We start from the raw sequence: 41,491 nt of genomic DNA on the forward strand, positions 1-41,491 counted from the left end.
CGCCCCATACGCGGGAATTGAATAAAAAACGATCAATTTTTAGCGGTGGAAGGCAGGTTGTTGATACACCGAGGCTTCACCGGCCACGCCTGCCGGCCTCATGAGAAATCCGGGCTAGGCGGCGCGCCGGGTTTGCGTAGTGGCGGCAGTGCCGAACAGCGCCAGGCGCACCGCCTGCTGGGCCTGGCGGGCCAGTTCGGCGCGGTCCAGGCCCTGGCTGGGGATCGGTTCCAGCAGCTGGATATGCACGCTGCCGCGCTCGCCGCGCAGCAGGCGGCCGAGGTGGCTGAGCAAGTCGTCGTCGCCGATGAACGGCGCCTGCGCATCGGGCACGCCGTCGCGGCGGTAGCTGATCGCCACCGGCTGCACCGCCACGCCGGCTTCCAGGGCGCTGGCCATCAGGCGACCGTGGAAGGTGCGCAGGCTTTCGCCGTTGGTGGTGGTGCCTTCCGGGAAGATCAGCAGGTTGCGCCCACGGTGCAGTTGTTCGGCCAAGCGCTGGTTGATCAGCCGGCTGTCGCCCGAGCCGCGGCGGATGAACAGGGTGCCGGCCTTTTCCGCCAGCCAGCCGGCCAGCGGCCAGGCACGCACCTCGGCCTTGGACAGGAAGGTCAGCGGCGCCAGGGCGCCGAGCAGCGGGATATCGGTCCAGGACACATGGTTGGCTACCCACAGCATGGGTTGCCGGGGCGCTTCGCCGCTGACCCTGACCTCGAAGGGCAGGGCCGCGCAGAGGCGCGCCAGCCACCAGCGGGTCAGGCGCTGGCGCAGCGGCGTGACGTCGGCGCCGGGCAGCCGCTCGCGCAGGCTGACCCAAGCGGCCAGGCCCAGTCCGAGCGCGACCAGCCCGAGCAGGCGTGCGCTGCGCAGCAGCAGGCGCAGCCGCGCCATCAGACCGCTGCCTTGAAGTGGCGGGCGTAGCGCGGGCAGAGTTCGTCGCGCTTGAGCAGGATGAACACGTCGGCGACCTGGAAATCCGGGTCCCAGCAAGGCTCGCCGCAGATCTTGGCGCCCAGGCGCATGTAGGCCTTGAGCAGCGGCGGCAGCTCGGCGGTGAGGTTTTCCGGGACGTCCAGCGGCGGCAGCGGGTTCTTCGGCTCGGCCTGCAGGTAGTCGGTGCACAGGTAGCGTTCGCGCAGCCGCTGCATCACCGCCTTGGCCTGCATACCGCCGTCGCGCATGGGAATGCTGGCGCAGCCCATCAGGTAGCGGTAGCCGCCCTCGTTGAGGACCTCGGCGAGTTCGCCCCAGAGTACCGCGATGGTGGCGCCGTTGCGGTATTCGGGAGCGACGCAGGTGCGGCCGATCTCCAGGACCGGGCCGTGCAGGGCGTCGAGGCCGGAGAGGTGGAACTCCTCTTCGCTGTAGAAGCGCCCGAGGCGTTCGGCGGCGCGATGGTCGAGCAGCCGGGTGGTGGCCACCAGGGCGCCGCTGTCGAGGTCGCGGACGCCGATGTGCGCGCAGTGACGGTCGTAGTCGTCGCGGTCGAGGCCGTCTTCGGCGCCTTCGAGCTTGGCGTCGAACTCGGCGCTGAATACGCGGTAGCGCAGGGCCTGGGCCTCGCGCAGGGCGCGGGCGCCGTTCAGGCGCTCGGCCTTCAGGCGGCGTCCGGCGACGGGTTCGCGGGTAATGGCGGTCTGGGTCATGCCTGGGCCTCCTTGGGCCGGCGCCGCGGGTTGCGGCCGCTCGGCTTTGTTGTGCAAGCTCAGGCTAGGAAGGCGCGGTGTCACCCCTGTGACAGGGGCGTGATGCTTGTATGACATTGTCGCCGGATGTAACGCGCCGTTGTTCAACGCTGGCACCCTCGGCAGGATGCCGGTTCCGACACATTCCACACTGGAGTCCGCCATGTCCTGGCAACGCTTGCTCGGCCCGCTCGACCGCCTGCCCACCGAAGGCTCCCTGGAAGACTGGCACGCCGCCGCCCTGGCGCGCGCCGACGGTCTTGGCACCCTGGAGCGGGCGGTGCTCGGCGGACGATTGGCCGCGAGTCCGGGCCTGGCCTTCCTCGCCGGCTACCAGGCGGCCCTGCGCGCGCTCTGGCCGGCGGCGCCGGAAGGTCTCGGCGCGCTGTGCGTGACCGAGAAGCGCAGCGTGCGCCCGGCGGACCTGCAGACCCGCCTGGAGGGGCTGGTCCTGCATGGACAAAAGGATTTCGTCACCGCTGGCGACAGCGCCTCCTGGTGGCTGGTGGCCGCCCGCGACGAGGCTCCGGGGCAGCCGCCGCGACTGTCGATGACGGTGGTCCTGGCCGGCGCCCCGGGGGCGCGCCTGGAGGCGTTGCCGGCGCTGCCGCTGATGCCGGATGTGCCGCATTCCCGCCTGTTGCTCGACGGTGCCCATTGCGAGCGCCTGCCCGGCGATGGTTGGGACGACTACGTCAGGCCGTTCCGCCTGCTGGAGGATGTCCATGTGCTGGCGGCGCTGGTCGGCTGGCTCTATGGGGTCGGCCATGAATGCGGCTGGCCCTCGCCGCTGCTGCTGCGCCTGGCCGGCATCCTCGGCGGCTGCGCCGAGGTCGCGCGGCATCCGGTCGCCTGCGTCGGCACCCAGGCGGTACTGGCTGGGCTGTTCGAACAGTTCTCGGCGCTGGAGGGGCAACTGGATGCCGCCTTCGCCGCCAACGCCTCGACCTGGGAGGCATTGTGGCAACGCGATCGCGGCTTGCTGGCGATTGCCAACGGGGCCCGCAAAGTTCGCCTGGAGAAGGCCTTGACCCGCCTCGGGCTTGACCCAGGTCAGTGAGGCGCCGCGCCGCAGGCGCTTACCCTGCGCAGCATCCGGCGAGGAATGCTCCTCGGCGCCTGCACAGAGTAGATTTCACCGACCATGCGACGCGAACCGATCGTGCTGTTCGACAACGGCAGCCACCAGTGCCTGTGTTTCGATGACCTCGTCAGCGGCGAAGGGGTCCAGTCCAACCAGTTCCTGATCGTCGACAACGGCCAGTACCTGCTGCTCGATCCCGGCGGCGACCTGACCTACACGCCGCTCTCGCTGGAATTGTCGAAACGCTTTCCGCTGCAGGAGCTGGACTACATCTTCGCTTCGCACCAGGACCCGGACATCATCGCCGCCCTCGACAAGTGGCTGCTGCACACCCGCGCCCGGGTGATCTGCTCCAAGCTGTGGGCGCGCTTCCTGCCGCACCTGACGGCCAACTACCTGGCGGTCAGCCATGGCATCAACACCTACGACCGGGTCATGCCGTTGCCCGACCGCGGCCAGGCGATCGCTCTCGGCGACTGCTCGTTGAAGGCGATCCCCGCGCATTTCCTGCATTCGGTGGGCAACTTCCAGCTCTACGACCCGGTGAGCAAGATCCTTTTCTCGGGCGATATGGGCGCCTCGCTGGTGGACGACGCGGCGCCGGTCAGCGATTTCGCCGCGCATATCCAGTACATGGACGGATTCCATCGCCGCTACATGGCGGCGAACAAGATCTGCCGCCTGTGGGCGCGGATGGTCCGGGACATGGATGTGGAGATGATCGTGCCGCAACACGGGCGGCCCTTCGTCGGCAAGGAAATGATCAGCGCCTTCCTCTACTGGATCGAGAACCTCGAGTGCGGCATCGACCTGCTCGGCCCGGACGACTACCGCATGCCAGGCTGAGTCCGCGCTTCCTGGCGTCATCGAGGCCATGCTAGGGTTGCCCCTCGACCGTCGAGAGGGCCCGCCGATGCCCGCTTTGCCGTTGTCCCGCCGCGCCCTCGCCGCGCTGGCCCTGGTATTCGCCCTCCCTGCCCTGGCCGAAGACTGGCCCGACACCGACTGGCCCCGTGCCCAACAGCCCGCGGGGCCGGCGCTGGAGGCATTCGAGCGCTATGCCTTCGGTCGTCGCGACGATGTTCGTCGCAAAGGCATCCGCACCGACGCGGTAGTGGTGATCCGCGACGGTCGTCTGGTCTATGAGCGCTACGCCGGCCCGAGCCGTGCAGAGACCCCGCACCTTACCTGGTCGGTGAGCAAGAGCCTGCTCGCCACGCTGCTTGGCGTCGCCGAGGGCGAAGGGCGCTTCCAGCTCGACGACCCGGTGGCGCGCTACTACCCGCCGTTCGCCCGTCATCCCGAGGTGACGTTGCGCCACCTGCTGAACTGGTCTTCCGGGCTGGACTGGCAGGAGGACTACGAGTTCGCGCCATTGAAGTCCTCCGTGGTGGCGATGCTCTACACCCGTGGGCGTGACGACATGGCCGGCTTCGTCGCCGAAACCCCGCAGGCCCGGCCGCCGGGCCGGCGTTTCCGCTACTCCAGCGGCGACAGCAACGTGCTGGCGGCGGCCCTCCACGGCATGCTCGGCGCGGACTATGCCGAGTACCCCTGGCGCGCGCTGTTCGAGCCGCTGGGCATCCGTTCGGCGGTATGGGAGCGAGACGCCGCCGGCACGTTCGTCGGCTCGTCGTACGTCTACATGAGCGCCCGCGACCTGGCGCGCGTCGGCCTGCTGATGCAGCGCCACGGGCGCTGGCGCGAGCGGCAACTGCTGCCGCTGGCATGGGTCGAGTTCAACCTGACGCCCTTCGCCCGCTACCGGCCGAGCGCGGAAGAGGAGGGCGAGGCGGTGCCGGGCGGCCAGTGGTGGTTGAACCGTGCGGTGAAAGGCGCGCCGGCGCCCTGGCCGGACGTCGCCGAGACCGCCTTCGCCGCGCTCGGCCACTGGGGCCAGGCGCTCTACGTGCTGCCCGAGGAGAAGCTGGTGATCGTGCGCTACGCCGACGACCGCGACGGGCGTTTCCGCCACAACGAATTCCTGCGCCTGGCACAGGCGGCGTTCGCCGGGGAGGCGCGGCCATGATCCGTCGCCATCCCTTGCTCTTCCTGTTCGTCCTGGGGCTGCTCGCTGCCCTCGCGTGGGCCTGGCAGAACCGCATCCACCTGGCGGCCTTTCCCGCCATCATCGGCGCCTACACGGCCAAGGAGTACTGCTCCTGCCGCTACGTGATGGGGAACTCCGCGGACTATTGCCGGGCCTATACCCAACAGTACGTGCCGATCAGCGGCTTCTTCGACGACGAAGCCCGCCGCCGGGTGACCGCCCGCGGCCTCGGCAGTACGCAGACGGCCGCCTGGCTGGGCCCGCGCGAGGGATGCCGGCTCATGCCCGAGGCGGACAGGCTGCCGGACTGACCGGCGGCGCATGTCGGGGCGCGGGGCGAGGGACGGCGCCGGCCCGAAGCCGGAGGTGGAATGCCTGTTGTATTGTGTGTCCTGTTGTTGCTCCTCAGCCCGCTGCTGTCGGCGGCGGAATGGCAACTGGAGCCGGATTACTCGCGGATCAGCTTCGTTTCCGTGAAACGCGCGAAGATGGCCGAGGTGCAGCGCTTCGATCGTCTCAGCGGCCAGATCGACAAGCAGGGCGTCGCGCGCATCGTGGTGCCGCTGGGCACCCTGGACAGCGGCCTGGCCCTGCGCGACGAGCGAATGAAGGACAACTTCTTCGAAACCTCGCGCTTCCCCGAGGCCACCGTGGAGAGCCGCCTGGACATGGCCGGCTTCGACGACCTGCGGGTCGGCCAGTCGCGGGTCGAGAAGCTCGACTTCACCCTCGACCTGCACGGCCAGCAGCGCCGCCTGAAGGCCGACGTGCTGGTCACCCGCCAGGGCGAAGGGCTGGTCCAGGTGGCGACCCTGGAGCCGGTGCTGCTGAAGCTGCTCGACTTCGACCTGGAAGAGAAGCTCAAGCCCTTGAAGGAGATGGCCAATATTCCCTCGATCACTCCCGAGGTACCGGTGTTCGCCGTGCTGAACTTCCGCGAAGTGCCGCCGGAACAGTTCTGACGTACCGGCGGAGGGCGGCGCGGGCCTTGGGTTCCACCCAGTGGAACCGCCTTCCGTTGTCCTTCGCCGCGTGCCGCGCTTAGCTGTGACCACGCCCGGCCGGCCTTGCGTCCGGGCCTCCCGCCAACAAGACCGGAGCGCAATCCGGCCAGAGGAGAGACGGCATGGCTCGACATCGACACATCGTGGCCTGGCTCGAGGAGGTCGCCGACGACCTGCGTAGCCTGCGCCAGGACATCCACGCCCATCCCGAACTGGGCTTCGAGGAGCGACGCACCGCCGCGCTGGTCGCCGAATGCCTGCGCGGCTGGGGCTACGAAGTGCACGAAGGGATCGGCCGCACCGGCGTGGTCGGCGTCCTCCGCCAGGGCGACGGTACGCGGCGGCTCGGCCTGCGGGCGGACATGGATGCGCTGCCGATCGTCGAGGCCACGGGGCTCGGCTACAGCAGCTGCCACGGCGGGCGCATGCACGCCTGCGGCCACGACGGACACACCGCGATGCTGCTCGGCGCGGCACGCTACCTGGCGGCGACGCGGCGTTTCGACGGCACCCTGGTACTGATCTTCCAGCCCGCCGAGGAAGGCCAGGGCGGCGCCGAGGCGATGCTCGCCGACGGGCTGCTGGAGCGCTTTCCCTGCGATGCGCTGTTCGGCATGCACAACATGCCGGGACTGGAGGCCGGGCACCTGGGCTTCCGCGCGGGACCGATGATGGCTTCCCAGGACCTGCTGAGCGTCACCCTGGAGGGCGTCGGTGGACACGGTTCGATGCCGCACCTGAGCGTCGATCCGTTGCTCGCCGCGTCGAGCGCGGTGATGGCCCTGCAGAGCGTGGTGGCGCGCAACGTCGATCCGCAGAAGGCCGCGGTGGTCACGGTCGGCGCATTGCAGGCCGGCGAGGCGGCCAACGTCATACCCCAGCGCGCCGTGCTGCGCCTGAGCCTGCGGGCGCTCGACGGCCAGGTGCGCGAGCAGGTGCTGCAGCGGGTTCGCCAGATCATCGAGTTGCAGGCCGCCAGCTATGGGTGCCAGGCCAGCATCGAGCACTACCCGGCCTATCCGGTGCTGGTCAACAGCGTCGAGGAAACCGAGTTCGCCCGCCAGGTCGGGGTCGAGCTGGCCGGCGCGGAGCAGGTCGACGGCGACACGCCGAAGCTGATGGGCAGCGAGGACTTCGCCTGGATGCTACAGCGCTGCCCCGGCAGCTACCTGTTCATCGGCAACGGCAGAGGACGGCCGATGGTGCACAACCCGGCCTATGACTTCAACGACGACATCCTGGTCCGGGGCGCGGCCTATTGGGGCGCGCTCGCCGAGACCTGGCTGGCCGCCCCCGCGGCGTCCGGCCTTCGACTGACTGCCGCCAATAACGGCGCGGCCTGAGCCGCGCCGGCATTCCCCCGGTTACCAGGAGATTCCCATGCACGCTTGCCCGAGCGGTACCTCGCGTACCCGCCAGGTGGCGGCTGCCGTGATCGGCAACGCCCTGGAGTGGTACGACTTCATCGTCTACGGCTTCCTTTCCAGCCTGATCGCCAGGCTGTTCTTCCCTTCCGGCGACGAGTACACCTCGCTGTTGATGGCCCTGGCCACCTTCGGTGTCGGTTTCTTCATGCGTCCGGTCGGTGGGGTCCTGCTCGGCCTGTATGCCGACCGCAGGGGACGCAAGGCGGCGATGCAACTGATCATCCTGCTGATGACGCTGTCCATCGCGATGATCGCCTTCGCCCCGACCTACGCGGCGATCGGCGTCGGCGCACCGTTGCTGATCGTGATCGCGCGAATGCTGCAGGGTTTCGCCACCGGCGGCGAGTACGCCAGCGCCACGGCTTTCCTGGTGGAAAGCGCGCCGCCGCACCGGCGCGGTCTCTACGGTTCCTGGCAATTGTTCGGCCAGTGCCTGGCGGTGTTCGCCGGTGCGGGGATGGGCGCGCTGGTCACCCATTGCCTGGACGCCGAGTCCCTGGAGAGCTGGGGCTGGCGGGTGCCGTTCCTGTTCGGTCTGCTGATCGGTCCGGTGGGATTGTGGATCCGCCGCTACATGGGCGAGACCGAGGCCTTCCTCGAAGCCATCCGGGAGCCCGGCGAGCGCCAGGGGCTGCTCGGCGTGCTGCGCGAATACCGGCGCAGCGTGCTGGTGAGCATGGGCCTGACGGTGATCGGCACGGTGTCCTTCTACGTGGTGCTGGTGAATATGCCGACCTTCGCCCACAAGCAGTTGGGCCTGCCGCTGGACGAGGTGTTCATGGTGCAGATGGCTGCGGTGGCGCTGATGACCCTGGTGATCCCGTTGGCTGGGGGACTCTCCGACCGGGTCGGGCGGCGCCCGGTGCTGCTGGTCGCGACCCTGGCCTTCATGCTCATGGTCTATCCGCTGTTCGCCTGGGTCGCCGCGGCGCCGAGCCTGGGGCGCCTGCTGCTGATGCAACTGTTGCTGTGCACGGCGATCGGCGGCTTCTTCGGCCCGGCGCCGACCGCGGTGGCCGAGCAGTTTCCGGTGCGGGTGCGTTCCACCGGCCTGGCGGTGGCGTATAACCTGGCGGTGATGCTGTTCGGCGGTTTCGCTCCGTTCATCGTCACCTGGCTCACCGAGGTCGGCGGCTCGCCAGTGGCGCCGGCGTTCTACGTGCTCGGCGCGGCCTTCCTCGGGCTGCTCGCCACCCTCTATCTGCGGGAGGGCGCGACGCCCGCCCCGCGCCCCCGTGAACCGGCCCTGGGCAAGCCGGCAAGGAGTCTGTGAATGAGCGCCACCCGCCATCGAAGCGACGGCCACGAGGAAATCGTCGCGCTTGACGCGCTGCCGCTGTCCGCGGCGATCCGCCGACGCGAACTGTCCTGCCGCGAGGTCATGCAGGCCTACCTGGCGCAGATCGAACGGTTCAACCCGCGGGTCAACGCCATCGTCTCGCTGCAGGCGGAAAGCCGCCTGCTCGCCCAGGCCGACGAGCGCGACCGGCAACTGGCGCGCGGCGAATGGCTGGGCTGGATGCACGGCATGCCGCAGGCGATCAAGGACCTCGCCGCCACCTCCGGCATTCCTACCACCCTGGGTTCGCCGCTGTTCGCCGGGCAGGTGCCGGAGCACGACGCCATCGTCGTCGAGCGGGTGAAGAGCAGCGGTGCGATCGTCATCGGCAAGACCAACGTACCGGAGTTCGGGCTCGGCTCGCAGACCTACAACCCGCTGTTCGGCACCACCCGCAATGCCTACGATCCGGCGCGGATCGCCGGCGGCAGCAGCGGTGGGGCGGCGGTGGCGCTGGCGCTGCGCATGCTGCCGGTGGCCGACGGCAGCGACATGATGGGTTCGCTGCGCAACCCCGCCGCCTACAACAACGTCTACGGCTTCCGCCCGTCCCAGGGACGGGTGCCGCACGGCCCGCAAGCGGAACTGTTCGTCCAGCAACTGGCCACCGAAGGCCCGATGGGGCGCAGCGTGGCGGACCTGGCCCGGCTGCTGGCCACCCAGGCCGGCTACGATCCGCGCTGTCCGCTGTCGTTGCGCGACGATCCGCGCAGGTTCGCCGACGACCTCGGGCGCGATTTCCGCGGAGCCCGGCTCGGCTGGCTCGGCGACTACGCCGGCTACCTGCCGATGGAGGAGGGCGTGCTGGAGCTTTGCGAAGCCGCGCTGGGCGATTTCGCCGAGCTGGGCTGCGACGTCGAGGCGTGCCTGCCGGACTATCCCCTGGAGCGCCTGTGGCGCACCTGGCTGGTCCATCGCCAGTGGCTGGTGCAGGGCTCGCTTGGCGAGCTTTACGCCGATCCCGCACGGCGCGTCCGGCTCAAGCCGGAGGCGCAGTGGGAAGTGGAGTCCGGGCTCGGCCTCGGCGCCACCGAGGTCTATCGCGCCTCGCTGGATCGCAGCGACTGGTATCGGGCGCTGGCGCGTCTGTTCGAACGTTACGATTTCCTCTTGCTGCCCAGCGCCCAGGTGTTTCCTTTCGATGCAGAAACGGCGTGGCCGCGGCAGGTCGCCGGGCGGCCGATGGACACCTATCACCGCTGGATGGAGGTGGTGATCGGCCCGACCCTGGCCGGTTTGCCGGCGATCAGCGTACCGATCGGCTTCGGCGCGGCGGGCCTGCCGATGGGATTGCAGATAATCGGCCCGGCGCAGGCCGACCTGGCGGTGCTGCAACTGGCCCATGCCCACGAGGGCCTGACCCGTTGGGTCAGCCGCCGTCCGCCGGCGATGCTCGAGGCTCCAGGGGGCATCGACTAGGCCGCGGAGCAATGCTGGCGTATTCGCAGATTCTTCCTACATGACCTGGGCCTGCATCTTGCTTTGCCATAACGGTCTGTCGACGGTGGAGGTGTCGTCATGCCGGAAAGAGAAGAGGCGGGAACCGTGCGTTCGGTGGAGCGGGCGCTGGCGATCCTCGATCTGCTGGGCCAGCACCAGGCGCTGGGGCTCGAGGAACTGCATTACCTGACCGAACTGCCCAAGGCCACGGTGTCGCGGCTGCTGCATACCCTGCTGGAGCAGGGCTGGCTGTACCGCGGCTTGACCGACCGGCGCTACCGGCTGCGTTCCACCCGCCTCTACGGTGACGCCGCCGAGCGCTTCCGTTGCCAGGTGGTGGAGCGTTCCGCGCCGCTGCTGGTGGAGTTGAGCGAGCGAACCGGGCTGGTCGCCGATTTGTCGATTCTCGACGGCGACCGCCTGCTGGTGGCGGAAAGCTCGGTGCCCGGCGTCCTGCGCAAGCGCTACCCGGCCAACCGGCTGGTGGTCGGCCAGCACGCCAGCCTGTTCCATTCGGCCATGGGCAAGGCCTGCCTGGGCGAACTGGCAGACAGCGAGGTGCGCCGCCTGGCGCGCCAGCACCAGGTAGACGAGGACCTCTGGTTGCGCACCCGCGAGCAGGCCCACGGCCAGGGCTACGGCGAGCGTACCGAGGGACACTGGGAGTATCCGGTGCGCCTGCCGTTCCTGATCCGCGCGGTGGCCTTGCCGGTACGCGCCCAGGGTCGCCTGCTCGGCAGCGTGGCGCTGCACTGGCCGCGCGACCAGGATTGCGTCGAACGGGTGCGCCGCCGGCACCTGGGAACCCTGGCCGATACCGTCAGTCAGTTGCAGCACGCGCTCGACTGACGCGGGAGTTTGCCTGCTCCCAGGCGGCCGGTTTAAGGTGGCGCCGGACGCAAAGGGAGCCCGCATGCACAAGTTGATCTGCCTCGGCCTGGCCCTCCTGGCCTTGCCGGTCCAGGCCGCCTGGTACCTGGACTACGAGTCGTCGCGACTCAGTTTCATCTCCACCAAGAACGCTACCCTTTCGGAAGTCGGCCGCTTCCTGGTCATGCACGGCAAGGTCGACGACAAGGGGCAGGCGCGCCTGCGCGTCGAGCTGGACTCGGTGAGCACCGACATCCCGCTGCGCGACGAACGCATCCGCGAGCATCTGTTCGAGACCAAGCGCTTCGCCGAGGCGGAGATCACCGCCCAGCTCGACCTGGCGCCGATCGTCGAGTTGGCCGACGGCGTGCAACTGGAAATGCGCCAGCCGGTGACCGTCAGCCTGCACGGCAAGCGCAAGAGCTACGCCAGCGACCTGTTGGTGACCCGCCTGGACGAGCATCGCTTCCAGGTGGTGACCCTGTCGCCGCTGGTGCTGGACGCCGCCGACTTCGACCTCGCCCCCGGCATCGAGACCCTGCGCAAGCTGGCCGGCGCCGGCAGCATCGGGCTCTCGGTGCCGGTCGGCGCCGTGCTGATCTTCACTTCGCGGTGAGCGGCCCGGTCTTTCCCTGGCGCAGCGACAACCGCTTCGCCCTGCTCAATGACGGCGTGCGGTTCTTCCCGCGCATGCTGCTGGCCATCGAGGCGGCGCAGCGGAGCATCGAGCTGGAGCTGTACCTGGTGGAAGACGGGCATTGCGCCGAACTGTTTCTCGTCGCCCTGCTGGATGCCCGCCGCCGGGGCGTCGCCGTGCGCTGCCTGTTCGACGGCTTCGGCTGCCTCGGCCTGGGCAGCGCCTGGATCCAGCGCCTGCGCGAGGCCGGCGGCGAACTGCGGCTGTACAACCCGCTGCGCTGGAAGCTGACTGGCGGCAATCTCTACCGCGACCATCGCAAGCTGCTGCTGGTGGACGGGCGCCTCGGTTATGTCGGCGGCGCCGGGATCACCGACGAATTCTGGGAACCGGTCAGCGACGTCAGCGCCTGGCGCGAGGTGATGGTCGAGATGGACGGCCCGGTGGTGGCGGACTGGGCGGCGCTGTTCGAGCGGCAATGGCTGGCCTGTCTCGAAGAGAAAGCCTGGAAGCCCCGCGAGGGCATGACCCTTACCCGCCTTCCGCCGCAGCCGGGGGCGGCCCGTGGGTTGGGCCGGGTGGCCTACGCCGACGCCCGCCAGCACCGCGACATCCTGCAATCGCTGGTCCGCGCGCTGAACGGCTCGCGCCGACGGATCTGGCTGGCGACGCCGTACTTCCTGCCGACCTGGAAGGTTCGCCGGGCCCTGCGCAAGGCCGCCCAGCGCGGCGTGGAGGTGCGCCTGCTGCTGGCCGGGCGGCTCACCGACCACGCCCCGGTGCGCTATGCCGGGCAGCGCTACTACCCGCGCCTGCTGCGCGCCGGCGTGCGCATCCACGAATACCAGCCGCGCTTCCTGCACCTGAAGATGGTCATGGTCGACGATTGGGTGAGCGTCGGCTCCTGCAACTTCGATCATTGGAATCTACGCTTCAACCTCGACGCCAATCTCGAGGCCCTCGACCCGGACTTCACCAATGAGGCGGCGGCGAGCCTGCTGGCGGACTTCGCCGACAGCCGCGAGGTGACCCTGGCGATGTGGCGCGCGCGTCCCCTGTGGATGCGCCTGCACCAGCGCCTGTGGGGTTGGCTGGACCGGGTAGTGGTGAATTTCCTCGACCGCCGGCGCTAGGGAGCGGCCGTTCGTAGCCGCTGGCCGGCCCGGTGAAACTTGCCGGGGAGCTTGCGGGTCTACCCCGGACCGCCCATTACAATGACAAAGGAGAGATGCGTGGCAACGCCCGGCTCCAAGGAACGTTTCATCGGACTGGAATGGTTGCGCTTCCTGCTCGGCCTGTACGTGGTGGTGTACCACACCCTGCATACCTATCCGAAAGAGCAGAAGTTTCCTGGTCTCGACGAACTGACCAGCCTGGGGTTCTTCGCCACCAGTACCTTCTTCGTGCTTTCCGGCTTCCTCCTGGCCCATGTCTACGCACGCAGCGGCCGGTTGCGCGAAAGCGCCCGCAGTTTCTGGACCAAGCGACTGTCCAATCTCTATCCGTTGCACCTGTTCTCCCTGCTGCTGTCGATCCTGGTGTTGCTGGCCCTCAGCCACCTGGGAATCGGTCCCGAGCTGGACAAGGCCACCCCGCGCTTCGTCATCTACGACACCAACGAAGTGCTCGGCCGCACCCACCCGGAACTCTTCCTGCACTGGATGAGCAACACCGAACTGTTCGTCAACAGCATCCTGCAGATCCTCCTGCTGCAGGCCTGGAATCCCTATTACCTGACCTTCAACGCGCCGTTGTGGTCGCTGTCGACGCTGATGTTCTTCTACCTGGCGTTTCCCTTCGTCGCCCCGCGGCTGATGCGCAGCCGGCACAAGTGGAAGGTGCTGGCGCTGGTCTGGCTGGTCTACCTGATCCCGCCGGCGCTGGTAGTGGCCAGCGAGAGCTACGGGATCCCCTGGACCGGCCTGCTGCACCGCAATCCGTTGCTGCGCCTGCCGGAATTCCTTGGCGGCATCCTGGCCTACGGGTTGTTCCGCGGCTACCGCGACCGTGGCATGGTGCCGGGACGCGGCCTGCTGGCCGCGCTGGTGGCGCTGGTGGTGGCGGCCTTCCTGGTGGCCGACTACCTGTTCACCCAGGGCGCCAAACATTGGTACTTCCTGCTGCACAACGGCCTGCTGCTGCCGGCCCAGTTGCTGCTGGTGTGCCTTTGCGCGCTGCCCGCCGACCCGAAGAGCGCTTTCGTCCGCCACTGGTCGCCGCGCCTGGGGGCCGCCTCGCTGTCGCTGTTCGCCCTGCATGTGCCGATGTTCACCCTGTTCTCCCGTAGCGAGCGCCTTATCGCCGTGCCGGGGCGTTGTCTCGACGACTGGCGCGCCTGCACCGAGGCGGCGGCCGCGCTGCCATCGTCGCTGCTCTACTACCCGCTGTTCCTGGTCCTGCTGGTGGCGTTCTGCGTGCTGTTCCAGGAGCGCGGCGTGGTGCCGGTGCGCAAGTGGCTGGTGCGCCGGCTGATGCCGGCGCCGGCGCTGGCCAAGGTGCCGCGCCCGGCCTGAGGCCGTTCTCCCGGAGAACCGGACTTTCGACGGGTGGCAGGCCCGGCCCGGCTGGTTATGCTGCGCGGATAACCATAAGAAGAGGGATGGAGCATGCTGCGCAGCCTGTCGCTGGCCCTGTCGATCGTCGCGAGCCTGGTCGGCTGCAGCACGCCCGGCGCGTTCTTCGGTGTGGTGGACGGACCGGCCTTCGTCGCCCATCCGAGCGCCGATGCCAGCCACGCCACCGTCTACCTCTACCGTCCGCGGAGCCAGTGGGCGGACGAGGAACTCGAGGCGCCGGGGATCTTCCTCAACAACGAACTGATCGGCAGCCTGCCGAGCAACGGCTACCTGGCGTTCGAGTTCGAGACCGGCAGCTACAAGCTGGAAATGCGCCGGCCGCTGGCGGGCAGCTTCTGGACCCTGTTCGCCGACGGTCCGATGGATTTCACCCGCATCGCCAGCTTCATGCTCGAGGCCAGGGCCGGCTCGGTCTACTACCTGCGCTACGACGAACTCAACCCGCCACCGAAGAGCGAGCACCCGGCGGGTGAGGGCGATGGCCCGCTGCAATTGGTGGCGGCCGATCTCGGCGCTGCGGAAATCGGCGCTACCCACCAGGTTCAGGAGCCCATGCAGTTCGCCGCCAGCGGCTACCGGAAACGCGTGCAGCGCTCGTTCTGGGAAGGCGTCGGGCGGGCCCTGGACAAGATCGGCATCTGAACCCGGCACGCGTGTAGTAACCGTCTATTACCCGCGTCCCCCTGCGGATTGGCTACCTTAGGTGCATCCCCGGTATGACCGGGCCCTGCCCGAAGGAGTGCGCGTGATGGCTGCGAAGAAGATCCTGATGCTGGTCGGCGACTATGCCGAAGACTACGAAACCATGGTCCCGTTCCAGGCCCTGCAGATGGTGGGCCACCAGGTGCATGCGGTGTGTCCGGACAAGCGGGCCGGGCAAAGCGTGCGCACCGCCATCCACGATTTCGAAGGCGACCAGACCTACAGCGAGAAGCCGGGCCACAACTTCACCCTCAATGCCGACTTTGCCCAGGCCCGCGCCGAGGATTACGATGCCCTGCTGATCCCCGGCGGCCGCGCGCCCGAATACCTGCGCCTGAACGAGCAGGTGCTGGCTCTGGTGCGTGACTTCGATGCCGCGCGCAAGCCGATCGCCGCGGTCTGCCATGGCGCCCAGCTGCTGGCCGCCGCCGGCGTTCTGCAAGGGCGGGCGTGCAGCGCCTATCCGGCCTGCGCCCCGGAGGTGCGGCTGGCCGGCGGCGAGTACGTCGACCTTCCGCCGGACCAGGCCCACGTCGACGGCCACCTGGTCACCGCGCCGGCCTGGCCGGCGCATCCGGCGTGGCTGGCGCGCTTCCTCGAGGCGCTCGGCACCCGCATCAGCCACTGAGACCCAGGAGACCCCCGCGCATGTGCGAACTCTATGTGAAAGCCGATCCGATCCTCTATGAATCGCGCTCGCGTTCCTTGCGCATCCGCGGGGTGGTGACCACCCTGCGCCTGGAGAACCAGTTCTGGGACATCCTCCGGGAAATCGCCGAAGGCGAGGGCCTGAGCACCAACCAGTTGATCACCAATCTCTACGAGGAAGTGATGGACTATCGCGGCGAGGTGCTCAACTTCGCCTCCTTCCTGCGTGTCAGTTGTACCCGCTACCTGGCGCAGCGGCGCGAGAAAGTCGCCGAGCTGAGCCTGGTCGGCCAGCGCGCCCAGGCCTGAGGCGAGGGAAGACGCGACCGGGGTGAAACGTTTAGGCTGGTCGCACTTCCTCCCCCGATCCGGCGTCGCCTCGTGAAATACTCCCTGCCCACCACGGCCACCGCGCCGTTCTGTCCCTCGGCGGTCAGCCACAGCGTGGCGGTGCCGGCCGACGCCTCGCCGCTGCGCAAGCTGGCGCTGTTCGTCGGCCCCGGCCTGCTGGTCTCGGTCGGCTACATGGACCCCGGCAACTGGGCCACCGCCATCGAGGCGGGCTCGCGCTTCGGCTACGCGCTGCTGTTCGTAGTGGTGCTGGCGAGCTTTTCCGGGATGCTCCTGCAAAGCCTCTGTTCGCGCCTGGGCATCGCCACCGGCCGCGACCTCGCGCAGCTCTCCCGGGAGCGCTACCGCCCTGGCGTGGCGCGTGGCCAATGGCTGCTGGCGGAACTGTCGATCGTCGCTACCGACCTTGCCGAGGTGCTCGGCGCGGCGCTGGCCTTCCACCTGCTGCTGGGCGTCTCGATTACCACCGGGGTGGTCCTCACCGCCTTCGATACCCTGATCGTGCTGGCCCTGCAGGGCGCCAACTTCCGCCGCCTGGAGGCCATAGTGCTGGGGCTGATCGCGACCATCGGCGCGTGTTTCTTCGTCGAACTGGTGCTGATCGGCCCCTACTGGCCGGATGTCGCCGCCGGCTTGCGGCCGTCCTGGGACACCCTGAGCAGCCAGGAGCCGCTGTACCTGGCGATCGGCATCCTCGGCGCGACGGTGATGCCGCACAACCTCTACCTGCATTCGTCCGTGGTGCAGACCCGGGTCAGCGGCGACGACGCGGCGAGCAAACGCTCGGCGATCCGCTTTTCCCGGCTCGACACCATCGGCTCGCTGTCCCTGGCGCTGCTGGTCAATGCGGCGATCCTGATCCTCGCCGCCGCGGCTTTCCACGGTAGCGGCCATACCGAGGTGGTGGAGATCCAGGACGCCTACCACCTGCTCGACCCGTTGGTGGGCGGCGCCCTGGCCAGCTTCCTGTTCGGCTTCGCCCTGCTGGCGGCGGGGCAAAGCTCGACCTTCACCGGCACCATTGCCGGGCAGGTGGTGATGGAGGGTTTCCTCCGGGCGAAGATTCCCTGCTGGCAGCGGCGCCTGATCACCCGCGGCCTGGCCCTGGTGCCGGCCTTGATCGGCGTGCTCTGGCTGGGCGAAGGCGCGGTAGGCAAGCTGCTGGTGCTCAGCCAGGTGGTGCTCAGCCTGCAATTGCCGTTCGCCCTGTGGCCGCTGATTCGCTTCAGCAGCGACCGGGGCCTCATGGGGGAGTTCGTCAACCCGCGCTGGGTCAGCGCGCTGGCCTGGTCGTTGTTCGGCCTGATCTCGGCGGCGAACCTGACCCTGCTGTATTTCTGGTTCGGCTGAACCAAGGCGCCTGCGGCGCTGCCAGCCCAGGCTCCGGCCAGTGGCCGTACGAAAAAGCCCGGCGCGGGGCCGGGCTTTTTCAGGGACGGAGCAGGCTTACTTGACCTCGATCGCCAGGCTTTCGGCGATCTTCTTCTGCCAGACCGCCGGGCCGGTGATGTGCACCGACTCGCCGTTGGTATCGACCGCGACGGTGACCGGCATGTCCTTCACCTCGAACTCGTAGATCGCTTCCATGCCCAGTTCGGCGAAGGCCAGCACCTTGGACTTCTTGATCGCCTGGGCGACCAGGTAGGCGGCGCCGCCGACGGCCATCAGGTATACCGCCTTGTTGTCCTTGATCGCCTCGATGGCGATGGGACCGCGCTCGGACTTGCCGATCATGCCCAGCAGGCCGGTCTGTTCGAGGATCTGGCGGGTGAACTTGTCCATCCGGGTGGCGGTGGTGGGACCGGCCGGGCCGACCACCTCGTCGCCGACCGGATCGACCGGGCCGACGTAATAGATGAAGCGGCCTTTCAGGTCCACCGGCAGCGTTTCGCCCTTGTTCAGCATGTCGACCATGCGCTTGTGCGCGGCGTCGCGGCCGGTGAGCATCTTGCCGTTGAGCAGCAGGGTCTCGCCCGGTTTCCAGCTTTGCACCTCTTCCGGGGTGATCTTGTCCAGGTCGACGCGGCGCGCGGACGGGCCGGCTTCCCAGACGATCTCCGGGTAGGCGTCGAGCGACGGCGCTTCCAGTTCGGCGGGGCCGGAGCCGTCGAGCACGAAGTGGGCGTGGCGGGTCGCGGCGCAGTTGGGGATCATGCACACCGGCAGCGAGGCGGCGTGGGTCGGGTAGTCCATGATCTTGACGTCGAGCACGGTGGTCAGGCCGCCCAGGCCCTGGGCACCGATGCCCAGCTGGTTGACCTTCTCGAACAGCTCCAGGCGCAGTTCCTCGATGCGGTTCTGCGGGCCGCGGGCCTTCAGTTCGTGGATGTCGATCGGGTCCATGAGGACCTCCTTCGCCATCACCGCTGCTTTCTCCGCGGTACCGCCGATGCCGATGCCGAGCATGCCCGGCGGGCACCAGCCGGCGCCCATGGTCGGTACGGTCTTCAGCACCCAGTCGACGATCGAGTCGGACGGGTTGAGCATGGCCATCTTCGACTTGTTCTCCGAGCCGCCGCCCTTGGCCGCGACATCGACCTCGACCTTGTCGCCGGGAACGATGGAGTAGTGGATCACCGCCGGCGTGTTGTCCTTGGTGTTCTTCCGCGCGCCGGCCGGGTCGGCCAGGATCGAGGCGCGCAGGACGTTCTCCGGCAGGTTGTAGGCGCGGCGCACGCCTTCGTTGATCATATCGTCGACGCTCATGGTAGCGCCGTCCCAGCGCACGTCCATGCCGACCCGGACGAACACGGTGACGATCCCGGTGTCCTGGCAGATCGGGCGGTGGCCGGTGGCGCACATGCGCGAGTTGATCAGGATCTGCGCCATGGAGTCGCGGGCAGCCGGCGATTCTTCGCGCAGGTAGGCCTCATGCATGGCCTGGATGAAATCGACCGGGTGGTAGTAGGAGATGAACTGCAGGGCATCGGCGACGCTCTGGATCAGGTCGTCTTGCTTGATCACGGCCATGGAGCACGGTCCTCTTCAGGCGGGTAATTCGGATGCGGGGCAGGGTCACGGAGCCGGCCGCAGCCGAGGAGCGCGCCGGTCAGGCACCGGCGCAAAAAAGGCGCGACAGTATAGCCGTTCCGGCGAGACGGGCGCACGCGCCGACGATCAGACCTTGGTCGGCCAGCCGGCTGGTCGGCCGATAAATCCGCGGTCCGCTAGCTGGCAGTTCGTTCGACTAGGCAACCCGCAGGGGGCAGGGTACATTGCGGCCAGGTGCCATTACGGGACGGAGCCCATGCGCACAGACAAGCCTCCTCTGAAACAGCGTGCGCTGCAAAAGCTCTTGCTCCGCCGGTTCGGCATGGCCGCAGGCACCTACCTGCTCGGCCTGGTCCTGCTCTGGCTGGCGCTACTCAGCGGCTTCTACCGCGCAGCGCCGACCACCGCGGCGGCCAGCACCACCCTGGTGGTGGCTTGCCAACTGGCCTTCCTCTGGCTGTTCGCCAGCGGACGCAACCTGCGTTACGCCGATCCCAGCCTGACCGAGCCGCAGGTGCTGGTGGCGATCGCCTGGCTGACCTATTTCCTCTACCACGTCGACAGCCTGCGCGGCACCTTCATGGTGTTCTACGTGCTGGCCCTGCTGTTCGGCGTGTTCCAACTGCCGCCGCGGGTCTTCGCCCGCTGTGCGGCGCTGGCGTTCATCGCTTTTTCCGGCATCTACCTGGTAGAGGCCTTGCAGCAGCGTCTCGAGCTACCGGGCCGGGCTGCATTGCAGGTGCTCGTGATGTTCATCGTAATGGTCTGGCTGAGCCTGTTCGCCAGCTACATACAGGCGATGCGGCAACGCATGCGCCAGCGCCGCTATGCCTTGCAGGCGCACCAGGACACGCTGCGCGGCATGATGCGCCAACTGGAAGACCTGGTGGCCACCGACGAACTCACCGGTCTGTTCAACCGCCGGCATTTCATGCGCATGGCCAGCCGGGCGCTGGAAGACCTGCTGCCGAACCGGCAGCACGGCCTGGCGCTGATCGACCTCGATCACTTCAAGCGGATCAACGACCGCCACGGCCACGCCGCCGGCGATCGGGTCCTGCAGACCTTCGCCGCGGTGGCGCGTTCCTGTCTGCGTGATGGCGACGTCCTGGCCCGTTACGGCGGCGAGGAGTTCGTCCTGCTGCTGCCCCACGCCGACGCGGAACAGCTGGAAAGCTGTTGCGAGCGCCTGCGCCTGGCGTTCCAACAGGCGGAACCGGTCGGGGTCACGGTGGATACCCTGAGCCTTTCGGTGGGCATGACCCTGCTGTATGCCGACGACGATCTCGACGAGGCCTTGCAGCGGGCCGACCAGGCGCTCTACCGTGCCAAGCGCGGCGGACGAAACCGCTGCGACGCCACCTGGGAGGTCACCAGTGCCTGACATACGGGTCGGCGAGCGACGCCTTGCCGTCGCCGCCGGCAGCAACCTGCTGGATGCGCTGCTCGCCGGCGGCATCGCCGTGCCCCATAGCTGCCGCGCCGGCAGTTGCCACGCCTGCCTGGTGCATTGCCTGCAGGGCGAGGTGGACGACACCCTCCCGGAGGCGCTCGATCCGGCACGGCGCGAAGCGGGCTGGCGGCTGGCCTGTCAGTGCCGGGTGCTCGGCGACCTCGTGTTGCAGCCTTTCGATCCTGAGCGCGACGGGCTGCCGGCCAGGGTCGTAGCCTGCCACTGGCTGGGCGATGTGCTGCGCCTGCGCCTGGAGCCGGAGCGGCCCTTGCGCTATCGCGCCGGGCAGCACCTGCTGCTGTGGAGCGACGATGGCGTGGCGCGTCCCTATTCGCTGGCCAGCCTGCCTCACGAGGACCCATGGCTGGAGTTCCACATCGACTGTAGCGCTCCCGGCGCGTTCTGCGACCGCGCCCGGCGCCTGGCGCCTGGCGCGCTCCTGCGTCTGGGCGAGTTGCGCGGCGGGGCGTTGCGCTACGAGCCGGACTGGCAGGAGCGACCGCTGTTGCTGATGGCCGCCGGCACCGGGCTGGCGCCGCTCTGGGGGATACTTCGCGAGGCCTTGCGCGCGGAACACCAGGCGCCGATCCAGTTGCTGCACCTGGCGCGCGACCACTACCTGGCGAGCGAGTTGGCGGAGTTGGCCGGGCGTCATCCGCAAGTGCGCGTCAACCTGGTGTCGGCGGCGCAGTTGCCCTCTGCCTTGGCCGATCTCCGCCTTGTTCCGCGGCGCAGCATGGCCTTACTCTGCGGCCAACCCGCCAGCGTCGAACGCTTCGCCCGGCATCTCTACCTGGCCGGCGTACCGCGTAGCCAGACCCTGGCGGACCTGTTCCTGCCCCACGCCTGACGCGGCGCGGTGGCGGTGCCTTGCAGCCATTGCCGCGGCCCTGCGCCGCATCCCTGGAGTGACGATGAGCGAGCTGATTCGGGTCGAACGCGAAGCGGGGCTGCTGACCCTGCGCCTGGACCGCCAGGACAAGAAGAACGCGCTGACCCGCGCGATGTACAGTCGGATGGCCGAGGCGCTGCTGGAGGCGCAGGCCGATACGGCTGTGCGGGTAGTGCTGATCACTGGCGGCGATGCCTGCTTCACCAGCGGCAACGACATCCTCGACTTCCTCGAGCAACCGCCATCCCTGCGCGACAGCCCGGTCGGCCGCTTCATGAGCGCCCTGCTGGAATTCCCCAAGCCGGTGATCGCCGCGGTGAACGGACCGGCGGTGGGTATCGGCACCACCCTGCTGCTGCATTGCGACCTGGTCTTCGTCGGTCGCAACGCGCGATTGAAGATGCCGTTCGTCAACCTCGGCCTGACACCGGAGTTCGGCTCGAGCCTGATCCTGCCGCGCATGCTCGGTCATGCCAGGGCTGCGGAATTGCTGATGCTCGGCCAGGACTTCAGCGGCGAGCAGGCGGCGGCCTGGGGCCTGGCCAATGCGGCGCTGGAGGATGGCGCCACGGTGCTGGAGCACGCCCGCGATGCGGCCCGGCGCTTCCTGCACCTGGCGCCCTCGGCGGTAGTGGAGAGCAAGCGCCTGATGAAAGCGCCGTTTATCGAGGAGCTTCGCCGGGTGATCGCCGAGGAAGGCGATATCTTCAGTACCCGACTGCGCTCGCCCGAGGCGATCGAGGCGCTCAGCGCCTTCATGCACCGGCGCCAGCCGGATTTCTCCAGGTTCGCCTGAGCACACCGCTGTTGGGCCAGCGGGGCGACGATCCGTAGGGCGGATAACGCCCCAGGCGTTATTCGCCGCGATGCGGCTGAAACGGCGGATAACCGCGTAGCGGTTATTCGCCCTACACCACGTTGGGCCAGCGGGGCTCCGGTCCGTAGGGCGGATAACGCCATAGGCGTTATTCGCCGTGAGGCGTCTGAAATGGCGGATAACCGCGTGGCGGTTATTCGCCCTACACCACGTTGAGTTAGCGGAGCGCCGGTCCGTAGGGCGGATAACGCCGCGGGCGTTATCCGCCGCGACGTGCGCTTATACCAGCAGGTCGCCGACGTGCAGCACCTTCATGGTGTTGGTGCCGCCCTGGGCGGTGTAGCTGTCGCCCTTGGTCAGGATAACCCAGTCGCCCTTGGTCACCACGCCGCGCTTGAGCAACTCGTCGACCGCGGCCTGGCTGACCTTCTCCGCCGGCAGCGCCGCCGGGTCGAAGGGGATGGTTTCCACGCCGCGGAACATCGCCACGCGAGCCTGAGTCTCGCGGTGCGGGGAGTAGGCGTAAATCGGTACCGACGAGCGGATGCGCGACATGATCAGCGGGGTGAAGCCGCTTTCGGTCAGGCAGATGATCGCCTTGATCCCCGGGAAGTGGTTGGCCGTGTACATCGACGCCAGGGCGATGCTCTCGTCGCAGCGGTCGAAAGTCTGGCCGAGGCGATGGCTGGATTTCTGGCTGGTCGGGTGCTTCTCGGCGCCCTGGCAGACGCGGGCCATGGCTTTCACCGCTTCCACCGGGTACTCGCCGGCGGCGCTTTCCGCCGAGAGCATCACCGCGTCGGTGTAGTCGAGCACGGCGTTGGCCACGTCGGAGACTTCCGCGCGGGTCGGCATCGGGCTGTGGATCATCGACTCCATCATCTGGGTCGCGGTGATCACCACTTTATTGTTGCGGCGGGCGTGCAGGATGATCTTCTTCTGGATGCCGACCAGCTCGGCATCGCCGATTTCCACGCCGAGGTCGCCACGGGCCACCATTACCGCGTCGCTGGCACGAATCAGGCCGTCGAGTGCGTCGTCGTCGGCGACCGCCTCGGCGCGCTCGATCTTGGCTACCAGCCAGGCCTTGCCTCCGGCCTCGGTGAGCAGGCGGCGGGCGTATTCCATGTCCTTGGCGTCGCGCGGGAAGGAAACGGCCACGTAGTCCAGGTCCATGTCCGCGGCCAGCTTGATGTCGGCCTTGTCCTTGTCGGTCAGCGCCGGCGCGGTGAGACCGCCGCCGCGGCGGTTGATGCCCTTGTGGTCGGACAGCGGGCCGCCGATCAGCACCCGGCAGCGCAGTTCGTCGGCGGCGACTTCCTCGACCACCATCACCACCCGGCCGTCGTCCAGCAGCAGTTCATCGCCGACCCCGCAGTCCTTCACCAGGTCCGGGTAGTCGATGCCGACCACTTCCTGGGTACCGGCGTCGCGGGCGTGGCTGGTGGAGAAGCGGAACTTGTCGCCGACCTGCAATTCGATGCGCTTGTTGGCGAACTTGGCGATGCGGATCTTCGGTCCTTGCAGGTCGCCGAGCAGGGCGACGAAGCGGCCGTGCTTGGCCGCCAGTTCGCGCACCAGCCTGGCGCGGGCGCGGTGTTCATCGGGGGTGCCGTGGGAGAAGTTGAGGCGGGCGACGTCGATCCCGGCCAGGATCAGTTGCTCCAGCACTTCCGGGGAATTGCTGGCTGGGCCGAGGGTGGCGACGATTTTGGTGCGGCGAACGGACATGCAAAGGACTCCTTGGATAACGCTGGCGTGCAGGCTACCACCGGCGAGGCTCGGCGGCGACTGCGGAGTCATACTATCTGCATCAGATGTCATTTGTCGGTTTGAGCACCAGCAGGTCGCATTCCACCTCCTCCAGGACGCGTTCGGCGGTCTGCCCGATCAGCGCGTTGTCCAGGTGCCCCCGGGCGACCGCGCCCATCAGCAGCAGGTCGATGTCGTTGGCCCGGACGAAGTCGGGGATCGCCTGCTCGGCATAGCCGGCCAGCAGGTGGCGGCGCTCCGCGGCGATCTCCGGGTAGGCTGCCAGCAGGTCGTCGAAGGCCTGGCGGTGACGTTCCTCATGTTGCAGCACGAAACGCTCGTAACCGGCGAGCATTTCCGCGTCGAACAGCAGGCTGCGCGGCAACGCCGCGTGGGTATGCAGGTAGTCGGCGCGCAGCCCCAGGCTGGCTTCGAGCTGGCGGGCGGCGGCGATCAGCCGGTGATCGAGGGCGGCCGGCTTGTCGCTGGCATGCAGCGGGTCGAGCGCCGCGCACAGGCGCTGGCCGCGCCAGGCGTCGTGATGGACCAGCCAGAGCGGCTGCGGGCAGTGGCGGATCAATTGCCAGTCGCTGTTGCCCAGTAGCAGGCGGCGCAGCAGGTTGTGCTTGCGGGTGCTCTTGAGGACCAGGTCGGGCCGGGTTTCGCCGACCCGTTGCAGGACCATCCGGTCCAGCGGCTTGCCCCACTGGGCCTCGACCTGAGTGCGGATGCCGGCCTGCTGCAGCGGCATGGAAAGCTGCTCCAGCCAGGTGACCCGTTCGTCCAGGTAAAGGTCGCGGGCACGCTGCAGCGAGTGACTGTCGAAGAACAGCCCGCCGTCCAGCGCCGGGTTGAAGTCGCACAGCAGCAACTCGACGCTGGCACCGCTGCGTTCGGCGATCCACTGGGCACGGGTAAGGGCCGGCTGTTCGTCGCTGCTCGGGTCGACGACCACCAGCAGGTTATGCAGGTTCATGGCAACGCTCCTGGCATTGGGCGGGAATGCCATTGCAGACCAGGCGCCGCGACGGGCGCTTGATCTGGGTCAGTCCGGCGGGGATCAGCGAGGTTGCACGTTGAGCGCCTGGTCGAGGTGCCGGCCGGCCTTGTTCGACAATTCGCCTTCAGGATAGTCGAGCAACTGGCGACGCAGGTATTCGATGGCCTTGTCGCGGTTCGGGTGCGGGTTGTCCGGCGCCAGGTACATCAGGCCGAGCTGGTAGAGGGCTTTTTCCTTTATACCGGCAGGAATCGCCGGATCGTTGACCGCCAGCAGGTAGAGCTCGGCGGCTTCGTCGACCCGATCCTTGAGCACCGCGCGGCGCGACAGCAGCGTCATGTCCGGGTCGAGGCTGGTCTTGTAGAGATCGAGGTTCTGCTGTGGCTTCCAGGTGGCGAGCAATTCGCGAGCGCTCTTCTGCACCGGCTCCCTGGCCCGCTGGCGCATTGCCAGCAGGCGCGCCTGGGCATGCTCGGCGGCGTGGGTGCCGGGGAACTCGCGGACCACGCGCTGGAAGTAGTCGGTGGCCTTGGCGTCGTCGCGCTGGTCGTTGTAGCGGCTCATGTAGATCAGGCCGATCTGGTACAGCGAGATACCGCGCACCTCGGCGCTGTAGCGGCGATTGTCGTAGCCGGTGAGGTAGAGCTTTTCCGCCTCGGCGCTCCTGTTGTCGCGGATCGCCATGGCGCTGTAGGTCAGCAGGTCGCCTTCCTCCTCGATGGCGGCGGTCATGCGGTTGCTCTTCATCTGCTTGTATTCGGCGACTTCGCCAGTGGTCACCTGGGCGACGAACAGCGGCGTGGTCGGCGAGCAGGCGGCCAGCAGCGACAGCAACGGGAGCAGGACGAGACGGCGGGCGAAGCGCATGGCATCTCCTTGGCGCCAGGGCGAGGGGCATCCCAGTCTAGTCAGGCCCTTCAGTCACGCCAATACGCGCCGATACAGTTCCCAACGGAGGATATGCCTATGCGAAGCTTGATCGTTGCCTGCCTGGCGCTGAGTGCCACCGGTTGTAACAGCTGGTCGCTGAACAGCGACCTGAACGGGGCCTACCGCGCCTACGACAAAGGCGATTGCGCACAGGTGATGCTCGACCTGTCGCGGGCCGAACGGCGGATTCGCGCGCGGCCCTACCTGCAGCTGGAAATCTCGCTGCTGCGCGGCCAGTGCCTGGAACGCCAGAGCCTGTTCGTCGACGCGGCGCAGACCTACCACTTCATCATCGCCCGTTACCCCACCAGCGAATATGCCTACCGTGCCAAGGCGCGGCTGGAGACGTTGCGCCAGCTGGGCCGGCTGAGCGAGACGCCGGCCTCGGCCAGCGCCGTGCCGACCCGCCTGTAGGCGGCCGGGAGGGATTGGACGGGCGTTCAGGCTGACCGTCGGTCGCATGGGACACCGGTCTATCCGGTAAGCTTCGCCCTGGATTTCACGGAGGAGGTTCGCATGCGTGCCCTGTGGTTCTGTGTCGCCCTGATGCCCGTGCTGGCGCAGGCGGACATCTATCGCTGGACCGATGCCCAGGGCAAGGTACACTTCTCCGCCACGCCACCGGCCGGCGCGCAACGCGTCGAAGTCAGGCCGCAGGTGGTGGAACGTGACGCCGCGACCCGCCAGCGCGAGCAGCGCACCCAGGAGTATTTCGATGCTCGTCGCGAGGAACGCACCGCCGCCGCCGAACGTGCCGGCCAGCGCCAGGCTGCGCTGGCCGAGGAATGCGGGCGCTTGCGGCAACAGTTGTCCCAGCTCGAACGCGGCGGCCGCTTCTATCGGCAGGACGCCGGCGGCGGGCCGGTTTATCTGAGCGATGCCGAGCTGGACGCCATTCGTCGCGAACTGGCCTCGCGGGAGTCCGAACGCTGCCGCTGAGCTTGTTCCCCGAGCGCCGGCATCGTCATACTGGACTGCAAATTATAGCGAAATGCCATTATGGGTCTTCAACGACATATCCAGCGCCATCAGTTGCCCAGCTACCTGAAGGTGTTCAATCGCATCACCGATAAGCCGATGGGCTACATCGGCAACGTCTCCGAGGACGGCCTGCTGCTGATCAGCCAATTGCCGATGCTGGTCGGCGCGCGTTTCGAACTGCGCCTGAAGGTTCCGGGACTGGGCGGTCGCCCGCAATGCATCGATTTTTCCGCCGACTGCCGGTGGACCTGCGAGGACGTCACGCCCGGTCATTTCGATTCCGGCTTCCATCTGCTGGCGCCGCCCGCCGAATTCCTCGAACTGGTGGAGGCGCTGCGCCGCTACTTCAGCTTCCCCCGCCAGCCGCAGTCGGTCTGATCTGTCAAAGCACGCCGGCGCGCTTCCAGCCCAGGTAGCGGCTGATCAGCTCCGGCCCGAGTTCGCTGGGACGCGCATCGAGCACTGGCACGCCGTGGGCCGCGAGCTTCTCGTGGAGGCCGTTGCGCGCATTCAGGTAGTCGATGGTGCCGGTGTAGGCGAGCGCCTGCTCGTAGCGGGCGACCGGCTCGTGGCGCAGGGTGTCGAGCACTTCCTCGCGCAGGCTGGCGACCAGCACCCGGTGCTGGCGGCCCAGGCGTTTCACCGCGCCGAGCAGTTCTTCGTCGTCCTCGTCGCGCAGGTTGGTTACCAGGATCACCAGGGCCCGCCGCCGCTGGCGGGACAGCACCGCCTGCACGGCTTCCGGGAAATCGGCGGGACGCTGGCTGGTCTGCAGGTCGTAGACGGTGTTGAGCAGCGCGCCGAGCTGGGCGCTGCCCTTGCCCGGCGGGAGATGCCGGCGGTCGTCGCCGGCGAAGGTCATGGCGCCCACCGCGTCGCCCTGGCGCAGGGCCACGTAGGCCAGCAGCAGGCTGGCGTTGAGGGCATGGTCGAAGTGCGACAGGTCGCCGTCCTGGCTGCGCATGCGGCGGCCGCAGTCGAGCAGGAAGAGGATCTGCTGGTCGCGTTCGTCCTGGTATTCGCGGGCGATCGGCGTGCGTTTGCGAGCGGTGGCCTTCCAGTCGATCTGGCGCAGGGTGTCGCCGTCGCGGAATTCGCGCAACTGGTGGAACTCCAGGCCGAGGCCGCGGCGCTGGCCGCCGCGTACGCCGATCTGGTTGAGCCAGTGGTCGACCGCCATCAGTTCGGCGCCGTAGAGGCGGGCGAAGTCCGGGTAGACGCGGGTCTCGCCGCGTGCTTCCAGGTAGCGGCGCTGCCGCCACAGGCGCAGCGGGCTGGGCAGTTCCAGCTCGCAGCGGGGAAACACGAAGTGACCGCGGTTGAGCGGCCGCACCCGGTAGCCGACCTCGGTGCTTTCGCCCGGGCGCAGTTCGACCTCCTGCGGCAGGTACTCGAAATCCATGCCGGCCGGCAGGTGATCGAACAGGGTCAGGCGAACCGGACGCCGATAGGTGTGCTGCAGATGCAGACGCACTTCGCTCCAGCGCCCCAGCGGCAGGTTGCCGCTGAGCTGGCGGCTCAGCTTCGGCACCGCCTGGCGGCGCGCCCACAGGGCGTCCAGCAGGCCGAGCAGGAGCAGCGCGGCGAGCGCCGCCCACCAGAATGTATGCAGTTGCGCAGGCAACCGCTGGCCGAGCGCCGACAGGCTGCCCAGGCCGATGGCCAGCAGCAGGAGCGCGGCGAACAGCGCCAGCAGGGCGCGCGATGGCTTCATACGCGGGGGGCCGGTACCTGGTCGAGCAACTGTTGCAGGACCTGGTCCACCGACAGCCCCTCGATGTCCAGCTCCGGAGACAGCCGGACCCGATGGCGCAGGACCGCCAGGGCACAGCCCTTGATGTCGTCCGGCACCACGAACTCGCCGCCGCGCAGCAGCGCCCGCGCCCGGCCGCAACGGACCAGGGCGATCGACGCGCGAGGTCCGGCGCCGAGGGCCAGGCCCGGCCAGTTGCGGGTGGTGCGGGCCAGGCGCACGGCATAGTCGAGGACTTGGTCGTCGATCGGCAGGTCGCTGGCGATCCGCTGCAGGGCGAGAACGTCTTTGTCCTTCAGCAGCGGCCGCAGGTTGGCCACGTCGAGCATGTCGCTGCGCGCGGAGCGGGTCACCTGGCGCACCAGGGTCTGTTCCTCGGCTTCGGCCGGGTAATCGATGCGCAGCTTGAGCATGAAGCGGTCGAGTTCGGCTTCCGGCAGCGGATAGGTGCCTTCCTGCTCGATCGGGTTCTGCGTCGCCAGCACCATGAACGGCTGCGGCACCGGCAGGGCGCGTCCTTCCAGGGTGACCTGGCGCTCCTGCATCACTTCCAGGAGGGCGGCCTGGGTCTTGGCCGGCGCGCGGTTGATCTCGTCCGCCAGCAGCAGGTGGGTGAACACCGGCCCCTTGCGCAGCTTGAACTGCTCGCTGGCGAGGTCGTATACGGCGTGGCCGGTGACGTCGCTGGGCATCAGGTCGGGGGTGAACTGGATGCGCGCGAAGCCGCCGTCGAAGCAGCGCGCCAGGGCGCGTACCAGCAGGGTCTTGCCGAGCCCCGGCACGCCTTCCACCAGCACGTGGCCGCCGGCGAGCAACGCGGTGAGCACGTCGTCGATCACTGCGCCCTGGCCGATCAGGGCTTTCTGCAGTTCGGTGCGCAGGGCCTGGGCCAGCTGGCTGGCGCGCTGGCGCTGGAGCGCCGGGTTGGGCGCGGTGCTCGGTTGTTCGGGCGTCTGTTCGCTCATAGGGCATTCCTGAGGCTTTGCAGGTGGGCGACCTGGCGGGTGAAGTCGGCAGCGGAAAGGCGCTGCGCCGGATATGGGCGCATGGCCTGGCTGATGGCGCTGGGTGGCAGGCGGGTCATGCGCCCGAGGATCTGCCATTGCTCGGCGACGCCGAGCTGTTCGAAACCGGGGTGGCGACGCCGCGCCCTGCGCAGGATGTCGCGTTGCAGACCGTGCAGCAAGGCGACGTGGCCGCGCTGGCGGAGGAGGAAGTCGGCGCCGGCGCGCAGGTGTTCCTCCAGTTGCCGGCGCGAACGGCTGGCCACCGGCTGCAAGGGACCCTGGCGCAGCCCTGCGCGCCACAGGCCGGCGAGCAACAGCAGCAGCGCTGCCGCCAGGGCCTCGGGGAAGTGGCGGGCGAGCAGGGTGGCGAGGCTGTCGCGTTCGGCGCGGTAGAGCAGGGTCACCTGGTTGTCCTGGGTCAGGTACCAGAGCAGCCAGGCGTTGTCGTACTGCTCGATGTTGCGGTTCTGCCAGATCCAGGCGTCGGTGAGCACCGTGACCAGGCCCTTGCCGTGCTGCATCTGCAACAGGTGGGTGGCGTCGCCGCTGTTGGCCCAGGCGTAGGCGTGGTTCTGCGGATCGTAGAGGTGGTAGTCGGGATCGAAGCCGATGTAGGCCGGCGAGCGCTCGTTTTCCAGGTACAGGCGGGTCAGTGCGGAATAGTCCGGCACGCTGTCGGCGGGCTCTTCTTCCTCGCCGGCGGCTTCCTCCGGCGGCGCTTCGGTCGCATGGTCGTCGACGCTACCTTCGTCGGCGTCGGCGGTTTCCTCGCTGGCCCGGTCCTGGCTGTCGTCGAAGTCCTCGGTCAGGTACTGGCGGATATCCAGGCTGTCGAGCAGCAGGTCGCCGCTCTTCTTCTCGTCCTCGTCCCACAGGCGTTCGGCGATCAGCACCAGGTGCCCGCCCTGCTCGCTCCATTGCAGCAGGCGGCGAGCCTGGCCGGGAGTCATGCCGGAGCGGCTGCCGAGCAGGAGCAGGGTATGCCCGGAGGGCGGCAGCTCCTTGAGGACCTCAAGGCCATCGGCGCGGCTCACCGTGACCCCCTGCTTGCGCAGGAACAGTTCGGCGGCCAGGTAGGGATTGCGCCGGGCCTCCGGCGATGGGCCGAGGTCGATCGTCTCCGTATAGGGTTGCAGGCGGCTGGCCAGGAAGATCGCCAGCAGCCCGGCCAGCAGCAGGAGCACGGCAAGCAGCAGGAAGCGCGCGCGCCGGCTCATCATGGCTTGGCTCCCGCGGCGAAAAGGCTGCGCCAGCCGTCGCAGAGGCGCTGGCGAGCGTCGTCTGCCGGCAGCCGGTGGCCGTAGGCGAGCGCCTGCCATTGGGCGGTCAGCAGTTGGCTGTAGTGCAGCAGCGGCCGTTGTTGCTCCAGTCCTTCGACCAGGCGCAGGACCTCGCCCTCGGTATGGGAGCCCTTCAACGGCAGGCGGTAGTCATGCAGCAGTCGGCTGAGCAGCCCGCGGTAGAGCAGGCCGAGGGCTTCCCGTGGTTTCTCGTTCCAGAGCCGTTCGGCGTTGCCGGCGATGTCGTCGGGCAGGCTTTCCGGACTGAGATCGAGGCCGAACATCACCGTCGGCGCTTCGCGGCGGGCCCGTTGCGGCAAGCCCAGGTTGCCGACGAACAGGCGCAGCCATTCACGGTAGCGCCAGACCAGCAGGAACACCGCGCTGAACAGCAGCGCCCAGAGCAGCACTTCGATGACCTGCGCCGCGTGACGGAACGGCACCCAGTTGGCCAGGGCCTCGAAGAATGCCTTGAGCCGCTCTTCGTCCTCCTTGCGGCTGTCCTTTTTCTCGGTCTTGTCGCCGAAGCGCCAGCCCGTAACGGTCTCGCTGTTCTTGAACGGCGCGCCGTCGACGATCGCCCGGATCTGCTTGCCGGCCTGTTCGCTGTTGAGTTTCTGCCGCAGCAGGCGGGCCTGCTCGGGCGGCAGCTCGGCTTCGCCGGCGCTGGTGGCGGCCGCCGGCTCGGCGTAGGCGGAAGGGGCGGGCAGCCAGGCCAGCGAAGCGGCCAGGCCGAGCAGCAGGACATAGGCGCTGCCGACCAGACGCTGGCGCAGGCGGCGGAACACCAGCTCGATGTCCCAGGCCTCCAGTTCGGTGCGCCGGTTCAGGTAGAGGGTGAAGCCGCAGGCCACGTAGATCGGCTCCCAGACTACCAGCACCAGGACGTAGAGCAGGTTCGACAGGTGCTCCAGCCAGAGCCACTCGCCGGCTTCCGGGTCGAGCAGGCTCTGCCAGTTCCAGTCGATCTCGTTCTGCGCCGGGATCAGCAGGTAGAGAAGCATGGCGAAGCCGGCCCAGAGCGCCATTTCCAGGTGCACGCCGACCACGGTCAGCCAGGTCGCGCCGCCGGCGTTGCGCTGGGACAATACGATCAGGCGCTGGCTGCGGGGCTCCCCGGCGAGCCCTTCCAGTTGCAGGACCGGCAGGTCGAAGCTGCGCGTCGGACTGAAGCGGCGCCACAGCAGGCTGGCCGGCAACTGCTTCCTCAGCAGGGCGGGATAGGCGCGCAGGGCCTGCCTCAGGGTTGGCGTATCGCCGAACAGGGCGTGCGAGAGAATGTACAGCGGCAGCCGTTCGAAGGCCGGCTTGAGCCACCAGAAGATCAGGATCGCCAGGGTCGGATGCTGCCACAGCAGGAGGCTGAGCACGGCGAACAGCGGCAGGGTCAGCAACGCCCAGCTGCCCATCAGCAGGCGCGCATGGCGATGCGCCAGGAGGATGCCGAGGTCGAGCGCTTCCCAGGCGCTGCGCGGGCGGATCGCCACGCTGGCGTCAGTCAGGCGCATGGCGGCTCCGTCCGGCGAACAGGAAGTAGCTGCCGACCAGCAGCCAGAGGACCGCGCCGACCGCGTACTTCACCCGCGGCTCGAAATGACTGATGGAAGACCAATAGGCCTCGGTGAAGGCCGCCAGCAGCAACAGCACGATCACCCCGGCGATCAGTTGCACGCTGCGCCGGGCGGCCAGCCGCAGGGCTTCGCCGCGGGTCAGGCGACCTGGCGCGAGCAGCGCCCAGCCGAGCTTGAGGCCGGCGGCGCCGGCGAAGGTGATGGCGGTCAGTTCGAACGCGCCGTGGCCGATGACGAACGGCCAGAAGGTCTGCACGTAGCCGATCTGCGTCAGGTGGCCGGCCACCGAACCGATCATCAGGCCATTGAACAGCAGGAAGAACAGGCTGCCGAGTCCCAGCAGCACGCCGCTGGCGAAGGTCTGAAAGGCGATGCCGATGTTGTTCATGATGTAGAAGCCGAACATTTCCCAGTCGTCGCTGGTGTCGCGTGCCCCCAACGGACCCAGGCGGGTGGTTTCCGGGGCGTACATAGACTCCATCTCGCTGACCTTGTCCGGGCTGACCACGCTGTAGATCAGGTCGGGAAAGTGATAGACCAGCAGCCCCATGAGCAGGGCGCTGCCGTAGAACAGCAGGCTGGCCACGGCGATGCTGCGCCATTCCTCGCGGACCAGGCGCGGCAGGCCGGCGAGCAGGAAGCCGAGGATGCGGCTGCCGAGGTGGCTGCGGTGCCGGTAGAACTGCTGGTGGCCGCGCATCGCCAGTTGCTGCAACTGGTCGATCAGGTGACTGCTGTAGCCGCGCTCCTGGGCCAGCGCCAGTTGCTGGCAGAGGCGCCGGTAATCGGCGGCGAAGTCGTCGCTGGAGCCTTCCAGCTTCTTGCCTTTCTCGAGGAAGGCGAGGCGTTTGTCGAAGCGTTGCCAGGCGGCCTGGTGGCGCTGTTCGAAGAGGCTCTGTTTCATGCGCTCTCCTGACGCAGGCCGAGAAAGCCGCGGGCGATGCCGTTGATCTCGGCCTGGGCGCGTACCGGCTCGACGCCCAGCGGTTCGGCGAGAATGCCCGCCAGTTCCTCGCGGCGTGCCGAGGAAAGCGCCGCGCCGCGTTCGGCGAAACCGAGGAAGGCGCGCTGTTCTTCCAGGCTCATGGGGAAGGGCGGCAGTTGCGGCTCGACGTCAGGCAGGCTGGGCCGGCTCAGTTCGGGTTCGCGGTAGACCACCAGGGTGCCGGCGGCGATGTCGCCCAGGCGCTTGAAGGCCGGATGGTTCAGGCAACAGAGCAGACCGAGGGCGTAGCCGAAGGGCAGGATGTCGGCGAAGCGCAGCAGGTTGCGCAGCAGCGACGCGGCCCAGCCCACCGGAGTGCCGTCGTCGTGGACGACGCGCAGTCCCATCATCTGCTTGCCGGGCGAGCGGCCCTGGTTGAGCACCTCGAAGAGGACCATGTACCACCAGGTCATGATGAAGGTCAGCAGCAGGCCGAGGCCGGCGCCGAGCTTGCCGAGGAACGCCAGGCCGAGCATCAGCACCAGCATGATCAGGCCGCGGATGCAGAGGTCGATGGTATAGGCCAGGGCCCGGGGGACGACGCCGGCGGGACGCAGGAGCAGGTCGATGCCTTCCGGCGTTTCCACGTGGTAGTGGGTGTCGAGGACCTCGGCGCCTGGCCGGGAGGCGGGCGCGACGAGGCGAGCGGCTGCGTTCGGTGGCATCGGGGGGCCGTGTCGGGGAAAGTCAGATGCTAGCCAGCGTGGCGTCATCAGGCAACCGGGCCGCCGCGACGGCCCGGTCTGCACCTCAGTTGCCCAGTGGGCGAACGCCGAAGATGGTGCGGTAGAGAATACCCATGGAGACGACGAACAGCGGGCCGGTCCAGATCAGGCCGATGAACAGCGGGATCATGCTCACCAGCATCAGCAGGCTCAGCACCAGCAGCAGGCCGAACACCTTGAACCAGTGGCGGCTGATGGCCTTGCGCGAGGTTTCCAGGGCCTGCCAGGGCGTCAGGCCGCGCTCGGCCACCAGCGGCAGGGCGAGCATGTAGGCGACGCTCAGGTAGAGACCGGGGATGATCAGCAGGAAGAAGCCGACGTAGACCATCAGCATCATCAGCAGGCCGGTGAGCAGCAGCGGCACCAGCATGCCGAAGTAGTTGAACATTTCGTTGAAGGTCGCCGGCTGGTCGGCGGCGCGGCGGATGCCGATCATGGTCAGGCCGGTGAAGAACGGGTAGCCCACCGCCGTGGCGACCAGGCTGGCGATCATCTGGCCGACCGCGAAGGCGATGGGATCGGCCTCGCTCATCAGGCCGATACCGCCGAAGAGCAGGGTGAGGATGAAGGTGATGGTCTGGATCACCACGCTGTAGACCACGAAGGCGCCGATCAGGATGCCTTTGACGCCCTTGATCTTGGCCCAGGCTTCGCTGATCACGTCGCCGATGCGGAAGTCGTAGTCGCCGATGACCGGCGGCACCGCCTGGGTCGGTTGCAGGGCGCTGGCGGGGGTGGCGTAGGGATTGCTGGTGTCGTTCATGGTGCTGTCCTTGTCAGTGAAACGGGCATCCGTGCGAGCGGAATGCTAGCGAGGGCGGAGGGGACAACGCAAGGTTCGGATGGCAGATATGCGCACTGACGCGCCCTGGCGGGCCGTGCCTACGGCGCTTTCCGTGAGTTCGTTGGAAAACCTGGAAATCCCCGAAGTGGGTCGCGAGCTTCGCGGCAGTCACTGGTAGACTGCCCGGTGCCGCCAGAAAGGGAATGACCGTGAACGCGAGTATTTTTTGGTACGACTACGAAACCACCGGCATCGACCCTCGCCGCGACCGGCCGTTGCAGATCGCCGGGATCCGCACGGACGAGGCGCTGAACGAGATCGGCGAGCCGATGAACCTGTATTGCCGTCCCAGCGACGATATCCTGCCCCACCCTATGGCTTGCCTGATCACCGGCATCACTCCCCAGCGGCTGGCCGAGCGGGGGCTGTCCGAGGCCGACTTCATGACCCGGGTACACGCCCAGCTGGCGCAGCCGGCGACCTGCGTGGCCGGCTACAACTCCCTGCGCTTCGACGACGAAGTGACGCGCTACAGCCTGTACCGCAACTTCTTCGATCCCTACGCCCGCGAGTGGCAAGGCGGCAATAGCCGCTGGGACCTGATCGACATGGTCCGTACCGCCTATGCCCTGCGCCCGGAGGGCATCCAGTGGCCGCAGCTGGACGGCCGGCTGTCGCTGAAGCTGGAAATGCTCACCGCGGCGAACGGCCTGGAGCATGGGCAGGCCCACGACGCGCTTTCCGATGTCCGCGCCACCATTGCCCTGGCCCGCCTGATCCGTCAGCGCCAGCCGCGCCTGTACGATTACCTCTACCAGTTGCGCAGCAAGCACAAGGTGCTCGACCAGGTACGCCTGCTGCAGCCGCTGGTGCATGTCTCCGGACGCTTTTCCGCGGAGCGCCATTTCCTCTCGGTGGCCCTGCCGCTGGCCTGGCACCCGCGCAACCGCAATGCTCTGATCGTCTGCGACCTCTGCGCCGATCCCGCGCCGCTGCTGGAGTTGTCGGCCGAGGACTTGCGCAGGCGCCTGTATACCCGTCGCGACGAACTGGCCGAGGGCGAGTTGCCGGTGCCGCTGAAGCAGATCCAGGTCAACCGTTGCCCGGTGGTGGCGCCGCTGTCGGTATTGCGCGCCGAGGATCGCCAGCGAACCGGCATCGAACTCGATGAGTGCCAGCAAAAAGCCGAGCTGTTGCGCCAGCATCAAACCGTCTGGGCGGACAAACTGACAGCGCTATATGGCGAAGAAAGTTTCTCCGCCAGCGACGACCCCGAGCAACAGTTGTATGACGGATTTATTGGCGATCGGGATCGACGCCTTTGTGAACAGCTGCGCCTTGCCGAACCGGAGCAATTGGCCAAAGAACAATGGCCCTTCGACGATGCCCGTTTGCAGGAGTTGTTCTTCCGCTATCGTGCGCGAAATTTCCCGGAAACTTTAAATGTGGCCGAGCGCCAACAATGGGAAAGCTTCTGCCGCAATCGTTTGTCCCATGAAGAATACGGCGCACCGAATACTTTGCCGGCCTTCGAGGCGGCGCTGGAGGCTTGTCGGCAAGAGCAGGGCGGCACATTGCCGGCGGTACTTGCGGCCTGGCGCGATTACGCCGCGGAACTGCGTCAACGCTATTCGCTGGAGACTTGAGGGCGCAGGCAGAGGAGCCGATACAATCCGGCGGAAATGAAAAACGCCAGCACTGGGCTGGCGTTCTTCGTGGAACTGACTGGTTTAGCCGAGCAGGGTGGCCCAGCTCTCGACGGCCTCGGGGCCCCACTTGGCTTTCCACTCTTTCAAAGTCTTGTGGTTGCCGCCCTTGGTCTCGATGACTTCGCCGGTGTGCGGGTTCTTGTACTGCTTGACCTTGCGCGCGCGCTTGCCGGCAGGCGCCTTGGCGGTGCGGGTGCTCTTGCCGATCTTGGCGTCCGGATCGAGCAGGGAAATCACGTCACGCAGGGACTTCTGGTAAGTGCCCATCAGCGTGCGCAGCTTCTCTTCGAATTCCAGTTCTTTTTTCAGTTTGTCGTCTTGTTCCAGGGACTTCAGGCGCTCCTGAAGTTCCTTGATGGCTTCTTCCGTGGCGCGATATTCGTTGATCAGGGACATGTCAGGTACCTTGTCTGTGCTGAGTGGCGGTGGCGGGCATGTAAGTAGATTCAATAATAGTCAGGGCGAAACTGTAAGTAAACCGCGATGAAAACTTTTCTCGATGAAATTCAAAGTAATTAATTCCGCATCGGGATTGCCCTGTTGTGCGGGTTTATTCTCTCGCGCAACAGCCTGTCGAAAGACCTTCGCCGAGGCTGAACTTTTCCCGCCATGCCGCTAGAATGGCGGCCTTTCGCGATGTTTCTGGAGTATACCCATGCGCACTTTTCGGCTGGTGATCGCCTGTCCCGACGGGGTCGGGATCGTTGCCAAGGTGAGTAACTTCCTGGCCACCTACAATGGCTGGATCACCGAAGCCAGCCATCATTCCGACAACGATAACGGCTGGTTCTTCATGCGCCACGAGATCCGTGCCGACTCTCTGCCGTTCGACCTGGATGGCTTCCGCCAGGCTTTCGCCCCGATCGCCCGCGAATTCTCCATGGAATGGCGGATCACCGATTCCGAGGTGAAGAAGCGCGTGGTGCTGATGGCCAGCAAGGAGTCCCATTGCCTGGCCGATCTGCTGCACCGCTGGCACAGCGGCGAACTGGACTGCGAGATTCCCTGCGTGATCGCCAACCACGACGACCTGCGCAGCATGGTCGAGTGGCACGGCATCCCGTATTTCCACGTTCCCGTCGATCCGCAGGACAAGCAGCCGGCCTTCGATGAAGTTTCCCGGCTGATCGACGAACATGGCGCCGACTGCATCGTCCTGGCTCGCTACATGCAGATCCTGCCGCCGGACCTGTGCCGCAAGTACGCCCACCAGGTGATCAACATCCACCACAGCTTCCTGCCGTCCTTCATCGGCGCCAAGCCGTATCACCAGGCGTCGAAGCGCGGGGTCAAGCTGATCGGCGCGACCAGCCATTACGTGACCGAGGAACTGGATGCCGGTCCGATCATCGAGCAGGACGTGGTGCGGGTCACTCACCGCGACAACGTCGAAGACATGGTGCGGCTGGGCAAGGATGTGGAAAAACTGGTGCTCGCGCGCGGACTGCGCTATCACCTGGAAGACCGCGTACTGGTACACGGCAACAAGACGGTGGTGTTCGACTGAGTCGGCTTCCCTGGAATGCCGGCCAGGGCCGGCACCCGGAGGAACGAACATGAGCGATCCCAGGTCGGCGGGCACCGCCAGCCCGCCACCGACCCTCGGCGAGGGTTGCACAAGCCGTTACGACATCGACGCCCTCGGCGACGAGGACGGAACCGAGTTTCCCGGCGCGGCCGAACTCTGGCGGCGTATCCAGGAGAGCGCCAGCGAGACGGGCGAGGCTGACGCCGAGGATACGCTCAGGAAGAAGCCTCGCGACTGCTGATCAGCTTCTTCAGCAGCGGGCGTCCGGCGAGCACTGCGAACACCGGGCCGCCGGCGACGAGGTAGAAATAGAAGGTCACCGCTCGCCAGATGACGATGGCCGCCGCCGCCGTCGACTTGCCGATCATGGGGGCCAGCAGGGCCGCCGAGGTCAGCTCGGTGCCGCCGGCGCCGCCGGGGATCAGCGAGAGCTGTCCGGCGCTGAGCGAGACCATCTGGATCAGGAAGGTCCAGGCCCACTGGATATCCACTCCCAGGCCGCGCAGGGTCAGATCGAGCACGCTGAAGCGCAGCAGCCAGTGCGTACTGCTGAGAAGGAAGACCGCCAGCAGGCGTCGTTTCGGCAGGCGCAGGCTGTCGTGCAGGGCAATGCGGAAATGCAGGATCTTGCGGCCCCAGTGCAGGCGCTTGCGCGATGACACGCCGAGCCGCGCCAGAACCCGCCCGTTGAAGCGGATCACCTGGTGCAGGTAGCGGATCAGCATTACCGCGCCGACGAACAGGCCGACCAGGAATACCGCGCTGAAGATCAGGCTCGATTCCATGTTCGGGCTCAGCGAATGGCTGAGGGCATAGATCAGGATCGCGCCGAGGGCGCAGAGGAAGAACGTCAGGTCGGCCAACTGGTCGACCGCGAACACCGCGCTGGTCTGTGCCGGGCGCAGGCCGCGCCGGGCCAGCAGCGCCATCAGGGTCAACGGCCCGCCGCTGCCGCCCGGAGTGGCGCAGAAAGCGAATTCGCTGGCCATGATGATGCCGACGCTCTGCAATTGCCCGAGCTTGCCGGCGCGCCCGGCGAGCAGCAGGCGCAGGCGCAGGCCGTTGATGAACCAGCAGACCACGATCATGCCGAACATCAGCAGCAGACTGTCCAGCGGGAAGGCGCGCAAGCGCGGGAACATGTCGCTGCCGCCGAGCACCAGCGGAATCAGCGAGGCACCGATCAAACCGAACAGCAGTAACCAGCCTCGACTCATGCCGCGCGGTCCAGGGCGAGGTGGCGCTCCAGCCAGTCGATCTTGGTCAACGGCTGGCGCCCCTCGGATAGCAGGGTGCGCAGGGTACGCAGCCAGTATTCGCGGGAAAAGCGATGGCGCATGTCGACCGGATGGAGTCCGAGACGGATCACCGGCGCTGCGCGCCAGGCCCGGCGGCGCTGCTCGCTGAGCGCCCAGGAGAGGCCGCGACGCCAGGCACTGCGCGCGCTCCAGACCAGGCCGGGGGCCTCGATCGGTTGCAGGTGGGGAAGCAGATACAGGTTGGACGGGTCGCTGGTGTAGCGCAGCCCGCTCTCGCCGAGCGCCTGGCGGGTGCCGGCGCTCATCAGCCAGGCCGGCGCGACGAAACCGTGCAGCGGCCATCCGCGGCGGCGGAACAGCTCGATGCCGGCGGCCAGGCGGGTCTTGGCCTCGGCGTGGTCGAGGGCATAGAACTCTCCCTCCCAGGTGTAGATGCGACGCATGAAGTATTGCCCTGGAGTACGCGGTGGTGGGGCGTCATCGTAGTGATAGAAGCCGTGGAGAGCCAGTTCGTCACCCCGGGTTACCCGCCGCGAGAGCAGTTTGCAGAACTTTTCGTCGGCTTCCAGCGGGTTGCGATGGTGGAAGTCGGGCACTACCAGCCAGGTCATGGGGACCTCACCGAGCGCGTCCACGGCCTCGACGAAGGGCCGGTAGTCCGGCCAGGTTTCCGGGGCCACGTCGTGCAACACCAGCAGCAGGCTGCGTTCAGCCATAGCGCGGGAACCTCGCCTCGCTGTCGCCGAGTACCGCGTGGTAGTGCAGGAGCAGACCGGCGACCACCGCGTCCCAGGCATGCTGGCGCTCGACGTGACGGCGGGCGCGCTGGCCGCGCAGCTCGACGTCGTGGCTGAACAGTTCGCGCACCGCGCAGGCCATGGCGTCGCCGTTGTTCGGTGCGCAGAGCACGCCGCAACGCTCCGGGACTATTTCCGCCAGTGCCCCGGCGCGCACCGCCACCACCGGAATGCCGCTGGCCATCGCTTCGAGTGCGACCAGGCCGAAGGTCTCCTGGTCACCGGCGTGCAGCAGCGCGTCGCTGCTCGCCAGCAGGCGGGCGACTTCGCGGCTGTCGCAGAAATGGTCGACCACGCTGGTGTTGCGCGGAACCCGGGTCGGCATGTTGGAACCCACCAGCAACAGGTGATAGCCGTCGCCGAGGCGCTGGATGGCGTCGAGCAGTACCGGCAGGTTCTTTTCCCGCGAACCGCGCCCTGCGAACACCAGCAGGCGGGTTTCCTCGTCCAGGCCGAGTTCCTGGCGCAGCCCCGGATCGCGGTTGCTCGGATGGAAGGTGACCAGGTCGACGCCCAGCGGTTGTACATGCACGTCGGCGACGCCCAGGCGCATCAGCTTTTCCGCCATTACCCGGCTGGGGGCCAGGACCCGGTCGAAGTGGCCGTACAGCTTGCTGACGTAGTTGTCCGCGTTGGTGCCGAGCCAGGCGCCCATGCGATTGCTCACCAGCAGCGGCAGGTCGGAGTGGTAGAAGCCGATCACCGGCACGTCCAGCCGACGTCGCGCGTCGAGCGCCGCCCAGGCGGTGAGGTACGGGTCGCCGACCTCGATCAGGTCCGGTTGCAGATTGCGCAGCACCTTGCGCCAGGGGCCGCGACGGAGAGGGAAGCGGTAGCCATTGCCGAATGGCAGCGGCGGCGCCGGCACCTCGTGGATGCCGTTCGCCTGGCGATAGCCGGCGCCGGGAACCAGCACGCTGTGGCGAATGCCGGGATAGTGCCAGAGATGGCGATGCTTGGCTTCGAGATAGGTGCGTACCCCCCCGCTGGCAGGCGCGTAGAACATGGTCATATCGGCGATGTGCACGATGGGCCTTCCTCCGTTGAGCTTGTTCCTTCTGCCACTCAGTGGACCACCGGCGCCGGCAGTCGTTCGAACGGTGTGCGGGAGCCATGGGTAGCTTCAAGTCTAGGAAAGAAAGCGCGAGCCGGCGCGTTCGGGGCAGCCAGCGCGGGAATAGGTCGCAGAGGGAGCGGGCGGAGAGGAAGGCATGCCTCGGGAGGCATCCTGGCAGGATAAGGGTGAACAACGCCGTTGGCGTTGTTCACTCTACGAATGGCCGGGGGTAGGGCGGATAGCCGCGGCGCGATTATCCGCCGGTTCGGCTACGGCTCGGGCAGTGCTTAGATCTTGAAGCTGTCCACCAGCTGGCGCAGGCGCCCGGCCTGGGTTTCCAGCTCGCCGCAGGCGCGCAGGGTGGCCTGGAGGTTCTCCACGCCTTCCTGGTTGAGGGTGTTGATCTC

At 67.7% G+C, this 41,491-nt stretch carries 43 protein-coding genes; 25 read left to right on the plus strand and 18 right to left on the minus strand.

Going from position 1 to position 41,491, the window contains the following annotated elements; all coding sequences use genetic code 11:
- Positions 1 to 114 precede the first annotated feature (114 nt).
- Both olsA and olsB read right to left on the minus strand, forming a co-directional pair.
- A complete protein-coding gene (gene olsA / locus HMPREF1224_RS33730; RefSeq protein ID WP_003103796.1) occupies positions 115 to 891 on the minus strand; it encodes a lyso-ornithine lipid O-acyltransferase in 777 nt (258 codons plus the stop codon).
- Positions 891 to 1,646, minus strand: coding sequence for an L-ornithine N(alpha)-acyltransferase (olsB, locus tag HMPREF1224_RS33735; protein WP_003093970.1), 756 nt, complete (start codon positions 1,644 to 1,646; stop codon positions 891 to 893). Before olsB ends, olsA begins: the two co-directional genes overlap by 1 nt.
- A gap of 202 nt (positions 1,647 to 1,848) precedes the next feature.
- Between olsB and HMPREF1224_RS33740 the strand changes: the two genes are divergently transcribed.
- The 16 genes from HMPREF1224_RS33740 to HMPREF1224_RS33815 all read left to right on the plus strand — a co-directional run bounded on the left by HMPREF1224_RS33740 (position 1,849) and on the right by HMPREF1224_RS33815 (position 17,163).
- Positions 1,849 to 2,745: an acyl-CoA dehydrogenase middle domain-containing protein gene (locus HMPREF1224_RS33740; RefSeq protein ID WP_003093969.1), complete on the plus strand. Its 897-nt coding sequence runs from the start codon at positions 1,849 to 1,851 to the stop codon at positions 2,743 to 2,745.
- A gap of 84 nt (positions 2,746 to 2,829) precedes the next feature.
- Positions 2,830 to 3,615, plus strand: coding sequence for an oxygen-binding di-iron domain-containing protein (locus HMPREF1224_RS33745; RefSeq protein WP_003093967.1), 786 nt, complete (start codon positions 2,830 to 2,832; stop codon positions 3,613 to 3,615).
- 67 nt (positions 3,616 to 3,682) lie between these two features.
- Positions 3,683 to 4,798 (plus strand): serine hydrolase domain-containing protein, encoded by a 1,116-nt coding sequence (locus tag HMPREF1224_RS33750; protein ID WP_003101127.1) that lies wholly within the window; start codon positions 3,683 to 3,685, stop codon positions 4,796 to 4,798.
- Entirely contained in the window at positions 4,795 to 5,130 is a 336-nt protein-coding gene (locus HMPREF1224_RS33755; protein WP_003093963.1) for a hypothetical protein, read from the plus strand. Before HMPREF1224_RS33750 ends, HMPREF1224_RS33755 begins: the two co-directional genes overlap by 4 nt.
- 60 nt (positions 5,131 to 5,190) lie before the next feature.
- The gene (locus HMPREF1224_RS33760; RefSeq protein WP_003120867.1) at positions 5,191 to 5,781 is read left to right on the plus strand and encodes a YceI family protein; all 591 of its coding nucleotides are present in this window, start codon (positions 5,191 to 5,193) and stop codon (positions 5,779 to 5,781) included.
- A 164-nt stretch (positions 5,782 to 5,945) separates the two neighbouring features.
- Positions 5,946 to 7,166 (plus strand): M20 aminoacylase family protein, encoded by a 1,221-nt coding sequence (locus tag HMPREF1224_RS33765; protein WP_003101134.1) that lies wholly within the window; start codon positions 5,946 to 5,948, stop codon positions 7,164 to 7,166.
- Positions 7,167 to 7,203: 37 nt separating this feature from the next.
- Positions 7,204 to 8,523 (plus strand): citrate-proton symporter, encoded by a 1,320-nt coding sequence (locus HMPREF1224_RS33770; RefSeq protein ID WP_003101135.1) that lies wholly within the window; start codon positions 7,204 to 7,206, stop codon positions 8,521 to 8,523.
- Entirely contained in the window at positions 8,524 to 10,008 is a 1,485-nt protein-coding gene (locus tag HMPREF1224_RS33775) for an amidase (RefSeq protein WP_003123277.1), read from the plus strand.
- Between the two features lie 99 nt (positions 10,009 to 10,107).
- Positions 10,108 to 10,878: an IclR family transcriptional regulator gene (locus HMPREF1224_RS33780; protein ID WP_003093951.1), complete on the plus strand. Its 771-nt coding sequence runs from the start codon at positions 10,108 to 10,110 to the stop codon at positions 10,876 to 10,878.
- Positions 10,879 to 10,942: 64 nt separating this feature from the next.
- Complete coding sequence (locus tag HMPREF1224_RS33785) at positions 10,943 to 11,515, plus strand: YceI family protein (protein WP_003093949.1); 573 nt, start codon at positions 10,943 to 10,945, stop codon at positions 11,513 to 11,515.
- 74 nt (positions 11,516 to 11,589) lie between these two features.
- A complete protein-coding gene (locus HMPREF1224_RS33790; protein ID WP_003120863.1) occupies positions 11,590 to 12,669 on the plus strand; it encodes a phospholipase D-like domain-containing protein in 1,080 nt (359 codons plus the stop codon).
- Between the two features lie 99 nt (positions 12,670 to 12,768).
- Positions 12,769 to 14,049, plus strand: coding sequence for an acyltransferase family protein (locus HMPREF1224_RS33795; protein WP_010793814.1), 1,281 nt, complete (start codon positions 12,769 to 12,771; stop codon positions 14,047 to 14,049).
- A gap of 93 nt (positions 14,050 to 14,142) precedes the next feature.
- On the plus strand, positions 14,143 to 14,754 hold the full coding sequence (locus HMPREF1224_RS33800) for a DUF2846 domain-containing protein (protein ID WP_010793815.1): 612 nt from the start codon (positions 14,143 to 14,145) through the stop codon (positions 14,752 to 14,754).
- Between the two features lie 103 nt (positions 14,755 to 14,857).
- Positions 14,858 to 15,442: a DJ-1/PfpI family protein gene (locus HMPREF1224_RS33805; RefSeq protein WP_003120861.1), complete on the plus strand. Its 585-nt coding sequence runs from the start codon at positions 14,858 to 14,860 to the stop codon at positions 15,440 to 15,442.
- A gap of 20 nt (positions 15,443 to 15,462) precedes the next feature.
- On the plus strand, positions 15,463 to 15,771 hold the full coding sequence (locus HMPREF1224_RS33810) for a ribbon-helix-helix domain-containing protein (RefSeq protein ID WP_003101146.1): 309 nt from the start codon (positions 15,463 to 15,465) through the stop codon (positions 15,769 to 15,771).
- Between the two features lie 84 nt (positions 15,772 to 15,855).
- On the plus strand, positions 15,856 to 17,163 hold the full coding sequence (locus HMPREF1224_RS33815) for an Nramp family divalent metal transporter (RefSeq protein WP_073646363.1): 1,308 nt from the start codon (positions 15,856 to 15,858) through the stop codon (positions 17,161 to 17,163).
- 96 nt (positions 17,164 to 17,259) lie between these two features.
- Here HMPREF1224_RS33815 and HMPREF1224_RS33820 read toward each other — a convergent pair whose 3' ends face one another.
- Complete coding sequence (locus HMPREF1224_RS33820) at positions 17,260 to 18,783, minus strand: fumarate hydratase (protein ID WP_003116189.1); 1,524 nt, start codon at positions 18,781 to 18,783, stop codon at positions 17,260 to 17,262.
- A 277-nt stretch (positions 18,784 to 19,060) separates the two neighbouring features.
- On the opposite strand from HMPREF1224_RS33820, the gene HMPREF1224_RS33825 reads away from it, so the two are divergent.
- The 3 genes from HMPREF1224_RS33825 to HMPREF1224_RS33835 all read left to right on the plus strand — a co-directional run bounded on the left by HMPREF1224_RS33825 (position 19,061) and on the right by HMPREF1224_RS33835 (position 21,945).
- Entirely contained in the window at positions 19,061 to 20,188 is a 1,128-nt protein-coding gene (locus HMPREF1224_RS33825; protein WP_003101151.1) for a GGDEF domain-containing protein, read from the plus strand.
- Positions 20,181 to 21,107 carry an iron-sulfur-binding ferredoxin reductase gene (locus HMPREF1224_RS33830; protein WP_003101153.1) on the plus strand — a complete coding sequence of 309 codons (927 nt, stop codon included), beginning with the start codon at positions 20,181 to 20,183 and terminating at the stop codon, positions 21,105 to 21,107. Before HMPREF1224_RS33825 ends, HMPREF1224_RS33830 begins: the two co-directional genes overlap by 8 nt.
- Before the next feature lie 64 nt (positions 21,108 to 21,171).
- A complete protein-coding gene (locus tag HMPREF1224_RS33835; protein ID WP_003101155.1) occupies positions 21,172 to 21,945 on the plus strand; it encodes an enoyl-CoA hydratase in 774 nt (257 codons plus the stop codon).
- A gap of 300 nt (positions 21,946 to 22,245) precedes the next feature.
- Here the strand turns inward: HMPREF1224_RS33835 and pyk are convergent, their stop codons facing one another.
- From pyk to HMPREF1224_RS33850, 3 genes are all read right to left on the minus strand, one after another.
- Complete coding sequence (gene pyk / locus HMPREF1224_RS33840) at positions 22,246 to 23,697, minus strand: pyruvate kinase (protein WP_003093930.1); 1,452 nt, start codon at positions 23,695 to 23,697, stop codon at positions 22,246 to 22,248.
- 82 nt (positions 23,698 to 23,779) lie between these two features.
- The gene (locus HMPREF1224_RS33845; protein WP_010793816.1) at positions 23,780 to 24,694 is read right to left on the minus strand and encodes a universal stress protein; all 915 of its coding nucleotides are present in this window, start codon (positions 24,692 to 24,694) and stop codon (positions 23,780 to 23,782) included.
- An 84-nt stretch (positions 24,695 to 24,778) separates the two neighbouring features.
- Entirely contained in the window at positions 24,779 to 25,585 is an 807-nt protein-coding gene (locus HMPREF1224_RS33850) for a tetratricopeptide repeat protein (protein ID WP_003101159.1), read from the minus strand.
- Positions 25,586 to 25,678: 93 nt separating this feature from the next.
- On the opposite strand from HMPREF1224_RS33850, the gene HMPREF1224_RS33855 reads away from it, so the two are divergent.
- The 3 genes from HMPREF1224_RS33855 to HMPREF1224_RS33865 all read left to right on the plus strand — a co-directional run bounded on the left by HMPREF1224_RS33855 (position 25,679) and on the right by HMPREF1224_RS33865 (position 27,007).
- Complete coding sequence (locus tag HMPREF1224_RS33855) at positions 25,679 to 26,062, plus strand: tetratricopeptide repeat protein (RefSeq protein ID WP_081717423.1); 384 nt, start codon at positions 25,679 to 25,681, stop codon at positions 26,060 to 26,062.
- Between the two features lie 102 nt (positions 26,063 to 26,164).
- A complete protein-coding gene (locus HMPREF1224_RS33860) occupies positions 26,165 to 26,587 on the plus strand; it encodes a DUF4124 domain-containing protein (protein ID WP_003093901.1) in 423 nt (140 codons plus the stop codon).
- A gap of 60 nt (positions 26,588 to 26,647) precedes the next feature.
- Positions 26,648 to 27,007 (plus strand): PilZ domain-containing protein, encoded by a 360-nt coding sequence (locus HMPREF1224_RS33865; RefSeq protein ID WP_003093898.1) that lies wholly within the window; start codon positions 26,648 to 26,650, stop codon positions 27,005 to 27,007.
- A gap of 4 nt (positions 27,008 to 27,011) precedes the next feature.
- Here HMPREF1224_RS33865 and HMPREF1224_RS33870 read toward each other — a convergent pair whose 3' ends face one another.
- From HMPREF1224_RS33870 to HMPREF1224_RS33900, 7 genes are read right to left on the minus strand one after another with little or no spacing between them, the layout of a single operon-like run.
- On the minus strand, positions 27,012 to 28,343 hold the full coding sequence (locus HMPREF1224_RS33870; protein ID WP_003112779.1) for a DUF58 domain-containing protein: 1,332 nt from the start codon (positions 28,341 to 28,343) through the stop codon (positions 27,012 to 27,014).
- Complete coding sequence (locus tag HMPREF1224_RS33875; RefSeq protein ID WP_003112780.1) at positions 28,340 to 29,347, minus strand: AAA family ATPase; 1,008 nt, start codon at positions 29,345 to 29,347, stop codon at positions 28,340 to 28,342. The genes HMPREF1224_RS33870 and HMPREF1224_RS33875 overlap by 4 nt, the downstream gene beginning before the upstream one ends.
- A complete protein-coding gene (locus HMPREF1224_RS33880; RefSeq protein WP_003110039.1) occupies positions 29,344 to 30,609 on the minus strand; it encodes a DUF4350 domain-containing protein in 1,266 nt (421 codons plus the stop codon). The genes HMPREF1224_RS33875 and HMPREF1224_RS33880 overlap by 4 nt, the downstream gene beginning before the upstream one ends.
- Entirely contained in the window at positions 30,606 to 32,177 is a 1,572-nt protein-coding gene (locus HMPREF1224_RS33885; RefSeq protein WP_003161496.1) for a DUF4129 domain-containing protein, read from the minus strand. Before HMPREF1224_RS33885 ends, HMPREF1224_RS33880 begins: the two co-directional genes overlap by 4 nt.
- Positions 32,164 to 33,144, minus strand: a complete 981-nt coding sequence (locus HMPREF1224_RS33890; RefSeq protein ID WP_003093893.1) for a stage II sporulation protein M — start codon at positions 33,142 to 33,144, stop codon at positions 32,164 to 32,166. The genes HMPREF1224_RS33885 and HMPREF1224_RS33890 overlap by 14 nt, the downstream gene beginning before the upstream one ends.
- On the minus strand, positions 33,141 to 33,938 hold the full coding sequence (locus tag HMPREF1224_RS33895) for an RDD family protein (protein ID WP_003123273.1): 798 nt from the start codon (positions 33,936 to 33,938) through the stop codon (positions 33,141 to 33,143). Before HMPREF1224_RS33895 ends, HMPREF1224_RS33890 begins: the two co-directional genes overlap by 4 nt.
- A gap of 37 nt (positions 33,939 to 33,975) precedes the next feature.
- Positions 33,976 to 34,713, minus strand: a complete 738-nt coding sequence (locus HMPREF1224_RS33900; RefSeq protein ID WP_003101171.1) for a hypothetical protein — start codon at positions 34,711 to 34,713, stop codon at positions 33,976 to 33,978.
- 224 nt (positions 34,714 to 34,937) lie between these two features.
- Between HMPREF1224_RS33900 and sbcB the strand changes: the two genes are divergently transcribed.
- Entirely contained in the window at positions 34,938 to 36,380 is a 1,443-nt protein-coding gene (sbcB, locus tag HMPREF1224_RS33905; protein WP_010793818.1) for an exodeoxyribonuclease I, read from the plus strand.
- A gap of 84 nt (positions 36,381 to 36,464) precedes the next feature.
- On the opposite strand, the gene mvaT is transcribed toward sbcB, so the two are convergent.
- Positions 36,465 to 36,839 carry a histone-like nucleoid-structuring protein MvaT gene (gene mvaT / locus HMPREF1224_RS33910; RefSeq protein ID WP_003093888.1) on the minus strand — a complete coding sequence of 125 codons (375 nt, stop codon included), beginning with the start codon at positions 36,837 to 36,839 and terminating at the stop codon, positions 36,465 to 36,467.
- Between the two features lie 259 nt (positions 36,840 to 37,098).
- On the opposite strand from mvaT, the gene purU reads away from it, so the two are divergent.
- Together purU and HMPREF1224_RS33920 are read left to right on the plus strand one after the other, a co-directional pair.
- Positions 37,099 to 37,950 (plus strand): formyltetrahydrofolate deformylase, encoded by an 852-nt coding sequence (gene purU, locus HMPREF1224_RS33915; RefSeq protein ID WP_003101174.1) that lies wholly within the window; start codon positions 37,099 to 37,101, stop codon positions 37,948 to 37,950.
- Between the two features lie 49 nt (positions 37,951 to 37,999).
- Complete coding sequence (locus tag HMPREF1224_RS33920) at positions 38,000 to 38,212, plus strand: hypothetical protein (protein ID WP_003101176.1); 213 nt, start codon at positions 38,000 to 38,002, stop codon at positions 38,210 to 38,212.
- Here the strand turns inward: HMPREF1224_RS33920 and HMPREF1224_RS33925 are convergent.
- From HMPREF1224_RS33925 to HMPREF1224_RS45965, 4 genes are all read right to left on the minus strand, one after another.
- The gene (locus tag HMPREF1224_RS33925; RefSeq protein WP_003120851.1) at positions 38,187 to 39,188 is read right to left on the minus strand and encodes a glucosaminyl phosphatidylglycerol flippase; all 1,002 of its coding nucleotides are present in this window, start codon (positions 39,186 to 39,188) and stop codon (positions 38,187 to 38,189) included. The two genes, HMPREF1224_RS33920 and HMPREF1224_RS33925, sit on opposite strands and share 26 nt — an antisense overlap.
- Complete coding sequence (locus HMPREF1224_RS33930) at positions 39,185 to 39,946, minus strand: N-acetylglucosaminyl phosphatidylglycerol deacetylase (protein WP_003101179.1); 762 nt, start codon at positions 39,944 to 39,946, stop codon at positions 39,185 to 39,187. The genes HMPREF1224_RS33925 and HMPREF1224_RS33930 overlap by 4 nt, the downstream gene beginning before the upstream one ends.
- On the minus strand, positions 39,939 to 41,054 hold the full coding sequence (locus HMPREF1224_RS33935; RefSeq protein ID WP_003110035.1) for an N-acetylglucosaminyl phosphatidylglycerol synthase: 1,116 nt from the start codon (positions 41,052 to 41,054) through the stop codon (positions 39,939 to 39,941). The genes HMPREF1224_RS33930 and HMPREF1224_RS33935 overlap by 8 nt, the downstream gene beginning before the upstream one ends.
- A gap of 317 nt (positions 41,055 to 41,371) precedes the next feature.
- A partial coding sequence (locus HMPREF1224_RS45965; RefSeq protein ID WP_010792203.1) for a hypothetical protein occupies positions 41,372 to 41,491 on the minus strand: 120 nt, incomplete at its 5' end.

This window comes from Pseudomonas sp. P179 (assembly GCF_000478485.2).
In the GTDB taxonomy this organism is placed as follows: Bacteria; Pseudomonadota; Gammaproteobacteria; order Pseudomonadales; family Pseudomonadaceae; genus Pseudomonas; species Pseudomonas aeruginosa.

What these genes read in the sequence shown, in the direction of transcription:
- olsA (WP_003103796.1), bottom strand. Translation starts at nt 891, where the DNA reads ATGGCGCGGCTGCGCCTGCTGCTGCGCAGCGCACGCCTGCTCGGGCTG.
- olsB (WP_003093970.1), bottom strand. Translation starts at nt 1,646, where the DNA reads ATGACCCAGACCGCCATTACCCGCGAACCCGTCGCCGGACGCCGCCTG.
- HMPREF1224_RS33740 (WP_003093969.1), top strand. Translation starts at nt 1,849, where the DNA reads ATGTCCTGGCAACGCTTGCTCGGCCCGCTCGACCGCCTGCCCACCGAA.
- HMPREF1224_RS33745 (WP_003093967.1), top strand. Translation starts at nt 2,830, where the DNA reads ATGCGACGCGAACCGATCGTGCTGTTCGACAACGGCAGCCACCAGTGC.
- HMPREF1224_RS33750 (WP_003101127.1), top strand. Translation starts at nt 3,683, where the DNA reads ATGCCCGCTTTGCCGTTGTCCCGCCGCGCCCTCGCCGCGCTGGCCCTG.
- HMPREF1224_RS33755 (WP_003093963.1), top strand. Translation starts at nt 4,795, where the DNA reads ATGATCCGTCGCCATCCCTTGCTCTTCCTGTTCGTCCTGGGGCTGCTC.
- HMPREF1224_RS33760 (WP_003120867.1), top strand. Translation starts at nt 5,191, where the DNA reads ATGCCTGTTGTATTGTGTGTCCTGTTGTTGCTCCTCAGCCCGCTGCTG.
- HMPREF1224_RS33765 (WP_003101134.1), top strand. Translation starts at nt 5,946, where the DNA reads ATGGCTCGACATCGACACATCGTGGCCTGGCTCGAGGAGGTCGCCGAC.
- HMPREF1224_RS33770 (WP_003101135.1), top strand. Translation starts at nt 7,204, where the DNA reads ATGCACGCTTGCCCGAGCGGTACCTCGCGTACCCGCCAGGTGGCGGCT.
- HMPREF1224_RS33775 (WP_003123277.1), top strand. Translation starts at nt 8,524, where the DNA reads ATGAGCGCCACCCGCCATCGAAGCGACGGCCACGAGGAAATCGTCGCG.
- HMPREF1224_RS33780 (WP_003093951.1), top strand. Translation starts at nt 10,108, where the DNA reads ATGCCGGAAAGAGAAGAGGCGGGAACCGTGCGTTCGGTGGAGCGGGCG.
- HMPREF1224_RS33785 (WP_003093949.1), top strand. Translation starts at nt 10,943, where the DNA reads ATGCACAAGTTGATCTGCCTCGGCCTGGCCCTCCTGGCCTTGCCGGTC.
- HMPREF1224_RS33790 (WP_003120863.1), top strand. Translation starts at nt 11,590, where the DNA reads ATGCTGCTGGCCATCGAGGCGGCGCAGCGGAGCATCGAGCTGGAGCTG.
- HMPREF1224_RS33800 (WP_010793815.1), top strand. Translation starts at nt 14,143, where the DNA reads ATGCTGCGCAGCCTGTCGCTGGCCCTGTCGATCGTCGCGAGCCTGGTC.
- HMPREF1224_RS33810 (WP_003101146.1), top strand. Translation starts at nt 15,463, where the DNA reads ATGTGCGAACTCTATGTGAAAGCCGATCCGATCCTCTATGAATCGCGC.
- HMPREF1224_RS33820 (WP_003116189.1), bottom strand. Translation starts at nt 18,783, where the DNA reads ATGGCCGTGATCAAGCAAGACGACCTGATCCAGAGCGTCGCCGATGCC.
- HMPREF1224_RS33825 (WP_003101151.1), top strand. Translation starts at nt 19,061, where the DNA reads ATGCGCACAGACAAGCCTCCTCTGAAACAGCGTGCGCTGCAAAAGCTC.
- HMPREF1224_RS33835 (WP_003101155.1), top strand. Translation starts at nt 21,172, where the DNA reads ATGAGCGAGCTGATTCGGGTCGAACGCGAAGCGGGGCTGCTGACCCTG.
- pyk (WP_003093930.1), bottom strand. Translation starts at nt 23,697, where the DNA reads ATGTCCGTTCGCCGCACCAAAATCGTCGCCACCCTCGGCCCAGCCAGC.
- HMPREF1224_RS33845 (WP_010793816.1), bottom strand. Translation starts at nt 24,694, where the DNA reads ATGAACCTGCATAACCTGCTGGTGGTCGTCGACCCGAGCAGCGACGAA.
- HMPREF1224_RS33850 (WP_003101159.1), bottom strand. Translation starts at nt 25,585, where the DNA reads ATGCGCTTCGCCCGCCGTCTCGTCCTGCTCCCGTTGCTGTCGCTGCTG.
- HMPREF1224_RS33855 (WP_081717423.1), top strand. Translation starts at nt 25,679, where the DNA reads ATGCCTATGCGAAGCTTGATCGTTGCCTGCCTGGCGCTGAGTGCCACC.
- HMPREF1224_RS33860 (WP_003093901.1), top strand. Translation starts at nt 26,165, where the DNA reads ATGCGTGCCCTGTGGTTCTGTGTCGCCCTGATGCCCGTGCTGGCGCAG.
- HMPREF1224_RS33865 (WP_003093898.1), top strand. Translation starts at nt 26,648, where the DNA reads ATGGGTCTTCAACGACATATCCAGCGCCATCAGTTGCCCAGCTACCTG.
- HMPREF1224_RS33870 (WP_003112779.1), bottom strand. Translation starts at nt 28,343, where the DNA reads ATGAAGCCATCGCGCGCCCTGCTGGCGCTGTTCGCCGCGCTCCTGCTG.
- HMPREF1224_RS33875 (WP_003112780.1), bottom strand. Translation starts at nt 29,347, where the DNA reads ATGAGCGAACAGACGCCCGAACAACCGAGCACCGCGCCCAACCCGGCG.
- HMPREF1224_RS33880 (WP_003110039.1), bottom strand. Translation starts at nt 30,609, where the DNA reads ATGATGAGCCGGCGCGCGCGCTTCCTGCTGCTTGCCGTGCTCCTGCTG.
- HMPREF1224_RS33885 (WP_003161496.1), bottom strand. Translation starts at nt 32,177, where the DNA reads ATGCGCCTGACTGACGCCAGCGTGGCGATCCGCCCGCGCAGCGCCTGG.
- HMPREF1224_RS33890 (WP_003093893.1), bottom strand. Translation starts at nt 33,144, where the DNA reads ATGAAACAGAGCCTCTTCGAACAGCGCCACCAGGCCGCCTGGCAACGC.
- HMPREF1224_RS33895 (WP_003123273.1), bottom strand. Translation starts at nt 33,938, where the DNA reads ATGACGCCACGCTGGCTAGCATCTGACTTTCCCCGACACGGCCCCCCG.
- HMPREF1224_RS33900 (WP_003101171.1), bottom strand. Translation starts at nt 34,713, where the DNA reads ATGAACGACACCAGCAATCCCTACGCCACCCCCGCCAGCGCCCTGCAA.
- sbcB (WP_010793818.1), top strand. Translation starts at nt 34,938, where the DNA reads ATGACCGTGAACGCGAGTATTTTTTGGTACGACTACGAAACCACCGGC.
- mvaT (WP_003093888.1), bottom strand. Translation starts at nt 36,839, where the DNA reads ATGTCCCTGATCAACGAATATCGCGCCACGGAAGAAGCCATCAAGGAA.
- purU (WP_003101174.1), top strand. Translation starts at nt 37,099, where the DNA reads ATGCGCACTTTTCGGCTGGTGATCGCCTGTCCCGACGGGGTCGGGATC.
- HMPREF1224_RS33920 (WP_003101176.1), top strand. Translation starts at nt 38,000, where the DNA reads ATGAGCGATCCCAGGTCGGCGGGCACCGCCAGCCCGCCACCGACCCTC.
- HMPREF1224_RS33925 (WP_003120851.1), bottom strand. Translation starts at nt 39,188, where the DNA reads ATGAGTCGAGGCTGGTTACTGCTGTTCGGTTTGATCGGTGCCTCGCTG.
- HMPREF1224_RS33930 (WP_003101179.1), bottom strand. Translation starts at nt 39,946, where the DNA reads ATGGCTGAACGCAGCCTGCTGCTGGTGTTGCACGACGTGGCCCCGGAA.